This is a genomic window from Anaerosporobacter faecicola (genome assembly GCF_012070565.1).
GTDB classification, from domain to species: domain Bacteria; phylum Bacillota; class Clostridia; order Lachnospirales; family Lachnospiraceae; genus Anaerosporobacter; species Anaerosporobacter faecicola.
Window position 1 is genome coordinate 1 of sequence record NZ_JAAQRO010000011.1, and the last position, 57,671, is coordinate 57,671.

Genomic DNA, 57,671 nt, shown 5'->3' on the forward strand with positions numbered 1-57,671 from the left:
GATCAGTATATAGCATATATACCAATCTTTTGTAAACCGAAATGCAACTTATCTTATTCTAATTTATATTAACTTATTTCTACTTAGTTGGTATGAAATGTGTTGCGTTTAATTTTACAATTTACCTAATCCTTAAGCCTTGAGCTGGTATACTCCCCCCTACTCTCTCTATAGGAGAATGACATAGAAAAATCAAAATGAGAATTTCAGTATATCCCTAACGAAACCCAAAATTATAATATTTACTAATATTGTACACAAAAATAGAGTTCGAGGAAATTTCCTCAAACCCTTTTAATTCTACCTTATTTATGAATAGCTCGTAGGAGAATCAAAGAAACTTGTACCTCTACAAGCCAGTAAACGAAAGGATTAGCAATTGCTTTTTCTAGTCAATCACTAAGTCAATCCTTTTGACTATTTGAGCTTATCTATTTCCATTATACCCAACTAAAGCATTTGAAGTTCTTTGAATATTCGACATCACACGCATACCACATTTTCTTATAAGAACTTTGGATTGTAATCCATCAGACAAAATTATAAGGGCTTGAGGAAAATCCTCAAGCCCTTATAAATACTAGCTTTTTTAAGACAGCTCGTAGGGGAATCGAACCCCTGTTTCCGCCGTGAGAGGGCGGCGTCTTAACCGCTTGACCAACGAGCCTTACAACGTAATTAATATTAACACAGAATATTTTCTTTTGCAAGCATTTTTTTAAACTTTTTTAAAAAAGATGAATATTTTGGTCATCTTATGTAGATTCCCTATTTTATATCCTGTTTTACTATACATTTTCTGTAAATGCAGATTATTGATAACCAAGTGTACCAAGCAAGATATACTCTTACTATACCCTTACCAATCCAATCGCTGCTTCTTTAATAACAGGATTCTCCGAACAGATTCATCCAGTCGTTCTTCCGTAATCTCTCCTGCCTTAACCTCTTTCAATATAGCCTTATATGCCTTTCGAAAATCAGCTGGCATGAGTATAATGTCGCAACCTGCTACTACTGCTGCTACGGTTGATTCTTCAATGGAATAGTTGTTGCTGATTGCTGCCATATTCATGGCATCTGTAATGATGACACCATCATAACCAAGTTTTTCTCGTAGGATGTCCGTTACCATAACTTTTGAGAGTGAACTTGGTGTATCGTGTCCTACAATCTTTGGTACACAGATATGACCGACCATGATCATGTCCATCTTCTTCTCAATTGCATCAAGGAAAGGTACCCATTCGTTCTCCAATAATTCTTCATAGGTCTTATCAATGTAAGCAAATTCTTTGTGTGAATCTTCTTTCGTCGCTCCATGTCCAGGAAAATGCTTATAGGTAGCATAGATTCCTTCATCCTGTAAGCCTTCTGTATACGCTTTTGCATAATCGGTAACGGTAGTCGCATCACTTCCAAAAGAGCGATTCTTTACTACGGTATTCTTCTTGTTTGTTAATACGTCTGCATCTGGAGCAAAGTTCAGATTAAATCCAAACTCATTCAGATAGGTACCAATTGTGTTCCCAATGGAATAGGCTTCTTCTGTTGAAGATACATTGGACAGGTAAGAGAATTGTTGAACCGATATATTCTTATGATTGGCAAGTCTTGCTACTTCGCCACCTTCCTCGTCAACACCAAGGAACATCGGAATTCCACCATCTTGTGTTGCATACGTTTGGGTATTCTTCAGAAGTTTTTTTAACTGGCTCTCACTCTTAATATTACTAGCAAAATACACAACTCCTCCAACATGATATTGATTAATTGCTCGCTTTGTATTTGCTTTTGCCACGGTAACATTGAAATAATTCGTTAGTTCCTCTGGGGACACAATAAACATCTGGCAGATTTTTTCTTCTATCGTCATATTCTTTAATAGATCTTCTACTTCTTTTCGTTGCTTTTTTTCTTCTTTTGTTAACTTCTCTTCTTGGTCTGAACTACTCGTATCTGTAGCTTGTTTACCATCTTCTGCTGTTGAAGTCGATTCTCCTGCCCTCTCTTTCTCCGTATCTTCCGTTTCTTCTTCAGCCTGTTTGCTGTTACTCTTTTTCTCCCCTGTTTCTAATTCTTCCGCACTTTTAGCTGCACTTGCCGTACTAACAGCAACACTCATTTCATCAAGCGATTGTGCTGCAAGATTTCCAAGCGTTCCATGAAAGAGCATCTGCTTCCTAGTATTCTGATCCTTGTATTGCCCTAAGAACAAAAGAGCAATACCAACCGCTAATACTTCTACCAATATGATGATCAGATACCTTCCCACGTTCTTTTTATGTACATCTTCTTTCTTTGTATTCTGCTGCATTTGCTTCTTCCCCTCCTGTATTTTGTTGTTATATTTTACTGTAATTTGTTTGCATATATTATGCTGTTTCTTATTACGTTTTTTGCTGTTGCTGATCATTCTCCATCATTTTGCTGTTTCATGCTTATGTTGAACAAACTCTTCCTATTGCAGTTTCGTGCAATTCTTTTCTTTTTCTTTAATCTTTTACCTCAAATCGATTCCTATATATAAATTACCCTATTCTTTTTAATTTGTCAATATTTGGTTATTAATATAAATTTCTAACTTACCCTTGTAATAAAAAAACAACTTTCAGTAAACTGCATTCAGCAAATGACAACGTCTGTCTTTACTCATGATTGCAATCTATGAAAGTTGTATTTATGTTTATCGTCAAACCATAAACCAATGCTATTCTATTGTTATTCTATCTACGCATCATATCGCTTTACAAATGCCATTCCCAGTGGATGTGGGCCTGTGTGGGTACCAATCGTCACACCAATTCTTGAGATAAATGGAACTTCTATCCCAAGTCCCTCATTCAGCATCTCTTTGAATTTCTCTGCTTCGTCAAAGTCCACACCCGTTCCTACTGTAAAGGAATACAGATTAGGATCTTCTCCAGTCTTCTTAAAATGATCTTTTGCTAAGTCAATCAATTTCTTTTTGGCTTTTTCTCTGCTTCTGGTGATTCCTGCTGGGAAGATTTCTCCTTCTTTCAAAACAATCAACGGCTTAATACCTAAAGTATCACTGGCAAAGGTTAGTAACTTACCAATACGACCACCTTTCTTGAGATAATCCATACTCGCGATGGTGAATATGATTCGTCCTGTGGATTTTATTCGTTCAAGATGACCTATTGCCTCTTCATAAGATACGCCATTTTCTCTCATACGGATTGCTTCCCGTACATAGATTCCCTGTAGTACCGTATTAATCTTAGAATCGATTACAGTAATGACTGCTTCTGGATATTTTTCCAACACAAGTTCTCTTGCGGTACACGCAGACTGATAAGAGCCACTGAATTTGGAAGTGATACAGATACAGATTGTTGGAATCATCTCTTTTGCATAACGTTCGAAAACATCCGCAAAATCCTGTACTGATGGTAAAGAACTCTTCGGGTATACGTGTTCCTCAATCATTCTTCTGTAGAACTCATCATGATCAACTTCAATTCCCTCTTTATAATAATTCTCCCCATCAAAAGAAACATAAAATGGTATAATTTCTATGTTCTTTTCTTTTGCGAATTCAAATGATAAATCACATGAACCGTCGCTAATGATTTGATATTCCATAATACATACCGTAAGCCTCTCTGACATCAATATAATGACGTTTGCTATACTAATGTTCAGTTTGGCGCAAATCTAAGATTGAAAGAGGTGATTTGCATATTTTCCCTTTCTCAGTAATTTCTTTCAATCCGCTCTACTCTATCATAATACTTGAATGTTGCATCTTGTAGTATTGAATACTATATGATGTATTGTAACACATATGAATAAAAAGGACACTATTTTTTGCTGAATTAATAATTATTTTATATTTGTTCGAAGGAACCGTCGAAGTAAAACAGCATATCCTCGTTATAACATTTCATGAAAGAATCATGACAGATCTTCCATCCCTATTATTACGAATCTATGCTGCTTTCGTTTCAATACTTTATATGCTTATCATTCCATTTTTTCTTATGGAATACTCAAAATTATTTTAAAATTTGATATAATGTCAAATCCACTCGCTGATTTACACCATTTTAATAAAAGCAAAGCATGACGACTTAATCGCCGAAGTTGACCAACACACTCTTCACTTCGATGCTGCAAGTCGATTGTACACCACCAGGCTATATCTGCAAGAAATCCATCAAAGATATCTGGTTTGTTGCTGGCAAATCAGATAGAATACCAAGCTCGACCATGTTATCAATTACCGTTGTACTAACTTTGGTACGTTGTCTGAAATCATCAAGGGATAAGAATTTTCCGTCTTTTACAGCCAATACAACTGCTTCAGCTGCCTTATCACCTAATCCATCAATACTGTTTAGAGATGGCATGATCTTTCCGTCAAAAATCTGGAAATGATGGGATTTTGCTCGATAGATATCAATTGGCTCGAATTCAAATCCTCTCGCGTACATTTCTTGAACAATCTTCATATCTTTCAGGACATCTTGTTCCTTCTTGGTCAGATCATTGTACCGTTTCTTATAATCCGCCATATAGTATTCCAGTTTCTCTCGACCAAGACACATCAACTCATAGTTGAATGCAGATGCACGAATACTGAAATACGCAGTATAGTATGCCACTGGCTGATATACTTTAAAATACGCAATACGGAATGCCATCATAACGTATGCCGCTGCATGGGCTTTTGGGAACATGTATTTGATTTTCTTACAGGATTCAATATACCAGTCTGGTACACCTGCCTCAATCATGGATTTTTCCATGTCTGGCGTTAAACCCTTTCCCTTACGAACGCTCTCCATGATCTTAAAAGCAAGACCGTTCTCTACGCCCGTATGGATTAAATAGGTCATGATATCATCACGAGTACAGATTGCGGTGGATAAGGTACAATTTCCATTTTGAATATAATACTGCGCATTATTCAACCAAACGTCTGTACCATGAGATAATCCAGAGATACGAACCAAATCCGAAAATGTCTTTGGTTTTGTATCACGTAGCATCTGCATAACGAAGTCTGTACCAAACTCAGGGATTCCTAAGGAACCCAAATCACATCCGCCCAAATCTTCTGGTTTTAGATTCAGGGCACTTAAATTCTCAAACAAGGACAATACTTTCGCATCATCAAAACGTATGGTCAGTGGGTCGATTCCCGTTAAATCCTGCAACATACGAATCATGGTAGGATCATCGTGTCCAAGTATATCAAGTTTTAATAAGTTATGGTCGATGGAGTGGTAATCGAAATGTGTGGTTACTGTCTGGGTAGTCATATCGTTGGCTGGTCGCTGTACCGGCGTAAAAGAATAGATTTCTTCACCCAGTGGTAATACAACAATACCGCCGGGATGCTGTCCTGTTGTTCGTCGAACACCAACGCAACCTTCTACAATTCGCTCAATCTCTGCTCTCCGTCTATGCTCTCCGTGTTCTTCATAGTATTTCAACACGTATCCATAAGCAGTCTTCTCTGCCAAGGTACCAATGGTTCCTGCACGGAAGGTCTGACCTTTACCGAAGATAACCTCCGTATAATCATGGGCATGACTTTGGTACTCTCCAGAGAAGTTAAGATCGATATCCGGTTCTTTATCTCCATAGAATCCTAGGAACGTTTCGAATGGAATCTCATGTCCATCCTTCTTCAGTGGCTCCCCACATTTCGGACAAAGCTTATCTGGCATATCACAACCAGATTTTCCTGCAAATGCTTTTACTTCATCGGAATCAAAATCGGAGTAATAGCAATTCGTACAGTAATAATGGGCAGGCAATGCATTTACCTCCGTAATACCAGACATGGTAGCGGCGAAGGAAGAACCTACCGAACCACGGGAACCAACCAGATACCCGTCTTCATTGGATTTCCAAACTAACTTCTGGGCGATAATATACATAACGGCGAATCCATTATTAATAATGGATTTTAACTCTTTTTCCAACCTTGCTTGTACTGGTTCTGGAAGATTTGGCCCATACATGGCATGGGCTTTATCATAACAGATCTTACGAAGATCCTCATCAGAATTCTCAATAACAGGAGGACATTTATCTGGACGAACCGGAGAAATCTTCTCGATCATATCTGCAATCTTATTGGTATTGGTAATTACGATTTCTTCCGCTTTTTCTTTTCCAAGATAAGAAAACTCTTCTAACATCTCTTCTGTCGTTCGCAGATAAAGAGGTGGTTGTTCATCCGCATCCTTAAATCCTTTTCCCGTCATGATGATTCGACGATATACTTCATCCTCTGGATCAAGGAAATGCACATCACATGTTCCTACAACCAATTTATTGAACTCCTCACCAAGCGCGATGATCTTCTTATTGATTTCGATCAAATCTTCTTTGGATTTTACATCAATCTTATCACTTCGAATCATGAAATCATTATTACCAAGTGGCTGAATCTCCAGATAATCATAAAATTCCACCAATCGGGTAATTTCTTCCCGCGATTGATTTCGAAGAATTGCTTGATACAGCTCTCCTGCCTCACAAGCAGATCCAATCAATAGTCCTTCTCTATTTTCTAGGAACACACTCTTCGGAATTCTCGGTCTACGACTGTAGTAATTAATATGGGAGTAGGAAATCAATTTGTACAGATTAATTCTACCAATGTCGTTTTGTGCTAAAATGATAGCATGATACGTTGGTAGCTTCTTAATCATATCCGCAGACAACTTACTCATCTCATTCAGTTGATCCATAGTGGTAACGTCTTTTTCTCGTAGCATCTGAATGAATTTTACATAGATCTCTGCTGTCGCTCCAGCATCATCTACTGCACGATGATGATTTTCCAAGGATACCCCAAGTTCTTTGGCAACCACATTTAATTTGAATTTTGCTAAGTTCGGCAGTAAGACACGGGCCATAGCTACCGTATCAATGACGGTGAAATCCGTTGCGATTCCTTGTTGTTCTGCTTTCTTCGTGATAAATCCAACATCAAAAGACGCATTATGTGCTACTAATACGCAGCCTTTACAAAAAGCAAGAAATTCCGGTAAAATCTGTTCAATCGTTGGATAATCCATGACCATCTCATCTTGAATACTGGTTAATTTCGTAATCTCATATGGGATCGGTATTTCTGGATTTATAAAAGTGGAATAGCGATCCTGAATCTCCCCATTAATCACTTTAACCGCACCAATCTCAATGATCTTATCATTGACTGGACCAAATCCGGTTGTTTCGATATCGAATACGACACTTGGTGCATCTAGGAACTGCCCCTTGTTATTCTCCACAATATCCTTCAGATCATCGACTAGGTAGGCTTCTACACCGTAGATTACTTTAAAATCCGACTTCTCTACCACATGATTTGCATCGGTAAATGCCTGCACAACTCCATGGTCCGTAACTGCAATTGCAGAATGCCCCCAGGACATTGCACGTTTGATTAACGTCTTTACATCGACAACCGCATCCATATCACTCATCATGGTATGCGCATGTAATTCCACACGTTTAACAGGTGCATTATCCATACGGGACGTTGTGAAGTCAGGAATTTTCTTGATACCGACGATGGAACTAATGGTGATCTCTCGATCATATTTGTCCATTAATGCCATACCTTTCATCTTAATGAAGATTCCATTCTTCAATACGGAGGTAACCTCTTCTACTTGCTCATTCTTTAAAAAGATTTTGGCCGAGATTGTATCCGTAAAATCAGTTACAGCAAAAGTAATGATCGTCTTTTCATTTCGAAGTTCCCTTGCTTCTAACTTAAGAACTTTACCTCGTACCACCACTTCTCCTACTTCATCTTGAATATCAACAATTGCTGAGGTTTCGCCATCAAAACTTTTTCCATAGATTGTATCTGGATCTGGTGGTAATTTCTTATAGCTTCCATACTTAGATTTTTCCGGTTTCGAGGACTCTGCTTTACCACCATCTGCTTTTGGTGCTGGTTTTGGAACAGGTTGATTTGCTTCTTTTCCAGTTTCCGCATTCCCATTGCCATGTCCACTTCCCTCTTGGGTAGCTGCAACGTAACCTTCATCCTCATCCTGCATCTGATGATGTTGACGCATTGCCTTCGCATATGACATCTGTTCATCTTCCTGCTCTTCTTCTGGTGGTTCTACATATTGGAATTTAACTTGAATGGCATAACCAAACCGACTGCTAAAATTATCTTCCAGTATTCGTTTGATATTATTCGCTTTATTCCGAGCAACAAAATTATCTTCCATCTCTAACTCAATGGTATCCCCTTCTACCCGATAGTTCGCCATTTTGAAGAGATTATATTCTAAGACACTACTGTCTTTCATTTCTTCTAAGAAGCTGTCATAATATGCATTCATTAGTTTGTCTGGTGTATATTGGGCAGATAATTCATATCGGTCACACAGACGAACATCATTACTTGTATCATCAAAAAGTTGTTTCTTAATCTGATACTGCATCTTCTTAACAATCTTCCGCTTGATCAAATGCGTGCTCATCATATAGATCTTAACTTCCTGATTCACACGAGAAGCTGCAACACGTTCGATCACGGTGTCTTCAAACATATCTTGTAACTCTTTTGTAACCTGTAATGTTTCAAACACTTGAAAAAACTGCATCTTCATGTACACAACCTCCTCTATACAATTTGTGCATCTGCAAGGGGCAAAAGATCATTTCACAATCTTAACGACCCCAATTCTTTAATTCATCCTCTAATGTAGGTAACAACTGATCTTCTGGCAATGTTTTCACAACCTCACCCTTCTTGATCAACATGCCCACACCTTTACCGCCAGCAATACCGATATCGGCTTCTTTTGCTTCTCCCGGACCATTTACGACACATCCCATTACAGCTACTTTAATATCCAGATCATACTTCTGTACCATCGCCTCTACTTTATTCGCAAGACCAATCAAGTCGATCTGTGTTCTTCCGCAAGTTGGGCAGGATACCACTTCGATTCCCCCTTTTCGTAAACCAAGGGTACGAAGGATTAATTTTGCTGATTTTACTTCTTCCACAGGGTCACCCGTTAAGGAAACACGAATGGTGTCACCAATACCTGCATGTAAGATGATTCCAAGTCCTACACTAGATTTAATATTACCGGATAAAATGGTACCCGATTCTGTAATTCCAACATGTAATGGATAGTCGGTCTTCGTAGCAATCAATTCATGGGCTTTTACAGCCATTAATACATCAGAAGATTTAATACTGATGACAAGATTATCATATCCCATCTCTTCAATGATTCGTACTTTGTCTAATGCACTTTCTACGATCCCTTCTGATGTCACACCGTGATACTTCTCTACCAATTCTTTTTCGAGAGAACCACTGTTCACCCCAACACGAATTGGGATATTTCTCTCCTTCGCAACATCTACAACTGCTTTCACACGTTCTATACTACCTATATTCCCTGGATTAATTCGAATCTTATCTGCTCCATGTTCCATTGCCGCAATGGCTAACCGATAATCAAAATGGATGTCTGCTACCAAAGGAATATGAATCTGTTTCTTAATCTCTTCCAACGCAATTGCAGCTTCCATCGTTGGAACTGCAACACGAATAATGTCACAGCCAGCATCTTCTAATGCTTGAATCTGTGCCACTGTAGCTTTCACATCTTCTGTTTTTGTATTTGCCATTGATTGTATTAAAATCGGATTTCCACCTCCAATAACACGATCACCAATCCGAATTACTTTTGTTTTATCACGATACATCTCTCTTCCTCCTAACAGTCATTTGATCATGCAAGGATCAAAAGTCATTGAGCAACCTTACATCATTTTAACACACTTCAACCAAAATGAATAATCCATTTATTCCAAACGAAGACAAAGGGAACCAATGTATTATATTACTTCATATTCTGGTCATCAATTACACCTATGAAACATGAACGTAAGGAAAGAGATGTAATCGATGTCAATTGACACCATACTACACCTCCTCCTACTCATGTATTTGGTTTTACAATAAATCTACCCAAATATTCTTCTCACGTCATTAAACATTACAAAAACCATAAGAAGCATCAAAAGCATTAACCCAACCATGTGGACGAAGCCTTCCTTCTTTGGATCAACTGGTTTGCCTCGAACTGCTTCAATTAGTAAGAATACCAAACGTCCACCGTCCAAAGCTGGTAATGGTAATAGGTTCATTACACCTAAATTCGCACTTAACAAAATACTCATATAGAAGATCTGCATGAGCACTGCCGTTGTACCTTCTGACTTCGTACTATCAATTCCATCACCAATCATATCTACGATTGCTACAGGGCCGCCAAGGTCATTGGTTGATACCCGTCCAGTGATCAAACCACCCACACTCTGTATAGCGGAACCAATCCAACATTTCACTTCAATCGCACTGTATTTGATTACGTCAAAGGCATTCATGGATTTTCCTGTTGTTGCAATGGTTTTTGTTCTACCAAGATTTGAAACAAATCCCATCTTATATTCCCCAGCTTCGTTTTTCACAGGGGTCATGGTAATATCCATCTCTTTCCCATCACGATTGATTGTCAACGTAACATCCTTTTCAGAAGTTGGATGGAAGAACAGATAGAAGGATACCTCACGGCCATTATCTACATGGGATCCATTCATTGCTACGATTACGTCACCCTGTTGAAGCCCAGCTTCCTCTGCAGGTGTATTCTCTCCAACTTGTACGATCATAGCAGGATCATATCCCACTTTTCCAACTACGATCATTGAAAGGACAAATGCTAAGATAAAGTTGAAGATTGGACCTGCTGCAATAACAGAGATTCTAGCCCATACTCCTTTTTTACCAAAAGAATTTGGATCATCATTCTCCTCATCTTCTCCTAACATCATACAGGAACCACCAACCGGGAATAGTTTCCAGGAATATCTTGTTCCTTTCTTTACGAAGCTGATCAATCTCGGTCCCATACCAACGGAAAACTCAACGACTGTAATTCCGTTCTTCTTGGCCAATAGGAAATGACCCAGTTCATGGATGATTATGATCAAGCTAAATATCAATATAGCTATAATAATATTCATGACTTATACCTATCCTTTCTGTTTACGTCAACTGTTATCCATATACAGGCATCATTCGATCCTATTGTGTCTGTACATGAAATAAATCAAATTAACAATCTCCTAATTTTGCTTCAATTCTGTCATACGTCTCTTGTTCAATTGCCAAGATTTCTTCAACCGTCGGATTTTCTATTTTATGATGTGCTTGAACAGACTCTTCAATAAGTTCATAGATCGTAAGGAAATCGATCTTACGCGCAAGGAATTTTGCTACTGCTCTTTCATTGGCTGCATTGAAGACAGTCGGCATACTGCCACCCATTCTTCCTACTTCATATGCCAGTGCTAATCCACGAAATGTTTCATAATCTGGTGTTTCAAAAGAGATTTGAGACAATGTCTTGAAATCTAAACGATCCCCTGGAAGTGGTCGACGATCCGGATACGTTAAGGCGTACTGAATTGGTAATTTCATATCAGGTGTACCAAGTTGTGCGATCACACCACCATCTACATACTCAACCATCGAATGAATCACACTCTTAGGTTGAATGACAACCTCAATCTGATCAAAATCAACGCCAAACAACCATTTGGCTTCCATTACCTCTAGTCCTTTATTAACCATACTTGCAGAATCAATGGTAATCTTTTGACCCATTGACCAATTCGGGTGTTTCAATGCATCCTCTAGGGTTACATTCGCTAATTGTTCCTTGCTAAATCCTCGAAAAGGTCCACCTGATGCAGTTAAAAGAATTCGACTGATTCGCTCATAATTTTCTCCGTTAAGTGCCTGAAAAATTGCAGAATGTTCGCTATCCACAGGAAGGATTTTAACATTATATTCTTTGGCTAAAGGCATTATGATATGACCAGCAGTTACCAGGGTTTCCTTATTGGCTAAAGCAATATCTTTTCCCGCTTTGATCGCCGCAATCGTTGGTTGAATACCAATCATACCAACAATAGCTGTTACGACAACATCAGCTTCCTCCATTACGCTAAGAGAAAGTAATCCCTCCATTCCAGAAGTTACGGTAACCTGACAATCTGCTACTGCTATCTTCAATTCTTTTGCTTTCTTCTCATCCCACACACATACCATACGTGGTTTGAACTCTCTAATCTGTTTTTCTAACAATGCAATATTGGAACCTGCTGCTAGTGCAACAATCTCCATATCTGCATTATTCCGAACGACATCTAATGTCTGTGTTCCAATGGAACCTGTTGATCCAAGAACTACTATTTTCTTCATGTTCTTATCCATGTTCACTCTTACACTACCCACAAACATGGTTCCTTTCTATAAGTTTCAATGCAAGGGTCAAAAGGTCATTTCACGTTGTGCTCGCACATAAGTGAATGACGTGTTGACCCGCATAAAATGAGCAAGTAGCGCTTTTGCGCGGATTGCGAATTTTAGAATTGTGAGAGTTGCAACGCAACGGAACAATTCGTGCATTTGCAAGGGTCAAAAGGTCATTTCACGCCCAGCTCGCACATAAGTGAATGACGTGTTGACCCTTGTTACACAAATTGTGAGAGTTGCATCACAACGGAACAATTCGTGCATTTGCAAGGGTTCTTTAAAGTATGTGTTAGTTTCCTAAAAATACTGCCAGATAATAAACGATTGGTGCAGTGAATATAATACTGTCAAAACGATCCAGAATTCCGCCATGACCAGGAATTAATTTCCCATAATCTTTGATTTCATAATTTCTCTTCATTGCAGAAGCAGCTAAGTCTCCAATCTGGGAAACAATACTAGATGCTCCACATATAATTGCAAAAGCAATCTGTGGATTATCAATGGAACTGATTTTGCTTTGAATCGCCAATCCATAGATAAATCCAATCAATGCAGCACCAAGGATTCCTCCAATACCGCCTTCAATGGATTTCTTAGGGCTTAACTTTGGTGTCATCTTATGTTTTCCGATTGATATTCCAACCAGATAAGCACAAGTATCCGATCCCCAGGCACCAATGAATAATAACCATACTAACCATAAACCATCATCAAGCATGCGTACTTGATAGATGTGTGATAACATTACTGCTACATAGAACAATCCAAAATAAGTCAAACAAATCTGTTCTGAACGATATTTTGGAAATGCAAATACATACGCGATCATTAAAACAAGCATAAATGCAATAACCAATAACATAAAATGTTCTTTTTCTTTAAAATAGATTAATGCATAGTATGCCGCACAAGCAAGATAGCCTATGTATCCTACAATGCTGTTATTTACTTTCAATAACTTATATAATTCTGTTAATCCAATAAACGAGATTAGACAAGTTACAGCAAACAACAAATCTCCTCCCAAGATTACTGTGAATAATGTGATCACGATTAACATGATCGAACTTCTAAAACGCACCCAAAACATACGACTCTCCTATCCGTTTGTTAGTCCCCCAAACCGTCTTTCTTTTGAATTGTAATACCGTACTGCATCTTCCAAATCTTTTTCACTAAAGTCTGGCCATAACACATTGGTAAAGTAAAACTCCGTATATGCCATCTGCCATAATAAATAGTTGGATAATCTCTGTTCTCCACTGGTACGGATTAACAGATCAGGATCTGGAATATCTTTCGTATCTAAATATTCACTAAATAAAGTTTCATCTATTTCATCAAGCGATATTGCCTTTTTATCATAATCTACCATCATACGTTTCATTGCACGTAAGATTTCATCTCTCGAACCATAATTGAGTGCAACTTGAAGATTCAATCCTGTATTGGATGCACTAATCTCTTCTAATTCCCGAATTCTCTTTTGCATGGATTCATCCAAACGAGATATGTTGCCAATTACGCGTACTTTCATATTATTCTTTGTGGTCAATTTAATACAATCTTTGAGATAATTATTCAATAATTTCATGATTGTTTCAACTTCATCTTCCGGTCTAGACCAGTTTTCCGTGGAAAATGCATATACCGTAAGGTATTTTACACCCATGTTATAGGCTGCCCTACAGATTCTTTCTACATTCTTACTGCCTTGTACATGCCCATAATTTCTAGGCATCATACGTTTTTTTGCCCATCTTCCATTCCCATCAAGAATGATTGCAATGTGTTCTGGGATTTGTAATCCTTCGAGGTCATTCTTATTCGCCAAACTAGATTCCTCCTGCTATAATGCGATAAAACCGGATTGCTCTGTCTCATATAGGACAGAAACAACCCGATTTTTCTTATGCATGTAGTTATTCAGGGCTACACGCTCCCTACTATTAACTCTCTGTATTTCATTCCTATACAGTAAGAACTTCTTTTGATTTTGCTTCCATAGCTTTATCAACTTCACCAACATACTTATCTGTAACTTTTTGTACCTGATCTTCTAAGTTCTTTACTTCATCTTCAGAGATTTCATTTGCTTTGCTTAATTTCTTAATTGCATCGTTTGCATCACGACGAATATTACGAATTGCTACTTTTGCATTCTCTGCTTTCTTTTTAACATCTTTTACTAATTCTTTTCTTCTTTCCTCAGTAAGTTCTGGGAATACAAGACGAATTACTTTACCATCATTGCTTGGTGTTAAGCCAAGATCTGAAGTTAAAATAGCTTTCTCAATTTCTTTGATCAAACTGCTTTCCCAAGGTTGAATCATAATCACTCTTGCTTCCGGTACAGTAACATTCGCAACAGATTGAATTCCTGATGGAGTTCCATAATAATCTACCTTAAGTTTATCTAAGATATGAGGGTTTGCTCTACCTGCACGAATTGCAGTATACTCTTCACTTAAACTCTCTAATGATTTTTGCATCTTAACTTCGAATTGTTGAATTCTTGAATCCATAATAATACCTCCAAAATTTCTTATAATTATACAGTTACTTTTGTACCTGTAAATTTACCATGTACGGTGTTGACAATACTATTTGGCTCATTCAAACCAAATACCATCATCGGCATCTTGTTTTCCAAGCACATGATCGTCGCAGAAAGGTCAATGACCGCTAATTTCTTATCTAGCACTTCAGATATTGAAATCTCATCGTATTTCTTCGCTGATGGATTCACCTTAGGGTCACTATCATATACGCCATCAATTGCTTTTGCTAATAATATAACATCTGCTTCAATCTCCACTGCTCGAAGAACCGTAGCAGTATCTGTTGAAAAGTATGGGTGTCCTGTTCCACCTGCAAAGAATACAACCATTCCCTTCTTAAAATACTTATTTGCTCTATCTTTCGAGAATAGTTTTGTCATTGAACCACATTCAAATGGTGTTAATACTTGTGTCATCATACCAACATAACGGAAGATTTCTGATACGTAGATGCAGTTCATTACAGTAGCTAACATACCGATTTGGTCTGCTTTTGTACGATCGATCGTTTCACTCGTTCTTCCTCTCCAGAAGTTACCCCCACCGATTACAATACCTACTTCGACACCTTTATCAACAAGCTCTTTTACTTGTTTCGCTACTTCGATACAAGTTGCTTCATCAAATCCTGTTTTCTTGTCTCCGGCTAAAGCTTCACCACTAAGTTTTAACAAAACTCTATTCCAAGTCTTCATCATCCATCATACCTTTCAATTAGCTTATAATTTAAGTATTGACAAGTTTCTTATTGATACAACATAAGAAAACTGTCTTATTACGTAATGCAATTACGTAATTATGTTGTAAATATAGTAACTTGTATCAATCCGCATTCTTGTACATAACAAAAGTCATGTACAACACACGAAACGATGGTTTCCGTAATGGTACATGCTACTCAAACAGTACTATTATAGCATTATTTCTAAGTATTTGTATACTACTTTTTCTTTCATTTTTATTTTAACATAAGGAAGCCTGTATTTACAACATGGAAGGCTAATAAATTACAATTAATATGTTCTATAGTCAGCCTTTTTCATACAAGCATGTAACCCATGGTGTCCCTTGTATCCTAATTACGAAAAATGACCTCCAAACGAATTTTATGTGAAACCGTTTAGAGATCATCTTTTTTACTATTCGTCTTACAATGTTTTTGAAATTAGCCCTAAGATCGCTTTTCAAAGTCATCGTAAACTTTAAGTGCCTTATCTAGAATACTTTACTGCTGCATTACCAAAACAGTTAGAACCTGTTGTTTTGATATTGCTTTTGCATGTGATCTTTTTCAAATTATTACAGTTGCCAAATGCATTGTTACTTACTTTATTTACACTATTTCCAAGTGTTACTTTTGATAAAGAATCACAGTTTGCAAATGCATTAGAACCAATTGTTTTTACAGAGTTAGAACATGTAACGGATTTTAAATTATCACAGTTTTTAAATGCGTTATTTGCTATACCTGTCACTTTGTAAGTTTTACCGTTACAAGTTACTGTAGAAGGAATATTGCAAGAAGTACTATTCGCACTTTTGTTTGTTAAACCAGTTACAGTGCAAGTATTTTTTCCTGTAATTTTATAGTTCAATTTTCCTTTTGAGAAATTACAGTTATTCGTTGTCTGTATCGCGCAGTTACTTGCAGCTTGAGCTCCTGCTACTGGAGTTGCTACTGTTCCTACTGTTACCATCATTGCTACGGCAAATGCCATTTTTTTCAAATTCATCATTCTTTCATTTCTCCTTTGGTCATTGATGTAACACAATTGTAACATTTAATTAACATATATGTAATAGTAGGTGATTGGTAATACTACCATAATGTGCGAATGTTATCGAATTGTGGAAGTTGCAAACCAACTAAACAATTCGTTTATGTGAAAAGGTCAAAAGATCCTTTCACGACTCGCATGTGTGAATCATCTTTTGACCCTTTATACTTTAACTTTCTTCTCCATTAATCACAAGAATATCCTTTTCTTGAATCATCGTCCTTCCATTTGGAATTATGATTCGTTCTTGCCGTTGAATCATAATAATCAATTTCTTCTCTTCTTTACCGATTTCTGAAATCAACTTTCCAATCCATTCATCTCCCTTGGTAATCTTTCTTTCCATTAAGGAGATACCATCTAAATCCACTGGTGCTGCTGCTGTAAGAATGATACGATCTTCATCCTTGAGTATAATCTGCCCTCGAGGAATAATATTCTTCCCCCCCCGTTTCAACATTACAATAAGTGTATCTGGCGGAAGAGACAATTCTTGTATCTTCTTATTAATCCAAGGATGCCCATTCTTAACCTGTAACTGAATATATTGTATAGGTACTTCATCCGCATAATCCGTAAATGTTTTCATAACATCATCGGAGTTATCGATCATATCCAACTTTCTTGCTACATATGGAATAAGAGAGCCCTGAATTAATATAGAAAACAGTACGATACAGAACACAATATGAAAGATATCTTTGCTGGTATTCGCAGAATTAATCGTTGCCATCACGGCAAAAACAATAGAGGCAGCCCCTCGTAATCCTGCCCAGGACACTATGACTTGTTGTTTCCAAGAACTGTGGAATGGTATCAGCAACAATGCAACAGAAATCGGTCTTGCCACAATGGTAAGAAACAATGCAATAGCAATAGCTGGCAGAACAACTTGTGGAATCTGTGAAGGAAATGCTAGTAATCCTAATAAGAAGAATACCAGAATCTGCATCAATCCTGTTAGCCCGTCAAAGAAATGTACCAATGCCTTTTTATTATGAAATGGTCGATTCCCCAAGATTACACCTACTAAATAGGTGCTAAGATAACCATTTCCTCCAAGCATACTAGGTAATGCATAGGCGATCAATGCAACCGATACAACAAAAATCATATCAAAACCTTCGGTTGCAAAATGAAAATGTTTCAGAAATAGATACGCACAGTATGCGACAACTGCCCCAAATACCACACCTAATACAATCTGTGCCACGATCATAAGAATGATTTCACCACCATCTGCTTTCTCATTCATAACAGCCAACATAATCACCGTGAGCATATAGGAACAAGGATCATTACTTCCGCTCTCTACTTCTAATAGTGATGCTGTATGATCACGTAGATTTAATCGTTTGGATCGAAGTATGGAAAACACAGAAGCGGCATCTGTAGAACTGATCACCGAGCCAAGCAACATACTCTCCCAAAAAGGGATATGTAATATGAAATAACAGAAAAAACCTGTGATGAATGCAGTCAAGATGACACCTAGTGAAGATAACAAAACCGCCTTTCCTGCAACGGGTCTCGCTTCACTCCACTTGGTACCAAATCCACCATAAAACATAATAAAGATCAATGCAACAGAACAGATTTGCTCTGCCATATGAAAATCATCAAATGGAATTTTAAAAACGCCATCGGTTCCTAAAAGCATACCCAATAGAATAAACGCCAACAATGTAGGTATCCCTAGACGACTGGATATTTTATTGAGCACGACACATATTAGAATAATTAACGCAACAATTGTAATAAATACTGCCATTTCCTCTCTCCCTTACTTGTAATCTTTTTGAGGGTCAATAGCTTAAAAGAAAGTACCCCAAGTTTATTCTACTGATATACGTGTTTCTAGTCTAGTTAAGAATATGCTAAGATTTCTTAAATTACAACTATTATTTTCTTATCAATGCACCACTTTTTTCATAACTTTATCTCTCTCATAATTCTCAAACGGTGACGAATTGTTTCTTCACTCATTCTTCCTCTGTTTTTCACGAAAGGAATCCTTTATATGACGAATATCCTCTTCTGTTATGTCTTGCTTACTATAGCGTGCTTTCTCATATAATTGGATGGCTTCTTGTTGCATATGAGAGCCTTTGGCTCTCTTTAAAAGCATTTGTTCATTTGGAGTCGTATTGGCAGGATTTTTATTCGTATTTTTCCAGAATCCAAACATTTTCTTTCGATAAATCTTTCTTAGTCGCATGCGAAGATCCTTCTCTTCAGGTTCTGTGGGAGGGTTTCGTTTCTTCTTCTCAATACGCTCTCTCATTTCTACAGAAGCAAAAAGTTGCTCTTCCTTCTTTCCCCGTTTTCGATTGTAAAATCCTAGATAGATTCCACGCAAAAGAAAACCGAACATTACTAGCATAATTGCTACTGTCACTAGACTCATCAGAACACGTATCACTTTTTCAATCAGCAGGAACAAGGGAGATGGCTCCTTTATCTCTTTTTCCTCTTGAAACACATTATCGAAACTGGGTTTCTCTGCACCGAATTCCACTGGATTTGCTTCCTTCCTATTCGTAATTTCGGTAAAACTTGTTACCATAGATTGATACATATGGTCAAAGGAAATTGTGGCAAACAATAGCATGATTAATGCTAATCCCCCTATGTAGAGTGTAATATGTGTATGAAATGCATGTTTGATTTTTCCTTCTGCCATAATGGTCGTTCTTCTTCTGCTTACAATATAGTTCATCATATTCTGATAATTTCTATTCAAAAGATAAACTAGAATATAGAGGAAAACAATCCAAAAGGCAAGGGTTCCTGCCTGTTCATATTGTATGAATTCAAGAATGATGTATATGATTCCCATTGTACCAAGAGGTATATTATTCGGCTGTTCAAATACTTTTGCTGATGGAACGATGCGAATTATAAAAGCCATTATACAGAACAGAATAACAGCACTCATTAGGATTGCATTCTTTCCAACCATTGAAATGAACGTTGCCAGAATAGTTCCGTAAACAACCAACCCCATCAAGAAGACCCAGAATTTTTTACTATAACGGCGAAGCAGTGTTAACAAGAAGCTAAATGGCAATAGGAATAGGATCCCCGCAATTGGTCTTGTATCAGCCTGCATGAGAAAAGAGTAAAGGCTAACATAGAACATTGCTTGAAATAAATACTGTGCAATGGCATCAAATAAGAATTCCACCATCTAGATCACCTCCCCGTACACTACCTCTACCTTGGTTGATGTAATTCTTCGTTCTGTAGAAAGATGGACAGGAATAATCCACTGTCCATACCCTTCTTTCCCTATAAACTGTTCAAATGCTTCCTGCAATGCCTCCGACTGGGATACACTGATTAAAACAGCCATTCCACATTTCTGATGATTGGCTTCCTCTAAATAAGACAAAAATGAAGGCATTTCCTGCTTTATCTGAATCCGTGCTAATTTGCGTAAACTTTCTTGTAAATGTCCGCATCCAGCACCTTCTTCAATGGAGATTGGCGTCTGATTCACGACATCCATACCATTGGTAATCAGTTTAATCGGAATACCTTTTTGTAGAAATCTCTCTAGATAGGTACGCGCAATACGTATAGATTCCTCCTGTAGTTCCTCATAATAGAGCATGCCTTCGCTTTCCAGATTTAAAAATATGCTAATGGAACAATGATTGCTATCATAATATTGGTTTACCATCAGCTCACCTGTTTTTGCTGATACATTCCAGTTGATCTTTTTCATTGGATCAGTGGATTCATAATTGCGAATCCCTCGAAATGCAAAGGGGTCTTCATACAAAAATCGCTGATTAAGGTACTCTCCCATCATCCGTTCCATACATGGTATAACTTCCTTACACTTCGTACAGCCTGGATATACATAGATTGCAGCATTTTCAGTAATCTTTTGGATATATATATTTTTATAAAGTGGATCACTTGCTACTAACTGCACCTCTGAAATCGTAAAATATCCACGTTTTCTATATGTCACTTGAAATTTTCTTGTAATCTTCTCATAAGGCATGGCAACAATACAATCATTTCGATACTGAAAATCAGACTTACTTGTATTTTCCGGTAATAAGTAATCAATGGACCGATCCAGCGCAAATTTTAAGATAATAGAAGGCAAAGGTATTCCTTTTGCATTTTCCAGAACTTCTGTGATTGTTCCTCCTTCTCCTTCCACCACTTCCTCTTCCTCAAAAGTGACACAGGCATTCACTTGCCGATACCAGATCTTTTCATAGATTCTTTCCATAACTTTCGTCACCAGAACAATAATCAAGAAGAATAGTATTAGATCCATCTTATCGACTCCATTCTTCTGTAGGAACATTAACCTGTTCCAAGACAGACTGCATGCACTTTACATCTGCTCCTCTTTCTATATAACCACCTTGTAAGAGCAAGCGGTGGGCACACACATAAGGCGCAATTTCTTTTATATCTTCCGGGACAACATAATTTCTTCCTTGCATATACGCATAAGCTTGTACACTCCGTAACAGGGCAAGGCTACCTCTTGGACTGATTCCAACTAAAATATCCTTCTGCTTTCGCGTTGCCTGTGCAATATTGCTTATATAGGTAATTAATTCTTTATGTACGAAGACTTCTTTTACTTTCCCACGCATGGCAAGTAACTGTTCTTTCGAAATTACCGAATGCAATTGTTGTAGGGGATTTCCCTCCAGGAACCGAAATAGCATTGCTTCTTCCTCTTCTCCTGTCATAGTCCCCATGGATAACTTCATAAGAAATCGGTCTAATTGCGCTTCTGGTAAAGGAAATGTTCCCGCTGTCTCAATTGGATTCTGTGTTGCGATTACAAAAAATGGTTCCTCTAGTTTTCTTGTAACACCATCTACTGTGATCTGTTTTTCTTCCATACATTCTAGTAAACTTGATTGGGTTCTTGGTGTAGCACGGTTGATTTCATCTGCTAATAAGATATTGCAAAAAACTGGTCCTTTGTGGAATTCAAAATCCCCAGTTTTTCGATTATATATATTCAAACCGGTTACATCGGAAGGCAATAATTCTGGTGTAAACTGAATTCTCGAAAAAGCAAGTTGTAAAGACGTAGCAAGACTTTTTGCCAACATTGTTTTACCGGTACCTGGCATATCTTCTAATAGAATATGTCCCTCTGCCAATAATGCCGTAAGCACCAGATCGATTACAGCACTTTTTCCAAGAATCACCCGTTCCATATTCTCCTTTAACTTTTGTACGTTTTGATACTCCTCATTCTGTTCCATCGACAAACCCCTTTCTGATTACAACCTAAACCATTTCCATTATTATTGAACCCATATGTTTTCTTTCTTCGGAAAATAAATTTCTAATATAAAGTGATTTCTGACATTTTTTCAAATCGTTTCTTTTCTATTATAAATACATATCCTTCATTCAACAAGTAGAAGATAAAAAATCCTTCACAAACCATTGCTCGAATAAGAGTGTTTTCCAATTTGTTAAGATTCTGCTAATATCCAAAGATTTTTCACATCTTCTGATAATTCTTTGGTATAATCCAATTAAAGTCATGCTACTTCATATTCCTAGCATTTCTTATGAGACAATTAACAGAGCAATTGATAAGGAGGCCGCTTTATAATGGACCAATCTAATAGTGAGGATAGTGACGCGGATAATCCGTGGTATTACATATTGAGAAGCATACCTACTTTTTCAAACGAGAGTAGGCATGCTTTTTTGTGTGCTTATTTATCACCATTCAAACAAAAAACACGAAAGATTTATTAAAAAATGTCATTTATTAAATGTACATTAATAAAAAGAAAGAGAGTGAATAAAAGAAATAATGTTAATGCAATTTATATTACAAATTTTATTAATCCTACTAAATGCAATTTTTGCCTGTGCTGAAATTGCGATCATTTCTATGAACGACACAAAGCTTGCCTCCATGGCTGCTGCCGGTAACAAACGTGCTATGCGACTTGCTAGACTTACAAGCCAGCCCGCACGATTCCTCGCTACAATTCAAGTTGCTATCACACTTTCTGGTTTCTTAGGAAGTGCCTTTGCTGCTGATAATTTTTCGGATTATTTGGTAACATGGCTAATACAGATTGGAATTTCGTTGCCTGCCAAAACACTAGATTCCATATCCGTTATCTTAATCACGTTACTCTTATCTTACTTTACACTTGTATTTGGCGAACTTGTTCCCAAACGAATTGCGATGAAAAAAGCGGAACCATTGGCTCTTGCCATGTCCTCATTAATCACATTCATCTCCCATTTGTTTGCTCCAATCGTATGGTTTTTAACTCTTTCCACCAATACAATTCTCCGTCTATTTGGTATTGATCCCAATACGGAAGAAGAACATGTCAGTGAAGAAGAGATTCGTATGATGGTTGATGTTGGTAGCGAAAAAGGTGTGATTGATCCGGAAGAGAAAGAAATGATTCAGAATGTATTTGAATTTGATGATTTGAATGTTGGAGAGTTTGCTACTCACCGTACAGATATTTCCCTACTATGGCTGGAAGAATCCATAGAAGAATGGGCAAAAACAATACACGGAACAAGACATTCTCTTTACCCGATCTGTGATGAAACAGTTGACCATGTAATTGGTGTTCTGAATGCCAAAGATTATTTTCGTCTGGAAACCAAAACAAAGGAATTAATTTTAGAACACGCCGTTAAACCGGCTTACTTTATTCCTGAAACCGTTTGTGCTGATGTTTTATTTCGTCAAATGAAAGCAACCCATAACCATCTTGCAGTTGTACTTGATGAATACGGTGGAATGGTTGGTATTGTAACTATGAGTGATCTATTGGAACAGCTTGTTGGTGATTTAGAACCCACGGAGAAAGAGATGAACCAGGAATCTGAGATTGAACGGATTGATTCATCCACTTGGAAGATTCGTGGTTGTGCTCCCTTAGAAAAAGTTTCAAAGGAACTAAATGTTGCACTACCTTGCGAAGATTATGATACGTTTAGTGGAATGATCTTCGGTTCTTACGGTTGTATTCCGGATGATGGCACAACTTTTGAAATTGATATTGATAACTTGCATATTCAAGTTTTGTCCATTATAGATCATAAAATTGAGCGTACGATTGTTTGTGTGGAACCAGTCAAGGAAAACTAATATAAAAGCTATAAGGGACAATACGTCATTCAATATACAATCCCTTCTTCTCTAGTATGGAATAAAAAAACAATTTTCAATGAAATGCATGGAACCAACCATGTAATTCTTGAAAATTGTTTTTGTTTTTTTCATACTTCTTACTTTACTTCTGCTCTTCTAGCCATTTATCAATTGCTCCTGCAATAAGAAGTTTTCAAAATCTTCGATTTTCATCGGTTTTGCATAGTAAAAACCTTGTACCATATCACATTGATATCTCTTTAACATATCCCATTGCTCCCTAGTCTCAACACCTTCTGCAATTACTTTCACACCTAGATCATGTATCATATGAATAATGTTTGCAATGAGTAATTCGGTTTTTGTATTCGCTAAATATCCATCAGTAAAAGATTTGTCTAACTTAACAACATCGAATGGAAGATTCATTAGATTCGATAGTGTTGCAAAACGTTTTCCGAAGTCATCTAGGCTTACAATAAAACCAAGCTGGTGTAGTTGTCTAATCACATCAACAAAGGTGTGCACATCTGAAAAATATGTATCTTCCGTAAACTCAACTTCGATATATTGAAAAGGTATTTGATTTGTCTCTACAATCTTACGAATTTGTTCCACAAAATCTTCTTTGTATAAATGCTTTCTTGAAAAATTTACTGAAATCGTAATTGGTTCATACCCTTGTTCCAACCAGGAATGAATCCACTTACAGCAGCAGTCTAACATATAGTAATCCAAATCAATAATAAATCCATTCGCTTCAAATATATGAATAAATTCTTTTGGGTATATAATGCGACATTGCTCCGTGTTCTCGATCCATCTTACCAAAGCTTCAGCTCCAATGATCGACCCTTTCACAAAATCATACTTGGGTTGAAGATACACTTGGTAGTGTTGATTTTTTAAAGCCGAAATCATTTTATTTTCAATCATCTTATCTGCAATCAGATTCTGTAATAAAACATTTTGATAAAATAGTACTTCCTCTTTTCTTTTATCTTTTTTTAAACTTGCATAATCTAATTTTGCACATATGGAAAGCATCGTTTCATTTGGATCTTTTAGTAAATATCCTGTTATAATAAGATCAACGGAATAATACGAAGCAATCATACTTAAAAAGTTTTGAATAATCTGATGTTTAATATGCATAAAACGTTTGCATAGAATTGCTTGTTCCTGATATATACAGAGGAAATAGAACTTACCACCATATTGATGATAGAGAAATTCTCCTCTTTTTTTATTTTTATTAATTGTCTTATGAATGCTTTGTATCAGTAGATTTCCACATTTCCACCCATGTAAAGCCAACAATACATCAAATTGATCAACTTCAATTTTCATTAAGACATAACGTCGTATCGAACGTTTTAGTACCCTTTGTATTTGCTTTTCAAACAAATATGATTTCTTACACATAAAAGTATCCCTCTCTTTTAACAAATAAACATTCTCCCGCTAATAATTATTGCAAGCATTATATGTTAAAATTAGATACTTTATTTTGGCTGATTTCTGCAATCTGGTTACTTAACCAGGTAACAATTGCAAAAAGAAATATTCCCATATTAATTTGCTCCTCTTTTGTTAATCTATTAACTTTATTCCCCGAGGTATTCCCTTATCCTCCTGCTCCTCACCTATCACGCTCCTGTGCTGTATATTATTGTATTAATTATTACCTTTTACCCAACAACAACAAATATTAACATAACAGGCATAACATGTCAACTTACATAAACGAACCTTATAGAAATTAACAAAGACATTACAAATGTTAATGAGAATTAATTTTCCTTTGGCCAAACCAATCGTTTTGAAGTACCACTCTTAATGTAGACATGATTGATTTTTCTTCCTTTTCGTGGGATATGTATGGAAAATTCCCCTGTATCTTCAAGCCATACACCTATTAAATTACTATACTTTATCCCGATATAAAGGTTATCATCCTTGAAGTGATAACGATAACCAATAAAATAATTCGGAAAACTTCCAGGTTCAAATCCATGTACATAAACTTCGGTATCATTTACAGTAACTTCTGATACTCCTAGCGATTCACCAGATCTGCATAATTGATAGCCGAACAGACGCCAGCCATATCTTCCTATAAAAAATAGTACCACTACACATGCTAGTACAATACCTAGACACTTTGCTACTTTCTTCACAAACTTCTTTCCTTTACGCAAAACGCTTCCCCCTATCATTTCATTATTGCTGACTCGCAGCATTCGTTCTACCTCCCCTTATCTAATAATCATGTATAGTGTAAGTATATCTTTCTATGTAAGTTATTACAAGTAATATGGCTTTTTTGAGTTTTTTCTTTGTCACTGCTGTGATTCTCGTTCAACAATTTCACAACACTGAAAAAACTCCTATTCCTTCTTTTATTAGTAGGATACTAGGAGTTTTTTCAGTCCTTATTCTTCAATCCCGTCAATACGAATCCTTCCAAAATTCTTTTGACCGAATATATAGATTATACAATGTGATAATGCAACTCGTCATTTCCGCCAGGTAGGACATCCTTCAATCGTACATCGATTCTTCCAACCTGCTGATATACAAACTGCTGATAGAACTAACAGAATTGCTATAAACAGAAGAACTAAACGATAACTGTTTGTAAAATCATAGATATACCCGTATGCTGGCACCAGCACGATAGCCGCTAACGGTGCACCCATGAATACTTTGGACAATATTTTTTCGTAATCCTTTTCACCGTAGAACTCTAGTGTCAAGATTGGCCCTATTACTACTGTTCCAGCAGCTACAAGTCCATGAAAGAATGCAGAGATATAAAATATAGCTACAGTGGTCCCACCAATCCAGAACCCAAACAGAGCAAGAAGCTCCACTCCGATTATACCATAGCAAGTCTTTAAACTTCCTATTTTGTCGCAGATAAAACCAATTGCAACAGATCCAATTGCCGTTCCTAATGATGTAAAGGACAATGCAAGACCTGTCTGGTTCACACTGTATCCTAACACGGTTCCATAGGTGGGAATGTGTTGGTTAAACACACCAACTCCTGTAACAGCCGTCATAAACAGTAACAACATGATAAATGATTTGGATTTCGTCGCGGTCGACTCATCAATTTGAACTGCATTGCTATTCGATGCGGTCTGATTGTCGTTCTCCTCCTTAGCTCCATATGGCACAAGTCCTTTATCTTTAGGGCTGTTTCTTATAAAGAAAATACTTGATAGTATTGTAACTAAAAATGTTGCTCCTCCAAGAAGAATACACCCAGGTCGCCATCCCTTATTCTGAATTATACTAGCTGTTATTGGCTGTATGATGACACCGAATAATCCCACGAAAGCCACCTGTATCCCCATTATCAATCCTTTATTCTTTACGAACCATCGATTAATTAAAATTGGTCCCATTAGGTTTGTTAATAATGTTGAGCCGACAGCCATAGGTATTGCTAGGATGTACCACATCCAAACATTGTTAAGTGTACTACATAAAGCAAACACTAAGCCAAGCAAGACTGCACCAATTGAAGCTACCACTCTTATATCGTAGCGATTGATTATCTTTCCACCGTAAGGGAGAAAAAGAAAGGTTACAATAGACATAATACTTAGATATATTGATAGAGTTCCAACCCCTACCTTAATTTCATTAGCTACCGGCAATAGAAATTGTCCTATGGACGCATTGATTCCACCAGCAGAAAATCCTCTGATTAAGATTGCGCCAACTAATACGAACCAGGCATAATGTAATTTATTCTTTTTCATCATTCCTGACCTTTCTGTATCATGGCTACAATTTGTTCTATTTTTTTACTACCAAATACCGGCTGCTCATCATTAATAATAATGGCAGGAACACTCATAATCTGATACTGCTCCCTAACCTTAGGAAACATTCCGATATCAACCATTTCACTCTCTATATTTTTGTTAAGCATGGCCAGTCTATGCGCAGCAACAACTACCTCTGGACAAAAATGACATGACAGAGATACTGCAACTTGAATTTTCGTCCGTTTACTTATACTTTGTATCTTTTCTTTGGTCTCAGATTCAACCATCTGACCTGGTCCAGCTAAATTATATAGATCCAACACAAGTGAATTGAATTCATGTCCACTTGGTATTCCAAGGAACTTTACTCCAGTATATTCTCCAGCCTCATCTAGTAAAGCTAACAATGGAAAATCTGTTGCATTAACTTTTTCTGTTAGAGAAGAATCCTCTCCTCCTACACTTTCGATCACATCAAGTTTATCACTTAACGCTGCCAACTCCTGTACAAGTTCCTGTAACTCCTTATACTTATCATCTACTTTGTCTGTCATTACAACAAGTGTTGCTTTCTTGGTGAGTTTATCAAATACGTTCTTTACTTGAGCAATCATATCATCTGTAATCCATTTGGATGAATTTTGTGTGGTTGACTGCTGCGTTGTAGACTTATCGTTGGAAGACTGCTGCGCAGCCTCCTCATGAAACGTATCAGGCTCCAAATTTTCTTTTATTCCATGACTTTCCTTGTACTCAACGATATATTCCTCTGCATTAACGGCTGCCCTTGCTCCATCTGCAGTAGCTGTTACAATCTGCCTTAAATCCTTTTGTATTACATCACCTGCAGCGAATACGCCCTCAATATTTGTCATAAAGTGTTCATCCGTAAGTATATATCCGTTCTCATCTAGCTTAATCTCTTTTGCAAACATCTCCGTAGCCGGATTATACCCCACGAATACGAATACTCCAAAACTTTTGTCCTCTGGACTTACCTTGTACTCCCAAGTTTCCTTCGTTTTATTGTTATAAAAGACCGCACCCTCCATTAGCTGTTCACCATACACTCGTTGAATCTCTGTGTTGAATTTTACCTCAATCTTTGGGTGATTCATAACCTTTTGAGCAGTCAATTGAGCGCATCTTAAGACGTCTTTACGAACAATCATAGTAACTTTCTTTCCAAACTTCGTAAGATACAAAGATTCCTTTGCTGAACTGTCACCACCGCCGATTACAAATATATCTTTGCCTTCAAAGAAGAATCCGTCACAGGTCGCACAATATCCTACGCCTCTTCCTTTAAACTCCATTTCTCCTTCAAAGCCCAATTGTTTTGGACTTGCGCCAGTTGCTATAATAACTGCATAGGATTTATAGATAACTCCGTCCGCTTCCACTTGTTTGATTTCTCCGGTTAAGTCTACTTTCGTAACATCTCCACAAGTAATTTTTGCACCACATACTTGTGCTTGACTCCTCATCTTCTCCATAAGATCAGGGCCAGAAATTGTCTCAAATCCGGGATAATTGGCGATATCCTCCGTGGTTGCCGCCTGACCTCCCACTTGATGGTTCTCAAGAATAAGCGTTTTCAACAATCCACGACCTGCATATATACCGGCACTAAGTCCTGCACTCCCAGCACCAAGAATAATCAAGTCATACATATTTTCGCCATTTGCCATATATTTTTCTCCCTTAATGACTTTAGAGTTTTCCTACTAAGTCCAAACTTGGCGCTAATGTTTTTTCGCCTGGTTTCCATTTTGCAGGGCACACTTGATCGCCGTGAGCAGCCACAAACTGAGCAGCCTGAACCTTTCTTAATAGTTCCGTAGCATCTCTTCCTATACTATTATCATTAACTTCATATGCCTTAATCATTCCTTCTGGATTAACGATAAATGTTCCTCTTAATGCCAAACCTTCTTCCTCAATCAGAACTTCGAACATTCTACACAACTTACCTGTTGGATCTGCAAGCATTGGGAACGTAATCTTTCCAATTGTCTCTGATACATCGGACCATGCCTTATGCACAAAATGTGTGTCCGTAGAAACGGAGTATACCTCGCAGCCAATTGCCTTGAATTGCTCGTAGTTATCTGCTAAGTCCCCTAGTTCTGTAGGGCATACAAATGTAAAGTCCGCTGGATAGAATACGAAAACACTCCATTTTCCCTTAAGATGGTCGTCTGTTACTTCCTTAAATTCTCCATTTTGGTATGCTTGAACCTTAAAATTTTCAATTTTTTTGTTAATTAAAGACATAGATATATCTCCTTTCTCTTTTACCGTTTACCATTTACTCTATCTATTGTTACTTGATTATAGAATATTATTCACTGACAATGCAATAAACTATACATGGTAATCCGATACTGTTTTTAATTATTGAAAATTGAATAAGTTCATTGTATATCGCACAAAATAAGATTGTATTTTGCTATTTATACGGTATTGAGAACGTCATGCGTATACGTCAACGAAACTGCGTTCTCTAAAATATATAGAATGGAGAATATTATGAAATCAGGAAACAAAATTGCTTTAATTACTTCTGCTTCCAAAGGTATTGGACTAGCTTGTGCAGTTAAGCTCGCGAAAAGTGGTGCTACTGTGTATATGGGAGTGAGACGAGTAGAAGATACGAAAGAGATCTGTTCCCAGTATTGTAAAGACGGTCTCAAAATGATACCTATTTATTTTGACGCCAAAGATAAGTCAACTTACAACTCTATGGTTGAGGAGGTTGTTAAAAGTGAAGACCATATCGATATTCTTGTTAATAATTTTGGTATAGGCAGCCCAAAAGATGATCTAGACCTTGTAGATGGCAGTACAGATGCCTTCTTCGATATTATTGACCTTAACCTAGGTTCTGTGTACCGAATCACCAAACTTGTAGTACCACACATGAAAAAAAATGGAGGAAGTATTGTTAACATTTCCTCCATTGGTGGTATCATCCCAGATATCCATAGAATTGGATATGGTGTATCAAAAGCGGCAATTAACAACATCACCTTACAGATTGCCATGCAGTATGCAAGAGACAATATTCGCTGTAACGCTGTGCTTCCCGGTCTTACAGCTACAGATGCAGCTATAAAGAACATGCCACAAACATTTATCGATTCCTTCCTTTCCCATGTACCCCTTAATCGAATGGGAACCCCCGATGATATCGCTAATGCCGTGATGTTTTTTGCCTCTGACGATTCTTCTTATATTACAGGTCACCTTCTTGATGTAGCAGGTGGCTATGGAATAGGCACACCTCAATACGCCGATAATATACGAGGATTTAGGGTTGATAAGTTATAGGATCCTTTGAATCTCACTTGAATAAAAAGAGAAAGCAAGAAAGGTTACTCTTTAAGGATTACGAGTAATCTTTTTTGCCTTCAAAAAAATTAACATATTCATTTATCGTTAGGAAACAAAAGTGTACCCCTAGAAGAACTTGCTCTACTTTATTAACGGCAAATACATGGCCACCTTAGCACCGACTGGATCAGAAGCATTTGCTAATACCAGTTTCCCGTTATGTTGTTTTACGATTGCACTTGTGATATACAATCCCATACCATAATGGTACTGCTCTCCACGGCCTTGATCTTCCATATAAAACTGCTCTGTACCGTGTAGTAACGATTCTTTTGAAAATCCCTTTCCTTCATCGGTTATGCTCACACATGCTTGTTCTTCTAATTTATCAAGACGAACATGTATCGTCCCCCCCTTAGGAGAGTAATCTAGCCCATTATTGATCACATTCAAAATGGCTCGCTCCATTAGGTTCTGATCTGCAAAAACCGCCAAGGGCTCCTCTCCTATCTCCATATGCAAATGTACTTCCTTTGCCCTGCATAAGGCTTCCATATTGGTTTTCATCTGTGTAAATAGACTAACAAGATCTATTGTTTTAGACTGCATAGTATATCCCGTAGCCGCTCGTGCAATATCGATTAATGTCTTAATATATTGTTGCATCTGTTCTGAACTGTTTGTAATATATTCCGTATACTGACGTTGCTCCTCATTCAATTCCGTCTCACCAAGCAAATCTGCATTTCCTGTTATAACAGTGAGCGGTGTTTTCAAATCATGGGCAAGTGCTGCAATCTGTTCTTTCTGTAACTGTTCTGCTCTCCACTGTGCTTCCAAAGACTCTCTTAAACTATCTTTCATATCAGAAAATGATAGTAACACTTCTTCAAATTCGCGAATCTTTGAATGACCAACTTGAAAGTCAAGATTCTGTTTCCCCACTTCCTCTGTAGCATGCAAGATTGGTTCCAATTGTCTTCTCAATTTTCTTGCAAATATTGTAGTAAGTAATACGCAAACAGCGATACAATTGCTTCCCATTAACACATATAACAAAATTTCTGGAGAAGGGAAATGTTCATATAACCACGCATTCGTAAACTGAGAGCGGATCATATATTGAAGGATTACATACTCCTTATCTTTTGTAATAAGTATATATTGTTTTTGATAACTACTATCCTTTTTCCCCGTACTTGCATATTCCAAAGCTCTCTTCAAATCTTTTCCCTTTAAAGTCGTATCTAGAACCTGATAGTTTTTATTCAATCTAACATATTCACAGCCAACTGGTAATTCCATCTCTGTCAGTTCCGATCTAGTTGCAATCGTACGAGCGATATATTGAATATTCTTCTCTATCTCATTGGCATTGGTGGTAATTCCCATATTGGTACTTAGTATAATTATGCAAAATGGTAAAATCACTGCACTGCACAAACCGAGAAGTAACAAGATTAAGAACCTCCAAAAAGCAGTTCGTAACGTAGCCTTCTTCCTTATTCCCATTTGTATCCTATCCCCCAAACTGTTGCAATTGGTTGAATGTCCAACACATTTAGTTTTATCCGAATATTCTTTATGTGGGTTGAGATGGTGGAATTATCACTCTCCCCCTCCAGACTAAACACTGCTTCATAGATCTGCTCTTTTGTAAATACCTGCCCTTTATGTCTAGCAAGATACTCACAGATCTGATACTCACTTTTCGTTAAGGTTACGACGGTTTCATCTACTTTCAGCAATTTTGCTGCAAGATCAAACTGGATTCGTTCAAAGTTCAAAGAAGCATGCCGCTCCCGATGTTCTCTTCTAAGATGAGCATTCACTCGTGCTCTTAACTCTGCAAGGCGAAATGGTTTTGTTAAATAATCATCCCCACCGATCCCCAGTCCATATGTGATATCATTCTCCATCGTTTTCGCTGTCAAAAAAATGATTGGACAGTCCACATAAGAACGAATGGTTTTACAATATTCGAACCCATCCATCGTAGGCATCATAACATCTAATAGTATTAATTCATATTGATGCAATTGGTCCATTGCTATTTGATCTGGAGAAGTATAGACGGTAACCATGTGTCCATCCTTTTCTAATCCATTCTTAATTAACTCCACGATTGGTTGTTCATCATCAATTGCAAGAATTCTTGCCATATGACCACCTCTGTTTCTTCTTATGCATTCAACACATCTATTTACATTCTGCTCGATAATACAACTGATTAATCTGTACCGCCACTGCTTCTGTGGGTTCTACTCCTTTTATTTCATAGATATCCATATAGTTCCACAGTTCTCTCTTCTGCTCAGATTCTGTTCCATACACATCAATATGATTCAGTTCCTTCTTTGTTAAAGGTACTTTCGTATCTGCATCAAATACTACACTCTTTGCAAGGATATCCAAATAATTTCCAAGCTGTTCTTCCTCTACCACTTCAGATGTAATCTGATAAACAAGATCGCCACTTAGTAACTGTGTTGCATTCTGTGGATTCACTTTAAAATCCTCACAGGTATTCTTTGCCTCCGCCATAAAATCATATACAGTATCCTGCTCTGTTACCGCCTCACTTGGTATCGCTTTATGATAAGAACCATTTACATCAACCACCAAATAGGTTCCCTCATCTGATGATCGATACACATTCAAATATGGAATGATATAAGCAGCATCTGACTCATCATCAGCTAATTCTGAAAGAGAATCCAATAAAGAATTATTAATTTCTATCAGCTGTAATATAGAACCTTCTTCATCTATTGTAACATATTTTCTGATATAACCAACCCATTCTGTTATATCTTCCTCTGTAAGGACATCGTTCAGAATGGTATATTCCGTATCCTTGAATGTAAACCGTGTAATATCCTCCTCATTAAGCGCACAATGTTCCTTATTCTTTGCGTATTTGTCAACCATATATTCATAAGCCGAACAACCACTAAGTAAGGAGCATATACAGATCACTACCAATACCTTCCATACTTGATTTCTTCTACTATTCTTCTTCATCTTACTTTCTTCCTTTCCTATAATTCCTTACTACTATCTTACTTACAGGAATAGGATACTTCGTAAATTTGAAGATTCTTTAAAGATTTTATGTTTTTCTTATCTATACTATATTTTTTGATACAAAGATACAAAATCAAAATAAAATATAGTTCATGATAATTCATGGAACTTCTGTATTGTGGTAAATTGAATCGAAAATTCTGTATAGATCACTTCATTATCATTAGGGAATTCATCGGATCTGTATTCAACTTGTGTAAAACCCTCTTGCGTGGAATCCTCTTGTGTAGATAACAAGGCGTTGTATTCGTACTTCCCATTACAAAAAAGTAATTCATCGTAAATAATGCAGCCAAGCAATTTACGAACCACATTAACCACATTCGTATTTGAACCATATTTTGCCTCCACAAGTGTAACTTCATATTTCAGATTTTCCCTTTGTTCAAAATACAGGTCTATGTTTGAATCAACTTGTTTTATGAATAACCTATTATTTCGAAAGGAACGTTGTGCAAAAAGCTTTACCTTATCTGCGTGCTTTCCTGTAAAGATTTTTGCACGTTCTTCCCAAACTACATTCTCTACTTCATTGATCCGATTCAAACATCTGATTGCATATGATCTTATTTTCAAAAAAATTGATGGATTCAATGGAATAATAGAATAGTTGTCTTCGAATATTGTATCTTTTAGTTCTTTGTAATAAAATAGGTTCTCATTAAAGTACGTTCTTATTAGATCCTCATATTCTATTTCCATTCTTTGTTTTACTTTCTCATATAAAAAAGGTTCATCCATTCTATAAAATTTCTTAACTAAGAACAGATCAAATGAGCGATCCTCTATAAAGAAATAGGAATAGAACTTTTCGGATTGAAAGAATTCCTGGGTATAATAATTCAATTTTACACTTCCTTTATTGATAAGCATTTATTGATAATTTGATGTCATCAATTAATTTATTCAATATCATTACAACTATAAAATATGCTCACATTCCTAGATATGAGTGCCATTTCCACATACTCTGCATCTTCTTCATTTGTTCTTGCCAATATATTATAGCTGATCTTTTCATGCTCCAAGAATACTTCTTCATAAATAATCCTATACTCCTTCTGAAACAGAACATTATTCGTATTGATAGCATCTTGAAAGGAAAATACATAACACGGATTTTCATCACCCAAATAATAGTTTGCTAAGATCGTATTCTCTTTTTCTTCAAACACTACTCTATAATCATGAAATGCACAACGAGCTAATTCCACTACGGCAACTGGATACTTTTCCTTGATACTCTTGTTCTTTTCTTCTTCATATGCTTCATCAGCCTCATCCGATTTGGCCAAGAATTTAATTGCGTACATTCGAATCTTAAAAAATATGTATTCATTTAAGGGAATAATTTTACTCTTTTCATCATATAAATACTTCTTTAATTCATTATAATAAAAGATGCTAGGTTGAAAATAACGCTTAATATTTGATTCATACGTTTTTTCCAAAACTGCTCGTGCTTCATCAAAACAATGCACACTGTCGTTCTCAGCCATTTCTTGTTTCATGTACTCTTCAAATGTTATATTCGGTAAATAATAATTCTGATAAAATAACTCTGATTCATAAAACTGGGCTGTTAGGAATTTCATATGATTCTTCCTCCTAGTAATCGTAAGTCTTCAGCAATACTTTCTACTTCGTAACTCTCATCAATTGTATAATTTTGAATTTGACGACACCGTAGATTCATATCAGTTCTCCTTTATAAATGTGGTGTTCTTCTTAAAAAGAAAAATTATATTATCAATGTAATCAAACTGGAAAATCAATAGAAGAATAACTAATATTTTTAATATAGCAATTATACCTAATATAGTATATTAATTCCATTCTCATCAACTGGCAATAGCATAACTTCCTATTTCTGTCTGTCTATTTCTGTACGAATTTATTCTTTTTATTCATGGCATATCTTAATTTTATGGATAGAAAAAGGAATGTGTAATCTAATCACATTCCAACTTTCATTCTACTTCTTCGGGACATGAAATATTGTATCATTCGCAAATGTTCGCTACTCTCGAATCTTACACTCTGTTGGTATTTTGTCATTCCGAATTCCCTTGAATACTGGTTGCCGAAATGATTCCTTCTCTGTTGGCATAGATTCTACAATACATACCAAAGAAGGTTCCAGCCATGTTGCATTTTCATTTCCTTTGGGTACCTCCCCAAAAGGAGAATACTCTATCCTTTTATATTCGTATTGATTTAGAATACGTAAACTGGCACCTAGTGTCACATGTCCTTTATATACCAAGATGTCTCCATCATACTGCCCCAATACGAAACTGATCATGTTATGCTCTTTCGGAATGTAACCGCAGATGACGCAATCATCTGTGGACATTACCTTACATTTGATCCAATTTTTACTCCGTTTATCAAATGTATACAGACTATCTTTCCGTTTCGCTACGATTCCCTCTAGTCCGTTTTGTTTCGCTAATTCAAATAACTGTATCCCCTTTTGTTCAATGTAACGGGAGATACTGATTCGTTCTGTCTCAACTACTGTATCATTTAAAATCATTTTACGCTCCATAAGAGGCAACATATCGATTTGCTTATCATTAAGATATACAATATCATAAGCAACAAAGCTGGCTGGATATTTTTGCGCTGCTAACTGTATCCGGAATGGATCACTCATCATCACTCTTTTTTGAATTTCATAAAAATCGGTAACCCCATTTTTCAAAATGAACAGCTCTCCATCCAGAATACATTTCCCCTTTACTTGTTTATGAATATTGGACAATTCGGGTACATGTGGTAATAATTTTTTATCACGTTTATTTCTTAAATCCGTTCCCGTTTCATCTAGATAGGCAATACATCGAATACCGTCCAGTTTGATTTCATATATAAAATCCTCCGAGTCAAAGGGTTCTTCCTGCTCTGCAATCAACATCGGTTTCAAACCTTTGTTATCAAATATATCCATTATGCCGTTCCTCGTTTCGACATTTCTACCGTCTTTTTCAGAGCTTCCATCAGATCAATCACATTATCTGGTTTGCCCGTATCTGCAGATACAATATCCTGTCCTTGTATTTTCGTCGTAATTGCATTTCTCAATTTTTCCTGATATTCATCATGATATGCAGAAATATCGAATTTCTTTGTCATTGTTTCGATCATTGTCTTCGCCATATCCATTTCAGCAGTTGATATTGCTACCTTAGTCAGCGACTTTGGCATTTCTTGAATCTCTTCTTGGTAAAATAGCATCTTTGCCATAATACAGTCTTCCTCAGGATATAATACCATTAACTCTTCTTTTGTTGTAAATACGGTTTGTGCTACAGCAACTTCTTTTTCACTTAATAAAGCTTGTCTTAATAATTCGTATGCATGCTCTGCTCCAGGCTCTGGCACAACATAATAATTCTTTTCAAAATAAATGGTATCTATGTCCTCCATCTTTGCAAAATGTTCAATATGAATTGTTTTATCCTTGTGCGATTTAATTTTATCTAGTTCATCTTCGGTAAAAACAACATATCGTCCTTTCTCGTATTCATATCCTTTTATTATCTCATTCGCTTTTACTTCCTTGTTACAAGAAGGGCATATTTTTTGATATTTGATACGTTCATGCGTATCTTTACACAATTGATTAAAAGAAATACCGATATCACGGGACGTTTTGTATAGTCCAACAGGGATGTATAACAATCCCACTGATATGGCTGACTTATGCGCTACTGCCATAACTTCACCTCTTACACTTTTCTTTTAGTATGTGTAATTCAGTAATCCATATACAAGAAAGAACTTCGATACAAAAAAACTACAATTTTTAGAGTATTACTTCATACTTATAATCCTTCATAGTAAGATCTGTTCCTCTTTTTTTGTAGCTGTTTTCACCAACTATTATTCCACCACATTTAACAGCAACTCGATTAGATGCGATATTTCCTTGACTTACAAATATAGTTACTTTCTCAGCACCTTGTCGACGAGCATAATTAATCAAACCTTGCGCGGTTTCAGTAGCATATCCATTATTCCACAAATCCTTATGAATACAGTAAGCTATGTCATACGTTTTTTTATCTTCGCTAATCATAAAACTGCAAGTTCCTACTCGTTCCTGTGAGTCTTTCAACACGGGAATCAAATAACAACACTCCTCATCTTCGCCCAACACTTCCAGCTTTTTAATATATTCATAATCAATCTGTTCTTTTGCTTCATCAGGTAAATACTTACCCATTTCAGGGTCATTCCATATACTATATGCCCATAATGCATCATCTTTTGTAAACCCTCTCAAAGTAAGTCTTGAAGTTTCAATCGGTTCTATTTTCATTTTCTATGTCCCCTTATTTTTGTTTCATATATCATATAAAAATAATACCAATTAATTATCGAACTATCAATATTAAGTTAACCATGTACGTTCTTGCTCTATCCTTTCGGTTAACTAAGTCATAAAAAAGATGTCGTTGTCATTCTATACGTTCCGTCTCCTCCCAAAGAAAATGTTGAACAAGAATAATAACTAGAAATTATTTAAGTTGTTTTTTCATAAATAACAGTCCATTCAATTTCATTACGAATCTGTTCAATTCCATCTTCATCCACATAAATATACTGTTCTGTTAATGCACCCCATATTTTTTTAGAAACTTTCACTCCATCAAACATGTATTCATCATTTTTGTCATATACACCATTTTGATTTTTATCATATTTTGAAAAGTTAACTGTCCATACTATATTTCCCATATAATCAAAAATATAATAACAGTATGAATCAGATAGAGGACCACCCCCAAATAAATGGCTAATAAACGCTCCATTCTTTAATGCATAGTATTGAGGATTAGGTGATAAATTCTTAAATATAGTTAGTTTCTCATTAATATAGGTCAAAACATAATAATATCGTGCTGAACAAATATGAAGTTCCGGTATCTCATCTCCATTTGAATCAAATAGAGCATATTTTGTTCCATAGTGACTGTTGGGTTCCCCTGTCGGTATGGTTATAAAATTCATATCAATCTTCCCTACACTTATTTTATTATCTAGAAATTCATTATAAGCTTTCGTTGCTTTTTCAACTTCCGTACTTAGAATTTCATTTTCTTGTTGATTACTAGTTACACTATTATCAGACGTTTTTTTACCCTCGCTATTTGTACACGCTGTTAGAACGAATATAGATACTAATAACATAATTTTACACTTTTTAATCATAATTTCCTCCTGCAATATCATCCATATTTAAGCTATCTCCTATTACAATTTCTATTTCATTCATAAAATCTCCTATATAAATCCAATTTATCTTTAGACACAATGTCTAAATATTCTATATCTTATCAAAACGTATATTTCCCAGATTTATTCCATGTGGAACAAGAATAATAATTGAAAATTATTTAAGTTGTTTCTTCATAAATAACGGTCCATTCAATTTCATTACGAATCTTTTCTACTCCCTTTTTATTAACATAAATATATTTCTCAGTTAAAGCCACCCATATTTTTTTAGAAACTTTCACTTCATCAAATATATATTCGTCATTTTTATCATAGACATTATTTTCATTTTTATCGTATTTAGAAAAGGTAAGTGACCATACTTCATTTCCTAAATAATCAAAAATGTAATAATTATATACATCAGAATCAGATCCAAAATGGTGGCAAATAAATGCACCATTTGTTAATGCATAGTATTGAGGATAAGGTGATAAATTCTTAAATATAGTTAGTTTCTCATTAATATAGGTCAAAACATAATAGTATCGTGCGGAACAAATATGAAGTTCCGGTATTTCATCTCCATTTGAATCAAATAAAGCATATTTTGTTCCATAGTGACTATTGGGTTCCCCTGTCGGTATGGTTATAAAGTTCATATCGATCTCTCCTACACTTATTTTATTATCTAGAAATTCATTATAAACTTTAATTGCTTTTTCAACTTCCGTACTTTGAATTTCCTTTTCTTGTGTATTATTCGTTATACTATTATCAGCCGCTTTTTTACCCTTGCTATTTGTACACGCTGTTAAAGCTAATATAGATACTAATAAAATAACTTTATACTTCTTAATCATAATTACCTCCTGCAATCTGTTATTTTTGATTAATAAATTCAACAGTACTACGGTCTCCTATTACACTCTCTTTACTGGATCAAATGGTACACTCGTTTGATAAATGCAGCTAATATTTTTTCTAAATTTATATTGTTATAATCTATACAACTAATTATTAAAATAAAAGGAACAACTCAAAATGTGAGTGCTCCTTTATTTATTTCGTTCATTTTATCATTAAAAAGCACATATTCTTTATAACAAGCATATATTTCTATCGGTGTGATAAAGATTGAATAAAAACTTATTCGATATAAACTTATCCTCATATTACTAACGAAAATCCATAATAGTATAAAAATTATTACGTAAATTCCCCTATATTTATACTTATGAAAATATTCCCTAGGAATAAACAAGTCTTTTTTTTCTAATGCTCCTAATACTCCAAAGCCTATTATAATAATTAATGAAAAAAACATTCTACTTAATAAATAATTCACGCTTAAATAATCCATTAGTGGGAAAAATAAGATTAAAAATATATGAAATATGCATCTTATAATAATCTGTTTTTTAAAAATCTTTTTATTATATATTCGTGAAATATCTGTAGCATCTTATTAAGTTGTCTCTTCATAAAAAACAGTCCATTCAATTTCATTACGAATCTTTTCAATTCCATCTTCATCCACATAGATATACTGTTCTGTTAAAGCCTCCCATATTTTTTTAGAAACTTTTACTCCACCAAACATATATTCATCATTTTTGTCATATACACCATTTTCATTTTTATCAAATTTTGAAAAGGTAACTGTCCATACCTCATTTCCCATATAATCAAAAATATGATAACAATATGAATCATATTGAGGACCAGCCCCAAATAATCGGCTAATAAACGCCCCATTCTTTAATGCATAGTATTGAGGATAAGGTGATAAATTCAAAAAAATACTTAATTTATCATTTCTATAGGTTAAAACATAATAGTAACGTGCTGAACATATATGCAGTTCCGGTATCTTATCTCCGTTTGAATCAAATAAAGCGTAATCTGTAGCATAGTGTCTATCGGGTTCCTTTGTCGGTATTGTTATAAAATTCATATCGATTCCATCTACACTTATTTTATTTTCTAGAAATTCATTATAAGCTTTCGTTGCTTTTTCAACTTCTGTACTTTGAATTTCATTTTCTTGTTTATTATTAGTTATACTTTTATCAGTCGTTTTTTTACCCTTGCTATTTGTACACGCTGTTAAAACGAATATAGATACTAATAAAATAACTTTAAACTTCTTAATCATAATTTTCTCCTATAATCTGTTAGATTTTTTAGGACTTACATATTGCTGATACAGAGTATTTGTAGTATTAGCCTTCAACATATTTACTTTCGTCCTAAGATCAGCATCGCTTGTTTTAACTATCGTATTCCATCTTTAACTGTTGGTTCTGCTAGCTATGTTCAATAATCGTTGGTTATGTTTACACTGGATTTTTTATTTTTCCAATAATCTCTATTGAGGAATTCGTGTTACCAATTTTGATGCTTATCTATTAATACATTTAAGCTATCTCTTATTACAATTTTAATTTCATCTATAAAATTTCCTATATAAATCCATTTTTCTGTTTATTAAACGTATTTTATATATATAATACTCCATATATTACCATATATCAACATTTAATTCAATGTACCTTACTGAACCTTACTTTCCTACTCTATCTACTACTCTATCACTCTATCATTCCTCACCGTGAGTAATTATAGTTTCGCACAATAAAAAACTACCAACTCCATGTTGATAGTTGGTAGTTACGAGACTTGTATTAATTTGTTTCCTTTAGATTATGCTTATTTTTTGCGATAAGCTTCAACTCCACAGATTATAATTCCAATAATTAAAACAATAAATGAAATAATAAATGGCACGGTCAAACCTGAATAAAGTAAAGAGCCGTATAAGCCACTAATGTTATTGTATGTACCTGGATTCATAACTGCATAGAAGAAACTAAATGCAAAAAACAATAATCCAATAAAAGTTATCATAACACCATAAATAAATTTCTTCATTCTAGTCTCCTCCTATTAAATAATAGCCTTCCCACCAATGATACTCTATATTTTACCAACTATCAATATTAAGTTATCAAAGTACTTAGTTCTCTAAATAAAGGTTTATAGTACTAAATTTTGCTTTGATAAATAACGATCAACCAATACAATAGTTTGAACTTATTCCAAGTCAATACTTAATTTACATTATCTAAGTCTATAATCTCTTTTATTCTGTGATAATTATCACCACTAAAATAGTGTAATTCAAGTTCATGATCAGATATAAATTCAATTTTATAAATAGCTTCAGTTGGCTCTGCAGTACGCGTAAAGTTTCTTTTAATCTCTTTGTAATATTTTGCTTTATCGAAAATATCTCGTATAATCATTTTACGATTTTCAATATAAATTACTTTATCTTCCGTTACTAAAACAAGTAGATTGTATTCTTGTGAAACTATATTTTTATCAATATCATAAAAATATGTTGTGTAATACCATCCACCATAATAATATATAATTTGTAACAAACTTCTATTTCTTAAATAAACGCAAGGTATTTTAGGATGTGAAATTTTTTTCACAGTAGCTCCATTATCATCCATTAAATATAAAATATATTCATTTGTTTTTTTATCATATGAAAGATTATAATATTTTCCTAACACAGATATTTCATTTTTTGATAAAAGAGGGTTAGCAACTACACCAGGCGAATTATCACTGCTCACTGCTACAGGAATAGTTTCTATATCATCATTGATTATTTCGTCATGATCAGTATTAAATAAATCTCCATTATCTTCTATCTCCTTTTCTAAGCATCTAATTCCATTTTGCAAAATTATATCAGAAAATTTAGTATCACTACTATTATTATTATTTTTACATCCAACAATAAACATAGTAAATAATAATAGTCCTACAATTAATATTTTTTTCATAGTTATTAATCCTCTCAAAATTATGTAGGCTAAAGTATCATATTTTATTTATACTTATAGAATCTAAACTCATTACTTTTTATACCATCAATTTTTACTTCTTTTAGCTTATCAAAATCCCAACTAGGTTTACTAGTATAATAATCCCTACTTATTATTAATATAGCATATTAATTCATTTATCGCTATTTTTCAATGGTGATTCATTCCTATTATTGCTTATTTTTGCTTTTTTAGTACTTATTTATCAGCTTTGCTGAATTGAAAGGGCGAAGGTGAATTGGCTGAATTGAAATCCGAGGTTCCAGTTTGCAAAGTTAACTTCCAGTTCAGCATATTTATTGTAAGCCATATTCTGGAAAACTGCATTTTCTTTTACCTCGCACCCCAACACTTGTCAAAGAGCCAACAAAAAAGACCCCAAACACCTTATTTATCGCATAAAATGTGATAGAATAAGGCATTTGGAGCCTTTGTAAGTTCTTATTTATTTTGATTGAAAACTTTGCCTATTTACCCATTTGAGCGGCAACTTCAGCAGCGAAATCTTCGTTTTTCTTTTCAAGACCTTCACCAGTTTCGAAACGAACGAATTTCTTAACTACAATTGTAGTACCGATTTCTTTTGCTGCATTTTCAACGTATTTCTTAACTGTTAAGTCTTCATCTTTAACGAATGCTTGTTCTAATAAACAAACTTCTTTTAATTCTTTGTTTAAACGACCAATGATCATCTTTTCAATGATATTTTCTGGCTTGTCTGGATTTTCATTTATCGCTTGTGCTTTTAAGATTTCTTTTTCATGTTCTTTGTAATCTTCTGGAACATCTGCAGATGAGATGTATTTTGGAGAAATTGCAGCGATTTGCATAGCAACATCTTTAGCAACAGCCTTTGTTTGATCATTTACAACTGGAGTTTCTAACTCAACTAATACACCAACTCTTCCGCCTGCATGGATATAAGATTCAACGAAACCATTTTCAGCAACGATTTTATCAAATCTTCTGATGTTCATGTTTTCACCAATTACAGCGATTTGTGCAGCTAATGCTTCTTTAACAGTTTTCGTTGTGTCACCAGCCCATGCTTCATCTAAGAATGCTTCGATAGTTGTAGCATTTGTTGAAGCTGCTTGAGCTGCTACTTCAGCAACATAAGCTTGGAATTTTTCGTTCTTAGCAACGAAGTCTGTTTCACTGTTAACTTCAACAATAGAAGCCACTTTGCTATCAGCTGAGATATTCGTAGCAACGATACCTTCTGCTGCAATTCTTCCAGCTTTCTTTTCTGCTGCAGCAAGACCTTTTTCTCTTAAGAATTCTACTGCTTTGTCCATATCTCCTTCAGTTGCAGCAAGGGCTTTTTTACAATCCATCATTCCTGCACCAGTCATTTCTCTAAGTTCTTTTACCATAGAAGCTGTAATAGCCATGTTCAAATACCTCCGTTATTCATTTTACGTTTCTGTATTTTATTCTTATATATGAGTAGCTTTCGCACCCGCTTCATTTATTCATTCACTCCTCGACTCGCTTTAAACGATCAATCGGAATGGACCAACTTGCTCTGTTCATAAATAATGCCTCAACCGGGAAACCCCTGGCTGAAGCATTGTGCAAGCCCATAAAGGGTATGATTAATCAGATTAAGCTTCTACTGTTTCTTCTACTTCAACAGGAGCTTCGTCGTTTAATTGAGCACCTTGGTTAGCTTCGATAACTGCATCTGCCATTTTAGCAACGATTAATTTAACCGCTCTGATTGCATCATCGTTACCAGGAATTACGTAATCTAATTCTTCTGGATCACAGTTAGTATCTGCGATACCGATTAGTGGAATTCCTAATGTATGAGCTTCTTGAATACAGATTCTTTCTTTCTTAGGATCAACAACAAAGATTGCATCTGGGATGTTCTTCATATCTTTGATACCGCCAAGATTCTTTTCAAGTTTTTCTTGTTCTTTCTTAAGATTGATAACTTCTTTCTTAGGAAGAACTTCGAAAGTTCCATCTTGAGACATTGTTTCGATTTCTTTTAATCTAGCAATTCTACCTTGGATTGTCTTGAAGTTAGTAAGCATACCACCTAACCATCTTTCGTTTACATAGAACATTCCACAACGTTCTGCTTCAGATTTAACAGAATCTTGTGCTTGTTTCTTAGTACCAACGAAAAGAACTGTACCACCGTCAGCAACGATATCTTTGATTGCATTGTAAGCTTCATCTACTTTACCTACAGATTTTTGTAAGTCGATGATGTAGATACCATTTCTTTCTGTGTAGATGTACTCAGCCATCTTAGGGTTCCATCTTCTAGTTTGGTGACCAAAATGTACACCAGCTTCAAGTAATTGTTTCATTGAAATAACGCTCATAATTTACCTCCATTTGGTTGTATTCTTCCGTATATTTCATCTTAATAACAGACCACTTAGGCACCCTGTTAATAATCAATATACGTGTATTTTAACGTAGCAATTATATCATATGATTGTTCATATGACAAGCTTTTTTTATTTTTGTTTTGGTTTTTCTGATATACCTGTTTTTATTGACAAGTTTGTACTTGTCATTTTCCCATATAAAACAGCTCCGTGCAACTTAGGAGGCATTTTGTTGTACCTCTCTTCCCATGCTTGCACAGAGCTGTAATACTCTAAAATGTATTACTTTGAAATAATATTTGCGATCTTTTTATACGTCGCATTGACTGGAATCAAATATTCACCAGTATGAATCTTTCCTGAATACCCCTGTTCTGACATATACGTACGGAATTCATCCGCATCCTCGATAATGCCTTTTTCTTTTAACATTGTACTGACACTAGTGGCTGTCATTCCTGCAGTGATTTCTATTGGGATATAATCAATAGTTACCACAGAAGAATTCTTGTCTTTATCTGCTGTTGTATCTTCTTCTGTTGTAACTTGTGTTCCTGCTTCTGTAGATTCTTTGTCTATGGAGCCATCTTCTGTTGAATTATCATTCTCCATCGGATCAGCTTCTTTTTTGTCGTCTTCTGACTTTTCGCTATCACTAGTATTTTCATCTTGTTGAACAACAATCTCTTCTTTACTATTGGTAACGCTGGTATCATCTGTAGGATTCTCACTCAAATCAGTTGATGTATTATCTTCCTGATTTGCTTCTACCATACCATAGGATATCGCCTTTTCAATAATTTCCTCTTTTGATAATGTACTTTCTCTTCTTATCCTACTTCGAGAGTTTTGTAAAGAAATCGACATGATCAGTGCAGTAAATACAATCCCTACACCCAATCCTCGAATAAAGTATTTCAGTTTAATCTTCATATGCAATCCAAACCTTCCTAAAATCTCTTATTTATTGCGCTCATACAGATTCACTACAAATTTCACTTCACCTTTGCCTAAATCAAGGGTTTTAGCAATTTCCGTTATACTTTTTCCTTCGGCATATAGTTTCATGATGGCTTGATTGTTATTTTGTTTATCTTCTTCTGTGAATTCCTGCTCTTTATACGTATAAGCGGTTGGATTGATTAACATCGCTGCTTCTTCATCGTTGATTCCCTGTATATCTCTTTTGGGCTGTTTTTTATCCTGCTTATTCTTATTTTCATCTGAAGTATTAGGTTTAGAATACTCCGTTGTTTCTTTCGTCAAGGAATTTTTTGCTACAACTTCCTTTCCATATTGTTCTTTCATCGTTTCTTCTTTTTCGTTTAGCATATTATAAAGAAACACAACTTCCGTATGATTTTGATCAATCTTCTCTAAGATTTGATCAGAATAATCACTAATTGCCATAATCTTTTCATTGGTTACTTTATTTAATCCATTTTCTGTCTTTACAATTGTTTGTTCTGAAAGTGTTGTAAGACTCTCTTCTACTTTGTTCTTCAGGGCAAGGAGGGAGGATTCATCCAACCGATTCCCTGAATTATGATCCAATCCATCTTCTTTCTGTCCATTGCTTTTCTCAGTAAAAAAGAAACTTATCGCAATAATGATTAATCCCAGAACTACCATAAATACATCAAATACTGTCATAAATCTTCTCCCAGTTTATATTTTAATATCAAAAGAACCTTTTTCATAACCAGGTACAGAATGAAGGGTGTCCTCTTTCTTCTTTCCCTTCTTATTCTGGCCATTATATGACTGTCCATTTCCTTTTTCCTTTGCATCATAACGATACTCGTTATTTTCACTTTTTTTAGACTCAATGGTTTTTCGTTGTTCGTGTTTAACTGTCTGTTGAAATGTTGTATTCATTTGCATTTGTTCTTCCATTGGTCTTTGTGCTTCAACATGTTTGATCGCTGATACTTCATTTGTACGTGGTACTAATGTTAACATATCTAATGGAGTGATTGGCATACGCTCATCCCCTTTCTTGCTTGTTAATTCAACCCAAGTACACGAATGTCTGCTTTATCTTTTATGAATTGGCAATGATGTTCTGTATTCTTGATAATATAGATTACACTTCCTATAGATATACGAACACCTGAATATGCCATATTTTCAACAATAACTTTTCCGTTAATATTTTCTTCCATTTGTTCTTGTAGTATCATATATTTTTCCATAAGTGGTTCTAGTTTTTTCTCAATCTCCGTATTTTGTTGGGACAGTTTTTGTAAATACTGTAATTTATCAGCACTAATCTTCTCTCCCATAACAACCTTTTTCTTAAATAATGTTAAAACCTGAACCAATTTATCTTTTGCTTCTTGTAACTGTACGATTTCTACTTCACAATCATGATATGCGTCTACCAAAGTTGGGTCGACTCCAACTTCTAATACAGTTGTTGTTCCCATCGTTGAACCTGCAGTCTTTAGTCGGATCATTGAACCTGCTTTGATCTCACCACCAGTTACAAAGCCTTTTTTTCCACTAACAATAACATCTGTTTTTGCATACACTTTGCTATGCAAAATAGCTTCGGTATCTACATATCCACCAGATTTTACAGTGGAACTCTCTATAAATTTACTAAAGATATTCCCCTTTGCCTGTAGTAATCCACGATTCATACCTTGAATACCACGTTTTAGTATAATCTGACCATCGCTATGTAGTTCGGCTCCTTCAACTACACCATCTACTATAATATCTCCTTTTGCGCGTACTGTGAACCCAGTTCTAACATTTCCTTTTACATGTACATTTCCATCATATGTAATATCACCTGTTGATGTATCTACATCTGCTAATACTTCATATGTATCTGACACAAACACTTTACCATCGGTTAATTCTACATGTCCCGATACTTTCGTGTACATCTTAAGTCCATCTTCCGAAAGATATATATTGTTTCCATGACGAAGAATATTATTGACGACTTTTTGAGGGCGAATAATATTTCCATTAACATCGATACCTGGCACACCTGCATTCGCTGGAATCAGCTCTGCCAACAATTGATCTTTATTAACATGACTAATCATATCTAATTGGTGGAAATCCACGGAACCATCTTCATTATGTTTTGGTTTTAGCGTTTTATCTGTTTGAAAATAGTATTTGATTTCCGCACTTTTTCCTTCAACTGGATCCAATCCTTTTGCTATCACAATTTCTGTATTATAGCATCGTTCTCTCATAAAATCTGTAATTGCTGTATTCTGCACGCCATATTTAATATTTTCTCGTGTTAAACTTGATTTAATATCTTCTTCATCCAATAATTTCCCGCCTACTGATGGTGGAAACCATTTTGCATAAGCGGTCTTACGATCTTCAGAGATACGAAAAGTGACTGATTCCATTATCGGTAACATGTTTCCATTACTTAGTTTAATTTCTGTTTCTTCCACTAAGGATATTACTGTTGTATGCAATGTTTTTATATCATAATCATTTATCTTAACCTTAGACAAATAACTTGTAATTTCATCTGTTGTAATTGATAACCCTCCCTCGGTTTCAGGGATTAGATGGATATATACCCCATCTTCTTTCGTGTTTAAATAGAAATAAGCATTTTTTTGTTTCATTTTTTTCCCCACTTTCACGTAGTTGATCCTTTTGAACGACCTATGTCCCACCATACTACGTATTGCTACCCACACAGTACTTTCACAATACGAAAACATGACCTTCTGCCTTTGTATTATTGCATACTCATATTATATTTATTTTTTTGTATAAAAACAAGCCCTCTATAACTTTAAGATAAGAGAACTTGTATTTTTTATAATATATGAAACAAATCTATATTATTTCCCATTTTGCTTCGCATCTTCTGCAATGCTTTTGTATGAAGCTGTGATACCCTAGATTCAGATACTTCCAATGTTAAGCTAATCTCCTTTAGAGTCAATTCTTCATAGTAATATAGAATGATTACTTTCTTTTCTTTTTCAGTTAATGATTCTAGACTTTGCAATAAAATCTCTTTTAATTCATTGCGTTCAATAAATTTATCCGGTTGTGCAAATTGTGAATTGTCATTCGCATCAACACGAACATCACTTCCTTGTTCAATATATTCATCAAGCGACACTAACGATGAAATCTTGGTCTGATTTTGCCATGTTGCTAATTCTTTTACTGTTATATCTAGCTCGCTCGCTAATTCATCATCTGTTGCTACTCTACCCAATCTTGCTTCAATCTTCTGGTAAGCTAAATCAATTTTCTTTTGTTTTTGCCGTAAAGTACGAGGTAACCAATCCATTTTTCGAATCTGATCTAAAATTGCTCCTCGAATCCTTAGCGTTGCATAGGTTTCAAACTTTACACCTTTGCTATAATCAAATTTATCAATTGCATCAATCAGACCAAATATTCCATATCCAACCAAATCATCGTATTCTACATTATACCCAAGATACATGCTGAGACGGCCTGCAACGATCTTAACCAATTCTGCATACTCCAAAATGATTTTTTCTCGACTTGAACTTGATCGATTTTTGCTATATTCTTCCCATAATTTATTTCTTCCTTCTTCGTTCATGTTCGCCTCCAAAAGACAGTATCCTTATAACTTTATTTTTCTGTAACTGGTTCCTCTTCAGCTGCAGTTTCTTCACCTTCCGTAGCGACATCCATATCTTCCGCTTGCTCTAAATCTGTCGTAATAATTCTATTTATTAGATTCCTTGCGATTAGTCCAATGACATAAAAGATAACCAATACACCAAGTAAAATTTCAAGAGTCAATGTAACACTGTATGATTTGATCAAACAAAACGCACAGGTGATTGTCCCCGCTAAAAGCATAATTATTGATGGTATATATCTTGTCCTCATTCTCTTCACTCCTGCCAATTATATACTATATATGTCGAATAGACACACTATATAATTTTTATCGGCTTTCCTACTGATTTTATTAATAGTTCTCCAGTCTCAGTATAAAATTCGATCGTACGACCATAATTCAATCCCGTATCTTCACTTAGTATCTTAATACCTAGCGCATTCAATTTTGCTTTCGTGGCATCAACATTACGATCCCCAATACGAAGCATATCATTGTTGGAACTAAATGCGAACATTTGCGCTCCACCTGCAATCTTTGCAACCAAATTTTGACGTTTAGCACCTAACGATAACATCAGTTTTATTAATTCATCAATACCTGTATCTGCAAATTTTGCATGGTTTTCATTCTTACGTATCTTCGTACTATCGGGTAGCATAATATGTGCCATTCCTCCTACTTTTGTAGAAGGATCATACAACGCAATACCAACGCATGAACCAAGTCCCAATGTGGTTAATGCATTTGGATATTTGCAGGCATTTAAATCTGCCATCCCTACTTTTATCATTTCTCCCATAAAATCACCTATAGTCCTAAAGAACTCATGATTTTCCCGTATGAGTCCATAGTTGGAATTAGTATAAAGTAACCGTTAACTTCATCATCATCTTCACAGAATTGCGATTGAATTAAAAGTGCTTTGTCTCCAATTTTTCCAAATTCAATGGCTGGTACACTTAGAATCGCCCCTGACATATCAATCGACATATATGGTATTGACGCTGATATTCGCATATTGGTTAATGCTGATAAAGAAGACAGGTACGCACCTGCAATAATATTCCCTATTTCATTTAATGCAGATAATTCCATCTCTGAGAATTCCCTATTTTCTTCTGTTTTTGTGCCTAATATCATGTCGACTAAATGATGTGCTGAATTCTTTTCTAGCATAAACATCATCATTCCATCGATATCACCATCAAGGGTGAGTAGAATTCCAACTACAATTGTTTCTGCTCCACCAACAACCTCCGGTAGATCGCGAAATTCTAGTAAATCAACAATAGGAACTTTCATATCTACTTTTGAGTTTATCATTTGTGATAATGCTGTTGTTGCATTCCCTGCTCCAATATTTCCAATCTCTTTAAGTACATCAAAATGCATATTATCAATTTGATCAATATCCACCAGTAACACCTCCCGACTCTACTCTTTTGTAAAAAAGGATTGCCACAAGAACATTACATTGTTTTAATGATTTGTAGCAACCCCTTTTTCCAATCCGACTAAACAGCCTCTTTCTCTACTATTACACCCGCGATATTTAGTAAAGAGATTAAATTATCACCATTCTTACCAATACCACTTAAATACATGGATTTTTCATCCTTAGCATTATATGTTACTTTTTCAATACTTTCTTCTTCTAACGTTACTACTTCTTTTACTTCATCTACAAGTATACCAATCGCAGATTGTGCCTCAAACTTAAGAATGATAATTCTTGTAGAGTTTGTAATCTCATCTGGTTCAAGGCCAAATTTTAATCGAATACTCATAACTGGAATGATCTCACCTCGAAGATTTATGACACCTTTGAAAAAAGACTGTGCCTTAGGAACTCTAGTGATTCTTTGCATTCTTACGATATTATCAACATATTGAATATCGATACCATATTGTTCATTACCAATTCTTACAACAATATATTGTTTTGCTTCTGCGCTCATATTCGTATCCATAGTAAGTTCCTCCTATACCAACGTATTAACATCAAGAATTAGGGCTACTTCACCATCACCAAGGATCGTTGCACCACCAATCATCTTATTGTTGTTAATATATTTGCCTAATGATTTAATAACAATTTCTTGTTGTCCAATCAAGTTGTCAATTACAAGACCTGCAAGCTTGTCTCCCTTTGAAACGATAACAACAGTTAAACTTTCAGGCGTTTCATTTGTCTGTTCAACATCAAGAATATCAGCTAAGCGGATGATTGGAATTACTGTACCTCTTAAATTGATTACTTCTTTTGTCTGAACATACTTAATATCATGAACAGGAACATCTTCTATTGTTTGAATACTTCCAAGAGGAATTGCATATTTTTCTTTTCCGATTTCAACCATAAGTGCTTGAATGATTGCAAGTGTTAATGGTAAACGAATGATGAAATTACTTCCTTCACCTAATTTTGTTCTTGCTTCGATATCACCACCTAATGCTTCAATTCTTGTCTTAACTACATCAAGACCAACACCTCTACCTGAAACATCAGTAATCTTTTCTGCTGTAGAGAAACTTGGACGGAATAAAAGATCAATTACGTCTTTATCAGTCATTGTTTCTGCTTGTTCTTTCGTTACAGTACCTTTTTCAATTGCTTTTGCCTTAACTTTTTCTACATTGATTCCGGCACCATCATCACGTACTTCAATGACAACATTATTACCATCTTGGTACGCATCTAAGAAAATGGATCCAACTTCAGGTTTACCAGCTTTTCTTCTCTCTTCAGCACTTTCCAAACCATGGTCAGCAGAATTACGAAGAAGATGCATCAAAGGATCACCAATTTCATCGATTACCGTACGGTCAAGTTCTGTATCTTCACCAGTCATATATAATTCCATCTTCTTGTCTAGCTTCTTAGATAAGTCACGAATCATACGTGGGAATCGATTAACAACACTTTCAATTGGTACCATTCGAACTTTCATAACGGATTCATGTAAGTTTGTTGTTACACGTTCCAAGTATTCGATTTGTTCATTAAAAGCACTTTCGGAACGATTTTCATTCTCTCCTGAACTAATGGAAACCAAACCATTCTTTGCGATGATCAACTCACTTACTAAGTTCATTAATACATCTAACTTTTCAATATCTACACGTACAGAACGGTTAACAACTGGTTTAGACTGTTGTTTTGCCTGCGCTGGAGCTTTCTGTTGTGTTGCTTCTTTTTTCTCAGTTGGAGCAGTTGCAGTTGCTGCAGCAGCGGCTTGTACGGTTTCTTTTGCTACAGGAGCTGTTTCTGATTTTTCTACTTGTCCTTCATTCTTCTCTTCTGGTGCTTGCATCTTGTCTATGTATACAGACTTGATTTCTGATACATTAAGAATCTTGTTCTTAACTGTTTCAAGTGCAGATTCTGTAATGAGAATTACACTAAAATCAAATTCAAACTTCTCATCTTCTATGTCTTGTACATCAGGATAAGATTTTATTACTTCACCTAATTCTTCTAATGCTTTGAATACAAGGAAAGCTCTTGCAGCTTTTAAGATACAAGTTTCTTGAATATATATTGTTATACCATATATATTCTTTCCAATCTCTTTTGCTTTTATCATTGCATTACTTTCGTAATCAGCAATGCGAAGATCCTGATATTTTGCACCTTCTTCATGTGCTTGTGCTGGTTCTGCCTGTGTCGCAGTAGCTGTAGTAGCCTGTGTATCTACTTTTTCTCCAACACCTTCCTGTAATATTTTATTTAATTCAGAAATAATAGGTTCATTATCTTCTGTTCCTTCATCTGCTGTTTCCTGGATATTGCTAAGATAAGACTCTAATGCATCTAATCCCTGGAATAAAACATCTACAAGATTTGCGCCTACTGTCATCTTTCCATTACGGATTTCTGAGAAAACATTCTCCATATCATGAGTAAGACGCTGCATTCTTTTATATCCCATGGTTCCAGCCATTCCTTTTAGTGAATGTGCAGCACGGAAAATCTCATTAATGGTATTTACGTTATCTGGTTCTTTTTCAAGAATCAACAATTGCTCATTCAGATTTTGCAAATGTTCTTTTGTTTCATCGATAAATATCTCAAGGTATTGACTAACGTCCATCTTAAAGCACCCCCACGTGATTTGTTATAGCCTCAGCTACCTTCTCTAATGGTACAACCTCATCAACTAGACCAGATTCAGCAATTACCTTTGGCATACCATAGACTGTACAGGTTTCTTCATCCTGCGCTATAACATAAATGTTGTTGTTTTCGTTTAGTTTCTTGATCCCTTGTGTTCCATCTCCACCCATTCCAGTCAAAATGACACAAGTAATTTCATCATAGCCTGAATCCACTAGTGATTCATACATTATATCAGCACAAGGTCTTAATCCACCTCTTGCGGCTTCCAATGTAACCGATAAGAAATATCGATCACGTTGTTGTTTTACACGCATTTGGTAACCACCTTTTGCGATATATACATAACCTTTTTGCACTTCTTCCCCATCTACTGCTTCTTTCACTTGTAACTCACTCATATCATTCAGTCTTTGTGCCAAAGAATTGGTGAATCCTTCTGGCATATGCTGTACAAGTAAGAAACTTGCATTCAGATTTTTGGGTAGTAATGGTATTACTTTTTGTAGTGCCTTTGGCCCTCCTGTTGAACAGGCAAGGGCAACTAACTTTGTTGCATCCTTTTCAAGTGGTTTTCTTTCTTTCTTTACCATATTTACTTTAGGCTTTGCTCTTGTACAATCTGGATATACAAAAGTACTGCCAACCTTTTCTTTAACACTAATAACATTTTTAGCTTGCTCTTGTAAAGTAGGATGACTGATCGTCTTTTGGTACAGATGATTCTGACCAGTTGCCAACAACAGGCAATTGATCAAACGATCTTTGAAATCATTTCCTTTCGCTTCAATAAAGCTTTCAGGTTTCGTAACAAAATCAAACGCTCCAAGTTCCAATGCTTGAATGGTCTCTTTTGCACCTTCTTTTGCAATTGTGCTTACAATGATTACCGTTAATCGGATATTTAACTTAGAGATACGCTCCAAGAATTCCAGTCCATTCATTTTTGGCATATTAATATCCAATACAACGCCATCAACATTACGGTAATTTGTAGTAACATAATCCAATGCCTCTAAACCATTGAAAGCGACTTTTGATACCATAAATCGATCATCTGAATTAATTATATCAGAAAGTAGCCTTCTCATGAGTGCAGAATCATCAACAACCAAAATATTTTTTTTCATTTAATCATTTCCTTTATCTCGTCGTCTTTTTGCACGTTGTACTTCAAATACATACTGTACAATTTTTTCTCTTGTTTCCGTAGTAATATGTTCATATACTGCGCGATATTCATAATTCACTGGTTTTGTGCGAACACATACCGCATCAATAATAATTAAATTCACGTCAATCAGGCATTCTCTGTTTCCACTATAGATAATAAAACTAAAATTAATTCGATCTTTCACATTATGTCTTTCTTGTGAATGAAAACGAATTCCCCCACCACTTAAATCGGTTATCGTTGCTTTGTGATTGTTTGTTTTTAACTGGCTTAATCCATGTCTGCATAAAGCAGATATCTCATCATAGTGTGAAGAAGCATTATGAAGCTTCTTTTCTATCCATTCCTCCATAGGTGTAACAACTCGGTAATCACCATCAATTATACAGGATAAACGATAATAATTCCTTCTTTGGTAATGTCGTAGTTCGTTTACGATTGAAATCTCCGCCAATTTTATTGTATCATCTGTAAATCTTCGAATTACGTATCCTCTTGAACGGTAGATATCCTTGTTGGAATAGAACGTAAGAATATACTCTGCTGTTTCATCCAAGTTGACTAGGCGATTCTTATATATTGGATTCGTAATTATAATTGATCGATCAGACGCTATCTCAATCAATTTCGACGGGAAAACCTCCTCGTTTCCATCTGAAAGTACCTTATCATTAACTTTTATTAAGCTAATTTTATCACCAATCGTAAGCATACTAATATCTGGCATACACTTCACCCCTTGGCAATTATTTTAATAAGATTAAAAATGTTGGAGTCTAAGATATACTGAACCTAACATTAATCATTTAAACTGGATCTATTTTTCTTAAACTTCACTAGATTTGAGAATAAATGCGATATTCCTTTCTTTTTATGCTTCTCCTCTTCTACTACTGCTTCATTACATAGTACATTAGCCATTTCATACATAGCCTTCGCAGCATCAGAATTCGGATACGCTAAAGATACCGGTTTCTGTTTTATTACAGCTTTGGATACATTCATATCCATTGGAATTGCTCCTAAGAATTCCACATTAAGATGCAGGTAATTTTGAACTACCATGCTTAGTTTATTATATAATTCTTTTCCTTCTAAAATGCTATCAACACGATTGGATACGATCTTAATTATAGTATCATCAATAGAAAACTGAGAACGTTTTACAAGTGTCTTTAACAAAGCATAGGCGTCTGTTATCGATGTAGGTTCTGGTGTTGTTACAAGTATTACTTCTGAACTTGCTGCAACGAATTCCAAAACACTATCTGATATACCAGCGCCTGTGTCTACAATGATTACATCCGCAAGATCATCTAGTTCATATAGCATCTTTCTTAAGTCATCTAATTGCACTCTTGAAAGATTGGCTAATTCATCGATTCCTGATCCTCCACTGATGAATCCAATATTCTGTGGTCCTTCTGTAATTATCTCACGTAACGTTTTACCATGAAACATTAGATCGGCCAAATTATACTTTGGACGAATACCTAACATGATTTCAACATTTGCTAAACCAAAATCCGCATCCAAGATGATAACACGTTTTCCTAATCGACTTAATTGAACGGCAAGATTAACCGAAATATTCGATTTACCAACTCCACCTTTTCCACTAGTGACAGTAATTACTCGTGCTACATCTTTTTGCTGGTTTTGTTTCTCTATCATCCTTCGTAATTCTTCCGCTTGATCCATCAATCACTGCCTCCTAGTAGTTTTTTAGCAACAAATTGTGCATCGAGCCTTCCAATATCATTTGGTACGTTTTGTCCCCAAGCTGCATAAGATAGAGGTGCACCTGTCATCATTCTGACATTCAGAATATTACCCATGCATATTGTTTCATCTAATTTAGTAAATATAATTCTATAATTTGCTATTGTAGAATACGTTTCTGTAATTCGTACCAAATCTTTGTATTTCGTAGTCGCACTTAATACAAGATAGATTTCCTTCATAGAATCATCAATCGTATTAAGCAATGATTCTAAATCATCTTTTTGTTCTGTATTCTTATGTGATCTTCCTGCTGTATCAATTAGAACGATATCATAATCGTTAAATTCTTCTTTGGATTGCATTAATTCTTCTGCAGAATATATAACCTTCAGTGGTACCCCTAAGATATTCGCATAGATCCGCAGTTGCTCTACAGCAGCGATTCGATACGTATCCGAAGTAACTAGTGCCATCTTCGTATTCTTATTCATCTTAAACCCGGAAGCGATTTTAGCAATCGT

At 35.5% G+C, this 57,671-nt stretch carries 51 protein-coding genes and 1 tRNA gene (1 of these 52 running past the window's edge); 2 read left to right on the forward strand and 50 right to left on the reverse strand.

From position 1 onward, the window contains the following. Nucleotides 1–595 precede the first annotated feature (595 nt). The 16 genes from HBB17_RS07160 to HBB17_RS07235 all read right to left on the reverse strand — a co-directional run bounded on the left by HBB17_RS07160 (nt 596) and on the right by HBB17_RS07235 (nt 21,958). A tRNA-Glu gene (locus HBB17_RS07160) sits at nt 596–667 on the reverse strand. Nucleotides 668–859: 192 nt separating this feature from the next. After that, nucleotides 860–2,317 carry a glycoside hydrolase family 3 protein gene (locus tag HBB17_RS07165; RefSeq protein ID WP_167956812.1) on the reverse strand — a complete coding sequence of 486 codons (1,458 nt, stop codon included), beginning with the start codon at nt 2,315–2,317 and terminating at the stop codon, nt 860–862. A gap of 413 nt (nt 2,318–2,730) precedes the next feature. Beyond that, a complete protein-coding gene (locus tag HBB17_RS07170; RefSeq protein WP_167956813.1) occupies nt 2,731–3,609 on the reverse strand; it encodes a DegV family protein in 879 nt (292 codons plus the stop codon). Between the two features lie 554 nt (nt 3,610–4,163). Next, nucleotides 4,164–8,624, reverse strand: a complete 4,461-nt coding sequence (locus HBB17_RS07175) for a PolC-type DNA polymerase III (RefSeq protein ID WP_167956814.1) — start codon at nt 8,622–8,624, stop codon at nt 4,164–4,166. A gap of 61 nt (nt 8,625–8,685) precedes the next feature. Then, nucleotides 8,686–9,741: a flavodoxin-dependent (E)-4-hydroxy-3-methylbut-2-enyl-diphosphate synthase gene (gene ispG, locus HBB17_RS07180; RefSeq protein WP_167956815.1), complete on the reverse strand. Its 1,056-nt coding sequence runs from the start codon at nt 9,739–9,741 to the stop codon at nt 8,686–8,688. Nucleotides 9,742–10,002: 261 nt separating this feature from the next. Next, complete coding sequence (gene rseP / locus HBB17_RS07185; RefSeq protein ID WP_167956816.1) at nt 10,003–11,064, reverse strand: RIP metalloprotease RseP; 1,062 nt, start codon at nt 11,062–11,064, stop codon at nt 10,003–10,005. A 91-nt stretch (nt 11,065–11,155) separates the two neighbouring features. After that, entirely contained in the window at nt 11,156–12,307 is a 1,152-nt protein-coding gene (gene dxr / locus HBB17_RS07190; protein ID WP_167956817.1) for a 1-deoxy-D-xylulose-5-phosphate reductoisomerase, read from the reverse strand. A gap of 343 nt (nt 12,308–12,650) precedes the next feature. Further along, on the reverse strand, nt 12,651–13,454 hold the full coding sequence (locus tag HBB17_RS07195) for a phosphatidate cytidylyltransferase (RefSeq protein ID WP_167956818.1): 804 nt from the start codon (nt 13,452–13,454) through the stop codon (nt 12,651–12,653). A gap of 9 nt (nt 13,455–13,463) precedes the next feature. Then, the gene (locus tag HBB17_RS07200; RefSeq protein ID WP_167956819.1) at nt 13,464–14,198 is read right to left on the reverse strand and encodes an isoprenyl transferase; all 735 of its coding nucleotides are present in this window, start codon (nt 14,196–14,198) and stop codon (nt 13,464–13,466) included. 136 nt (nt 14,199–14,334) lie between these two features. Then, on the reverse strand, nt 14,335–14,889 hold the full coding sequence (gene frr, locus HBB17_RS07205) for a ribosome recycling factor (protein WP_167956820.1): 555 nt from the start codon (nt 14,887–14,889) through the stop codon (nt 14,335–14,337). A gap of 26 nt (nt 14,890–14,915) precedes the next feature. Next, nucleotides 14,916–15,620 carry a UMP kinase gene (gene pyrH / locus HBB17_RS07210; protein ID WP_167956926.1) on the reverse strand — a complete coding sequence of 235 codons (705 nt, stop codon included), beginning with the start codon at nt 15,618–15,620 and terminating at the stop codon, nt 14,916–14,918. 516 nt (nt 15,621–16,136) lie between these two features. Beyond that, entirely contained in the window at nt 16,137–16,661 is a 525-nt protein-coding gene (locus HBB17_RS07215; protein ID WP_167956821.1) for a leucine-rich repeat domain-containing protein, read from the reverse strand. 211 nt (nt 16,662–16,872) lie between these two features. Then, complete coding sequence (locus tag HBB17_RS07220; protein ID WP_167956822.1) at nt 16,873–18,474, reverse strand: potassium/proton antiporter; 1,602 nt, start codon at nt 18,472–18,474, stop codon at nt 16,873–16,875. 207 nt (nt 18,475–18,681) lie between these two features. After that, nucleotides 18,682–19,893: a hypothetical protein gene (locus HBB17_RS07225; protein WP_167956823.1), complete on the reverse strand. Its 1,212-nt coding sequence runs from the start codon at nt 19,891–19,893 to the stop codon at nt 18,682–18,684. Next, nucleotides 19,894–21,003, reverse strand: a complete 1,110-nt coding sequence (locus HBB17_RS07230; protein WP_167956824.1) for a DUF58 domain-containing protein — start codon at nt 21,001–21,003, stop codon at nt 19,894–19,896. Between the two features lies 1 nt (nt 21,004). Further along, complete coding sequence (locus HBB17_RS07235) at nt 21,005–21,958, reverse strand: AAA family ATPase (RefSeq protein WP_167956825.1); 954 nt, start codon at nt 21,956–21,958, stop codon at nt 21,005–21,007. A gap of 572 nt (nt 21,959–22,530) precedes the next feature. Here HBB17_RS07235 and HBB17_RS07240 point away from each other — a divergent pair. After that, on the forward strand, nt 22,531–23,835 hold the full coding sequence (locus HBB17_RS07240) for a hemolysin family protein (protein ID WP_330588177.1): 1,305 nt from the start codon (nt 22,531–22,533) through the stop codon (nt 23,833–23,835). Nucleotides 23,836–23,994: 159 nt separating this feature from the next. Here the strand turns inward: HBB17_RS07240 and HBB17_RS07245 are convergent, their stop codons facing one another. The 5 genes from HBB17_RS07245 to ahpC form a co-directional block, all read right to left on the reverse strand. Beyond that, on the reverse strand, nt 23,995–25,263 hold the full coding sequence (locus tag HBB17_RS07245; protein ID WP_167956827.1) for an EAL domain-containing protein: 1,269 nt from the start codon (nt 25,261–25,263) through the stop codon (nt 23,995–23,997). A gap of 368 nt (nt 25,264–25,631) precedes the next feature. After that, a complete protein-coding gene (locus HBB17_RS07250) occupies nt 25,632–26,039 on the reverse strand; it encodes a hypothetical protein (protein ID WP_167956828.1) in 408 nt (135 codons plus the stop codon). A gap of 318 nt (nt 26,040–26,357) precedes the next feature. Next, on the reverse strand, nt 26,358–27,617 hold the full coding sequence (locus tag HBB17_RS07255) for an MFS transporter (protein WP_238483698.1): 1,260 nt from the start codon (nt 27,615–27,617) through the stop codon (nt 26,358–26,360). Beyond that, a complete protein-coding gene (gene trxB, locus HBB17_RS07260) occupies nt 27,614–29,314 on the reverse strand; it encodes a thioredoxin-disulfide reductase (protein ID WP_167956829.1) in 1,701 nt (566 codons plus the stop codon). Before trxB ends, HBB17_RS07255 begins: the two co-directional genes overlap by 4 nt. Nucleotides 29,315–29,336: 22 nt before the next feature. Then, nucleotides 29,337–29,900, reverse strand: a complete 564-nt coding sequence (gene ahpC, locus HBB17_RS07265; RefSeq protein ID WP_167956830.1) for an alkyl hydroperoxide reductase subunit C — start codon at nt 29,898–29,900, stop codon at nt 29,337–29,339. Between the two features lie 255 nt (nt 29,901–30,155). On the opposite strand from ahpC, the gene hdhA reads away from it, so the two are divergent. Next, complete coding sequence (hdhA, locus tag HBB17_RS07270) at nt 30,156–30,956, forward strand: 7alpha-hydroxysteroid dehydrogenase (RefSeq protein WP_167956831.1); 801 nt, start codon at nt 30,156–30,158, stop codon at nt 30,954–30,956. Between the two features lie 144 nt (nt 30,957–31,100). On the opposite strand, the gene HBB17_RS07275 is transcribed toward hdhA, so the two are convergent. The 29 genes from HBB17_RS07275 to flhF all read right to left on the reverse strand — a co-directional run. Then, nucleotides 31,101–32,471, reverse strand: coding sequence for a sensor histidine kinase (locus HBB17_RS07275; RefSeq protein ID WP_167956832.1), 1,371 nt, complete (start codon nt 32,469–32,471; stop codon nt 31,101–31,103). Beyond that, complete coding sequence (locus HBB17_RS07280; protein WP_167956833.1) at nt 32,462–33,121, reverse strand: response regulator transcription factor; 660 nt, start codon at nt 33,119–33,121, stop codon at nt 32,462–32,464. The genes HBB17_RS07275 and HBB17_RS07280 overlap by 10 nt, the downstream gene beginning before the upstream one ends. Nucleotides 33,122–33,158: 37 nt before the next feature. Further along, on the reverse strand, nt 33,159–33,983 hold the full coding sequence (locus tag HBB17_RS07285; RefSeq protein ID WP_167956834.1) for a NisI/SpaI family lantibiotic immunity lipoprotein: 825 nt from the start codon (nt 33,981–33,983) through the stop codon (nt 33,159–33,161). Nucleotides 33,984–34,136: 153 nt separating this feature from the next. Then, a complete protein-coding gene (locus HBB17_RS07290) occupies nt 34,137–34,892 on the reverse strand; it encodes a hypothetical protein (protein ID WP_167956835.1) in 756 nt (251 codons plus the stop codon). A gap of 56 nt (nt 34,893–34,948) precedes the next feature. Further along, entirely contained in the window at nt 34,949–35,641 is a 693-nt protein-coding gene (locus tag HBB17_RS07295; protein WP_167956836.1) for a hypothetical protein, read from the reverse strand. A 425-nt stretch (nt 35,642–36,066) separates the two neighbouring features. Continuing rightward, the gene (locus HBB17_RS07300) at nt 36,067–36,999 is read right to left on the reverse strand and encodes an ATP-dependent DNA ligase (protein ID WP_167956837.1); all 933 of its coding nucleotides are present in this window, start codon (nt 36,997–36,999) and stop codon (nt 36,067–36,069) included. Further along, entirely contained in the window at nt 36,999–37,769 is a 771-nt protein-coding gene (gene ku / locus HBB17_RS07305; RefSeq protein ID WP_167956838.1) for a non-homologous end joining protein Ku, read from the reverse strand. The genes HBB17_RS07300 and ku overlap by 1 nt, the downstream gene beginning before the upstream one ends. 88 nt (nt 37,770–37,857) lie before the next feature. Beyond that, nucleotides 37,858–38,373, reverse strand: a complete 516-nt coding sequence (locus HBB17_RS07310) for a GNAT family N-acetyltransferase (protein WP_167956839.1) — start codon at nt 38,371–38,373, stop codon at nt 37,858–37,860. A 203-nt stretch (nt 38,374–38,576) separates the two neighbouring features. Then, nucleotides 38,577–39,266 (reverse strand): hypothetical protein, encoded by a 690-nt coding sequence (locus tag HBB17_RS07315; protein ID WP_167956840.1) that lies wholly within the window; start codon nt 39,264–39,266, stop codon nt 38,577–38,579. Nucleotides 39,267–39,451: 185 nt separating this feature from the next. Then, nucleotides 39,452–40,135 (reverse strand): hypothetical protein, encoded by a 684-nt coding sequence (locus HBB17_RS07320; RefSeq protein WP_167956841.1) that lies wholly within the window; start codon nt 40,133–40,135, stop codon nt 39,452–39,454. 605 nt (nt 40,136–40,740) lie between these two features. Continuing rightward, nucleotides 40,741–41,430, reverse strand: coding sequence for a hypothetical protein (locus HBB17_RS07325; protein WP_167956842.1), 690 nt, complete (start codon nt 41,428–41,430; stop codon nt 40,741–40,743). A gap of 554 nt (nt 41,431–41,984) precedes the next feature. After that, nucleotides 41,985–42,206 (reverse strand): hypothetical protein, encoded by a 222-nt coding sequence (locus tag HBB17_RS07330; protein WP_167956843.1) that lies wholly within the window; start codon nt 42,204–42,206, stop codon nt 41,985–41,987. Between the two features lie 179 nt (nt 42,207–42,385). Further along, entirely contained in the window at nt 42,386–43,135 is a 750-nt protein-coding gene (locus HBB17_RS07335; RefSeq protein ID WP_167956844.1) for a hypothetical protein, read from the reverse strand. A 509-nt stretch (nt 43,136–43,644) separates the two neighbouring features. Beyond that, on the reverse strand, nt 43,645–44,571 hold the full coding sequence (gene tsf, locus HBB17_RS07340; protein ID WP_167956845.1) for a translation elongation factor Ts: 927 nt from the start codon (nt 44,569–44,571) through the stop codon (nt 43,645–43,647). Nucleotides 44,572–44,784: 213 nt separating this feature from the next. Further along, nucleotides 44,785–45,519 (reverse strand): 30S ribosomal protein S2, encoded by a 735-nt coding sequence (rpsB, locus tag HBB17_RS07345; RefSeq protein ID WP_167956846.1) that lies wholly within the window; start codon nt 45,517–45,519, stop codon nt 44,785–44,787. Between the two features lie 291 nt (nt 45,520–45,810). Then, entirely contained in the window at nt 45,811–46,461 is a 651-nt protein-coding gene (locus HBB17_RS07350; protein WP_167956847.1) for an endolytic transglycosylase MltG, read from the reverse strand. Nucleotides 46,462–46,488: 27 nt separating this feature from the next. After that, nucleotides 46,489–47,181, reverse strand: a complete 693-nt coding sequence (locus tag HBB17_RS07355; RefSeq protein WP_167956848.1) for a DUF6115 domain-containing protein — start codon at nt 47,179–47,181, stop codon at nt 46,489–46,491. Between the two features lie 15 nt (nt 47,182–47,196). Continuing rightward, nucleotides 47,197–47,490 (reverse strand): hypothetical protein, encoded by a 294-nt coding sequence (locus tag HBB17_RS07360; RefSeq protein WP_167956849.1) that lies wholly within the window; start codon nt 47,488–47,490, stop codon nt 47,197–47,199. Nucleotides 47,491–47,534: 44 nt separating this feature from the next. Next, nucleotides 47,535–49,139, reverse strand: a complete 1,605-nt coding sequence (locus tag HBB17_RS07365; RefSeq protein WP_167956850.1) for a DUF342 domain-containing protein — start codon at nt 49,137–49,139, stop codon at nt 47,535–47,537. A gap of 197 nt (nt 49,140–49,336) precedes the next feature. Further along, nucleotides 49,337–50,104, reverse strand: coding sequence for a FliA/WhiG family RNA polymerase sigma factor (locus HBB17_RS07370; RefSeq protein WP_167956851.1), 768 nt, complete (start codon nt 50,102–50,104; stop codon nt 49,337–49,339). 32 nt (nt 50,105–50,136) lie between these two features. Continuing rightward, complete coding sequence (locus tag HBB17_RS07375; RefSeq protein WP_167956852.1) at nt 50,137–50,400, reverse strand: hypothetical protein; 264 nt, start codon at nt 50,398–50,400, stop codon at nt 50,137–50,139. Between the two features lie 47 nt (nt 50,401–50,447). After that, nucleotides 50,448–50,933, reverse strand: coding sequence for a chemotaxis protein CheD (locus HBB17_RS07380; RefSeq protein WP_167956853.1), 486 nt, complete (start codon nt 50,931–50,933; stop codon nt 50,448–50,450). Nucleotides 50,934–50,941: 8 nt separating this feature from the next. Beyond that, the gene (locus HBB17_RS07385; RefSeq protein WP_330588178.1) at nt 50,942–51,550 is read right to left on the reverse strand and encodes a chemotaxis protein CheC; all 609 of its coding nucleotides are present in this window, start codon (nt 51,548–51,550) and stop codon (nt 50,942–50,944) included. A gap of 98 nt (nt 51,551–51,648) precedes the next feature. Then, nucleotides 51,649–52,104, reverse strand: a complete 456-nt coding sequence (locus tag HBB17_RS07390; RefSeq protein ID WP_167956854.1) for a chemotaxis protein CheW — start codon at nt 52,102–52,104, stop codon at nt 51,649–51,651. Nucleotides 52,105–52,116: 12 nt separating this feature from the next. Next, nucleotides 52,117–54,228 (reverse strand): chemotaxis protein CheA, encoded by a 2,112-nt coding sequence (locus HBB17_RS07395; RefSeq protein WP_167956855.1) that lies wholly within the window; start codon nt 54,226–54,228, stop codon nt 52,117–52,119. A 1-nt stretch (nt 54,229) separates the two neighbouring features. Beyond that, the gene (cheB, locus tag HBB17_RS07400) at nt 54,230–55,381 is read right to left on the reverse strand and encodes a chemotaxis-specific protein-glutamate methyltransferase CheB (protein ID WP_167956856.1); all 1,152 of its coding nucleotides are present in this window, start codon (nt 55,379–55,381) and stop codon (nt 54,230–54,232) included. Next, entirely contained in the window at nt 55,382–56,152 is a 771-nt protein-coding gene (locus HBB17_RS07405; protein ID WP_167956857.1) for a flagellar brake protein, read from the reverse strand. It abuts the gene before it with no gap. Nucleotides 56,153–56,223: 71 nt separating this feature from the next. Then, complete coding sequence (locus tag HBB17_RS07410; RefSeq protein ID WP_167956858.1) at nt 56,224–57,126, reverse strand: MinD/ParA family protein; 903 nt, start codon at nt 57,124–57,126, stop codon at nt 56,224–56,226. After that, nucleotides 57,126–57,671, reverse strand: the end of a protein-coding gene (gene flhF, locus HBB17_RS07415; RefSeq protein ID WP_167956859.1) for a flagellar biosynthesis protein FlhF. It continues 693 nt past the right edge of the window; 546 of the gene's 1,239 nt are visible here — the last part of the coding sequence; its start codon lies off the right edge, out of view; the stop codon is at nt 57,126–57,128. Before flhF ends, HBB17_RS07410 begins: the two co-directional genes overlap by 1 nt.

Excerpts from the sequence above, each read along its gene's own strand:
- HBB17_RS07165 (WP_167956812.1), bottom strand. The coding sequence starts at position 2,317 with ATGCAGCAGAATACAAAGAAAGAAGATGTACATAAAAAGAACGTGGGA.
- HBB17_RS07170 (WP_167956813.1), bottom strand. The coding sequence starts at position 3,609 with ATGGAATATCAAATCATTAGCGACGGTTCATGTGATTTATCATTTGAA.
- HBB17_RS07175 (WP_167956814.1), bottom strand. The coding sequence starts at position 8,624 with ATGAAGATGCAGTTTTTTCAAGTGTTTGAAACATTACAGGTTACAAAA.
- ispG (WP_167956815.1), bottom strand. The coding sequence starts at position 9,741 with ATGTATCGTGATAAAACAAAAGTAATTCGGATTGGTGATCGTGTTATT.
- rseP (WP_167956816.1), bottom strand. The coding sequence starts at position 11,064 with ATGAATATTATTATAGCTATATTGATATTTAGCTTGATCATAATCATC.
- dxr (WP_167956817.1), bottom strand. The coding sequence starts at position 12,307 with ATGAAGAAAATAGTAGTTCTTGGATCAACAGGTTCCATTGGAACACAG.
- HBB17_RS07195 (WP_167956818.1), bottom strand. The coding sequence starts at position 13,454 with ATGTTTTGGGTGCGTTTTAGAAGTTCGATCATGTTAATCGTGATCACA.
- frr (WP_167956820.1), bottom strand. The coding sequence starts at position 14,889 with ATGGATTCAAGAATTCAACAATTCGAAGTTAAGATGCAAAAATCATTA.
- pyrH (WP_167956926.1), bottom strand. The coding sequence starts at position 15,620 with ATGAAGACTTGGAATAGAGTTTTGTTAAAACTTAGTGGTGAAGCTTTA.
- HBB17_RS07215 (WP_167956821.1), bottom strand. The coding sequence starts at position 16,661 with ATGATGAATTTGAAAAAAATGGCATTTGCCGTAGCAATGATGGTAACA.
- HBB17_RS07220 (WP_167956822.1), bottom strand. The coding sequence starts at position 18,474 with ATGGCAGTATTTATTACAATTGTTGCGTTAATTATTCTAATATGTGTC.
- HBB17_RS07225 (WP_167956823.1), bottom strand. The coding sequence starts at position 19,893 with ATGGTGGAATTCTTATTTGATGCCATTGCACAGTATTTATTTCAAGCA.
- HBB17_RS07230 (WP_167956824.1), bottom strand. The coding sequence starts at position 21,003 with ATGGATCTAATACTATTCTTCTTGATTATTGTTCTGGTGACGAAAGTT.
- HBB17_RS07235 (WP_167956825.1), bottom strand. The coding sequence starts at position 21,958 with ATGGAACAGAATGAGGAGTATCAAAACGTACAAAAGTTAAAGGAGAAT.
- HBB17_RS07240 (WP_330588177.1), top strand. The coding sequence starts at position 22,531 with ATGCAATTTATATTACAAATTTTATTAATCCTACTAAATGCAATTTTT.
- HBB17_RS07245 (WP_167956827.1), bottom strand. The coding sequence starts at position 25,263 with ATGTGTAAGAAATCATATTTGTTTGAAAAGCAAATACAAAGGGTACTA.
- HBB17_RS07255 (WP_238483698.1), bottom strand. The coding sequence starts at position 27,617 with ATGATGAAAAAGAATAAATTACATTATGCCTGGTTCGTATTAGTTGGC.
- trxB (WP_167956829.1), bottom strand. The coding sequence starts at position 29,314 with ATGGCAAATGGCGAAAATATGTATGACTTGATTATTCTTGGTGCTGGG.
- ahpC (WP_167956830.1), bottom strand. The coding sequence starts at position 29,900 with ATGTCTTTAATTAACAAAAAAATTGAAAATTTTAAGGTTCAAGCATAC.
- hdhA (WP_167956831.1), top strand. The coding sequence starts at position 30,156 with ATGAAATCAGGAAACAAAATTGCTTTAATTACTTCTGCTTCCAAAGGT.
- HBB17_RS07275 (WP_167956832.1), bottom strand. The coding sequence starts at position 32,471 with ATGGGAATAAGGAAGAAGGCTACGTTACGAACTGCTTTTTGGAGGTTC.
- HBB17_RS07280 (WP_167956833.1), bottom strand. The coding sequence starts at position 33,121 with ATGGCAAGAATTCTTGCAATTGATGATGAACAACCAATCGTGGAGTTA.
- HBB17_RS07285 (WP_167956834.1), bottom strand. The coding sequence starts at position 33,983 with ATGAAGAAGAATAGTAGAAGAAATCAAGTATGGAAGGTATTGGTAGTG.
- HBB17_RS07295 (WP_167956836.1), bottom strand. The coding sequence starts at position 35,641 with ATGAAATTCCTAACAGCCCAGTTTTATGAATCAGAGTTATTTTATCAG.
- HBB17_RS07300 (WP_167956837.1), bottom strand. The coding sequence starts at position 36,999 with ATGGATATATTTGATAACAAAGGTTTGAAACCGATGTTGATTGCAGAG.
- ku (WP_167956838.1), bottom strand. The coding sequence starts at position 37,769 with ATGGCAGTAGCGCATAAGTCAGCCATATCAGTGGGATTGTTATACATC.
- HBB17_RS07310 (WP_167956839.1), bottom strand. The coding sequence starts at position 38,373 with ATGAAAATAGAACCGATTGAAACTTCAAGACTTACTTTGAGAGGGTTT.
- HBB17_RS07315 (WP_167956840.1), bottom strand. The coding sequence starts at position 39,266 with ATGATTAAAAAGTGTAAAATTATGTTATTAGTATCTATATTCGTTCTA.
- HBB17_RS07320 (WP_167956841.1), bottom strand. The coding sequence starts at position 40,135 with ATGATTAAGAAGTATAAAGTTATTTTATTAGTATCTATATTAGCTTTA.
- HBB17_RS07325 (WP_167956842.1), bottom strand. The coding sequence starts at position 41,430 with ATGATTAAGAAGTTTAAAGTTATTTTATTAGTATCTATATTCGTTTTA.
- HBB17_RS07330 (WP_167956843.1), bottom strand. The coding sequence starts at position 42,206 with ATGAAGAAATTTATTTATGGTGTTATGATAACTTTTATTGGATTATTG.
- HBB17_RS07335 (WP_167956844.1), bottom strand. The coding sequence starts at position 43,135 with ATGAAAAAAATATTAATTGTAGGACTATTATTATTTACTATGTTTATT.
- tsf (WP_167956845.1), bottom strand. The coding sequence starts at position 44,571 with ATGGCTATTACAGCTTCTATGGTAAAAGAACTTAGAGAAATGACTGGT.
- rpsB (WP_167956846.1), bottom strand. The coding sequence starts at position 45,519 with ATGAGCGTTATTTCAATGAAACAATTACTTGAAGCTGGTGTACATTTT.
- HBB17_RS07350 (WP_167956847.1), bottom strand. The coding sequence starts at position 46,461 with ATGAAGATTAAACTGAAATACTTTATTCGAGGATTGGGTGTAGGGATT.
- HBB17_RS07355 (WP_167956848.1), bottom strand. The coding sequence starts at position 47,181 with ATGACAGTATTTGATGTATTTATGGTAGTTCTGGGATTAATCATTATT.
- HBB17_RS07360 (WP_167956849.1), bottom strand. The coding sequence starts at position 47,490 with ATGTTAACATTAGTACCACGTACAAATGAAGTATCAGCGATCAAACAT.
- HBB17_RS07365 (WP_167956850.1), bottom strand. The coding sequence starts at position 49,139 with ATGAAACAAAAAAATGCTTATTTCTATTTAAACACGAAAGAAGATGGG.
- HBB17_RS07370 (WP_167956851.1), bottom strand. The coding sequence starts at position 50,104 with ATGAACGAAGAAGGAAGAAATAAATTATGGGAAGAATATAGCAAAAAT.
- HBB17_RS07375 (WP_167956852.1), bottom strand. The coding sequence starts at position 50,400 with ATGAGGACAAGATATATACCATCAATAATTATGCTTTTAGCGGGGACA.
- HBB17_RS07380 (WP_167956853.1), bottom strand. The coding sequence starts at position 50,933 with ATGGGAGAAATGATAAAAGTAGGGATGGCAGATTTAAATGCCTGCAAA.
- HBB17_RS07390 (WP_167956854.1), bottom strand. The coding sequence starts at position 52,104 with ATGGATACGAATATGAGCGCAGAAGCAAAACAATATATTGTTGTAAGA.
- HBB17_RS07395 (WP_167956855.1), bottom strand. The coding sequence starts at position 54,228 with ATGGACGTTAGTCAATACCTTGAGATATTTATCGATGAAACAAAAGAA.
- cheB (WP_167956856.1), bottom strand. The coding sequence starts at position 55,381 with ATGAAAAAAAATATTTTGGTTGTTGATGATTCTGCACTCATGAGAAGG.
- HBB17_RS07405 (WP_167956857.1), bottom strand. The coding sequence starts at position 56,152 with ATGCCAGATATTAGTATGCTTACGATTGGTGATAAAATTAGCTTAATA.
- HBB17_RS07410 (WP_167956858.1), bottom strand. The coding sequence starts at position 57,126 with ATGGATCAAGCGGAAGAATTACGAAGGATGATAGAGAAACAAAACCAG.